The sequence below is a fragment of the Levilactobacillus namurensis DSM 19117 genome, from assembly GCF_001434785.1.
In the GTDB taxonomy this organism is placed as follows: Bacteria; Bacillota; Bacilli; order Lactobacillales; family Lactobacillaceae; genus Levilactobacillus; species Levilactobacillus namurensis.
Window position 1 is genome coordinate 23,397 of record NZ_AZDT01000055.1, and the last position, 57,671, is coordinate 81,067.

Annotated in this window: 52 protein-coding genes, 1 tRNA gene and 2 CRISPR repeat arrays; of the genes, 10 read left to right on the forward strand and 43 right to left on the reverse strand. The window is 52.8% G+C overall.

What is annotated here, in order from left to right; translation table 11 throughout:
• Positions 1-519: 519 nt before the first annotated feature.
• The 5 genes from FD30_RS07955 to FD30_RS07975 all read right to left on the reverse strand — a co-directional run bounded on the left by FD30_RS07955 (position 520) and on the right by FD30_RS07975 (position 5,991).
• Positions 520-2,544 (reverse strand): CDP-glycerol glycerophosphotransferase family protein, encoded by a 2,025-nt coding sequence (locus FD30_RS07955; protein ID WP_024748097.1) that lies wholly within the window; start codon positions 2,542-2,544, stop codon positions 520-522.
• A 14-nt stretch (positions 2,545-2,558) separates the two neighbouring features.
• On the reverse strand, positions 2,559-3,446 hold the full coding sequence (locus FD30_RS07960; RefSeq protein ID WP_056944582.1) for a hypothetical protein: 888 nt from the start codon (positions 3,444-3,446) through the stop codon (positions 2,559-2,561).
• 70 nt (positions 3,447-3,516) lie between these two features.
• On the reverse strand, positions 3,517-3,933 hold the full coding sequence (gene tagD / locus FD30_RS07965; RefSeq protein WP_024748095.1) for a glycerol-3-phosphate cytidylyltransferase: 417 nt from the start codon (positions 3,931-3,933) through the stop codon (positions 3,517-3,519).
• 286 nt (positions 3,934-4,219) lie between these two features.
• Entirely contained in the window at positions 4,220-5,347 is a 1,128-nt protein-coding gene (locus FD30_RS07970) for an AI-2E family transporter (RefSeq protein ID WP_056944583.1), read from the reverse strand.
• A gap of 92 nt (positions 5,348-5,439) precedes the next feature.
• Positions 5,440-5,991 carry a DUF402 domain-containing protein gene (locus FD30_RS07975; protein WP_024748093.1) on the reverse strand — a complete coding sequence of 184 codons (552 nt, stop codon included), beginning with the start codon at positions 5,989-5,991 and terminating at the stop codon, positions 5,440-5,442.
• A gap of 161 nt (positions 5,992-6,152) precedes the next feature.
• Between FD30_RS07975 and FD30_RS07980 the strand changes: the two genes are divergently transcribed.
• Positions 6,153-6,398: a YdeI/OmpD-associated family protein gene (locus tag FD30_RS07980; protein ID WP_056944584.1), complete on the forward strand. Its 246-nt coding sequence runs from the start codon at positions 6,153-6,155 to the stop codon at positions 6,396-6,398.
• A 75-nt stretch (positions 6,399-6,473) separates the two neighbouring features.
• Here FD30_RS07980 and FD30_RS07985 read toward each other — a convergent pair whose 3' ends face one another.
• Together FD30_RS07985 and recX are read right to left on the reverse strand one after the other, a co-directional pair.
• Positions 6,474-7,658 carry a serine hydrolase domain-containing protein gene (locus FD30_RS07985; RefSeq protein ID WP_056944585.1) on the reverse strand — a complete coding sequence of 395 codons (1,185 nt, stop codon included), beginning with the start codon at positions 7,656-7,658 and terminating at the stop codon, positions 6,474-6,476.
• Between the two features lie 109 nt (positions 7,659-7,767).
• Complete coding sequence (recX, locus tag FD30_RS07990) at positions 7,768-8,568, reverse strand: recombination regulator RecX (RefSeq protein WP_056944586.1); 801 nt, start codon at positions 8,566-8,568, stop codon at positions 7,768-7,770.
• Between the two features lie 193 nt (positions 8,569-8,761).
• Here recX and FD30_RS07995 point away from each other — a divergent pair, with 193 nt between their 5' ends.
• On the forward strand, positions 8,762-9,211 hold the full coding sequence (locus FD30_RS07995) for a flavodoxin (RefSeq protein ID WP_056944587.1): 450 nt from the start codon (positions 8,762-8,764) through the stop codon (positions 9,209-9,211).
• A gap of 142 nt (positions 9,212-9,353) precedes the next feature.
• On the opposite strand, the gene FD30_RS08000 is transcribed toward FD30_RS07995, so the two are convergent.
• Genes FD30_RS08000 through wecB form a run of 3 tightly spaced genes read right to left on the reverse strand, consistent with a single transcriptional unit; the run spans position 9,354 to position 12,258 of the window.
• Positions 9,354-10,259 carry a YihY/virulence factor BrkB family protein gene (locus FD30_RS08000; protein WP_056944588.1) on the reverse strand — a complete coding sequence of 302 codons (906 nt, stop codon included), beginning with the start codon at positions 10,257-10,259 and terminating at the stop codon, positions 9,354-9,356.
• 11 nt (positions 10,260-10,270) lie between these two features.
• Positions 10,271-11,122, reverse strand: a complete 852-nt coding sequence (locus FD30_RS08005) for a nuclease-related domain-containing protein (protein ID WP_024748087.1) — start codon at positions 11,120-11,122, stop codon at positions 10,271-10,273.
• Positions 11,123-11,136: 14 nt separating this feature from the next.
• The gene (wecB, locus tag FD30_RS08010; protein WP_056944589.1) at positions 11,137-12,258 is read right to left on the reverse strand and encodes a non-hydrolyzing UDP-N-acetylglucosamine 2-epimerase; all 1,122 of its coding nucleotides are present in this window, start codon (positions 12,256-12,258) and stop codon (positions 11,137-11,139) included.
• A gap of 225 nt (positions 12,259-12,483) precedes the next feature.
• Here wecB and FD30_RS08015 point away from each other — a divergent pair, with 225 nt between their 5' ends.
• Positions 12,484-13,428 (forward strand): glycosyltransferase family 2 protein, encoded by a 945-nt coding sequence (locus FD30_RS08015; RefSeq protein ID WP_056944590.1) that lies wholly within the window; start codon positions 12,484-12,486, stop codon positions 13,426-13,428.
• Positions 13,429-13,957: 529 nt separating this feature from the next.
• Here FD30_RS08015 and FD30_RS08020 read toward each other — a convergent pair.
• The 6 genes from FD30_RS08020 to FD30_RS08045 all read right to left on the reverse strand — a co-directional run bounded on the left by FD30_RS08020 (position 13,958) and on the right by FD30_RS08045 (position 19,943).
• Positions 13,958-15,313 carry a gluconate:H+ symporter gene (locus FD30_RS08020; protein ID WP_024748084.1) on the reverse strand — a complete coding sequence of 452 codons (1,356 nt, stop codon included), beginning with the start codon at positions 15,311-15,313 and terminating at the stop codon, positions 13,958-13,960.
• Positions 15,314-15,476: 163 nt separating this feature from the next.
• Positions 15,477-15,929 (reverse strand): universal stress protein, encoded by a 453-nt coding sequence (locus FD30_RS08025; RefSeq protein WP_056944591.1) that lies wholly within the window; start codon positions 15,927-15,929, stop codon positions 15,477-15,479.
• A 105-nt stretch (positions 15,930-16,034) separates the two neighbouring features.
• Positions 16,035-16,949 carry a serine hydrolase gene (locus FD30_RS08030; RefSeq protein ID WP_147000041.1) on the reverse strand — a complete coding sequence of 305 codons (915 nt, stop codon included), beginning with the start codon at positions 16,947-16,949 and terminating at the stop codon, positions 16,035-16,037.
• Positions 16,950-17,456: 507 nt separating this feature from the next.
• Positions 17,457-17,529, reverse strand: a tRNA-Arg gene (locus FD30_RS08035).
• Between the two features lie 54 nt (positions 17,530-17,583).
• Positions 17,584-18,924, reverse strand: coding sequence for a DEAD/DEAH box helicase (locus tag FD30_RS08040; protein WP_056944592.1), 1,341 nt, complete (start codon positions 18,922-18,924; stop codon positions 17,584-17,586).
• Between the two features lie 14 nt (positions 18,925-18,938).
• Positions 18,939-19,943 (reverse strand): Gfo/Idh/MocA family protein, encoded by a 1,005-nt coding sequence (locus tag FD30_RS08045; protein WP_056944593.1) that lies wholly within the window; start codon positions 19,941-19,943, stop codon positions 18,939-18,941.
• A 162-nt stretch (positions 19,944-20,105) separates the two neighbouring features.
• On the opposite strand from FD30_RS08045, the gene FD30_RS08050 reads away from it, so the two are divergent.
• Positions 20,106-20,480, forward strand: coding sequence for a DUF4828 domain-containing protein (locus tag FD30_RS08050; RefSeq protein WP_056944594.1), 375 nt, complete (start codon positions 20,106-20,108; stop codon positions 20,478-20,480).
• Between the two features lie 143 nt (positions 20,481-20,623).
• Here the strand turns inward: FD30_RS08050 and FD30_RS08055 are convergent, their stop codons facing one another.
• Complete coding sequence (locus FD30_RS08055; protein WP_225426497.1) at positions 20,624-21,322, reverse strand: GH25 family lysozyme; 699 nt, start codon at positions 21,320-21,322, stop codon at positions 20,624-20,626.
• A 123-nt stretch (positions 21,323-21,445) separates the two neighbouring features.
• Positions 21,446-22,315, reverse strand: a complete 870-nt coding sequence (locus tag FD30_RS08060; RefSeq protein ID WP_056944596.1) for a MurR/RpiR family transcriptional regulator — start codon at positions 22,313-22,315, stop codon at positions 21,446-21,448.
• 311 nt (positions 22,316-22,626) lie between these two features.
• Between FD30_RS08060 and gntK the strand changes: the two genes are divergently transcribed.
• The 3 genes from gntK to FD30_RS08075 all read left to right on the forward strand — a co-directional run bounded on the left by gntK (position 22,627) and on the right by FD30_RS08075 (position 27,246).
• Positions 22,627-24,180 carry a gluconokinase gene (gene gntK, locus FD30_RS08065; RefSeq protein ID WP_056944597.1) on the forward strand — a complete coding sequence of 518 codons (1,554 nt, stop codon included), beginning with the start codon at positions 22,627-22,629 and terminating at the stop codon, positions 24,178-24,180.
• 165 nt (positions 24,181-24,345) lie between these two features.
• On the forward strand, positions 24,346-25,704 hold the full coding sequence (locus FD30_RS08070; protein WP_056944598.1) for a gluconate:H+ symporter: 1,359 nt from the start codon (positions 24,346-24,348) through the stop codon (positions 25,702-25,704).
• A 264-nt stretch (positions 25,705-25,968) separates the two neighbouring features.
• On the forward strand, positions 25,969-27,246 hold the full coding sequence (locus FD30_RS08075) for an APC family permease (RefSeq protein ID WP_056944634.1): 1,278 nt from the start codon (positions 25,969-25,971) through the stop codon (positions 27,244-27,246).
• 598 nt (positions 27,247-27,844) lie between these two features.
• Here FD30_RS08075 and FD30_RS08080 read toward each other — a convergent pair.
• The 8 genes from FD30_RS08080 to FD30_RS08115 all read right to left on the reverse strand — a co-directional run bounded on the left by FD30_RS08080 (position 27,845) and on the right by FD30_RS08115 (position 34,400).
• Positions 27,845-28,162, reverse strand: a complete 318-nt coding sequence (locus FD30_RS08080) for a carboxymuconolactone decarboxylase family protein (protein WP_024748073.1) — start codon at positions 28,160-28,162, stop codon at positions 27,845-27,847.
• Between the two features lie 2 nt (positions 28,163-28,164).
• Positions 28,165-28,581: a cupin domain-containing protein gene (locus FD30_RS08085; protein ID WP_056944599.1), complete on the reverse strand. Its 417-nt coding sequence runs from the start codon at positions 28,579-28,581 to the stop codon at positions 28,165-28,167.
• A 20-nt stretch (positions 28,582-28,601) separates the two neighbouring features.
• Complete coding sequence (locus FD30_RS08090; RefSeq protein WP_056944600.1) at positions 28,602-29,345, reverse strand: SDR family oxidoreductase; 744 nt, start codon at positions 29,343-29,345, stop codon at positions 28,602-28,604.
• Positions 29,345-29,878: a flavodoxin gene (locus tag FD30_RS08095; protein ID WP_056944601.1), complete on the reverse strand. Its 534-nt coding sequence runs from the start codon at positions 29,876-29,878 to the stop codon at positions 29,345-29,347. Before FD30_RS08095 ends, FD30_RS08090 begins: the two co-directional genes overlap by 1 nt.
• A 149-nt stretch (positions 29,879-30,027) precedes the next feature.
• Positions 30,028-30,921 (reverse strand): LysR family transcriptional regulator, encoded by an 894-nt coding sequence (locus FD30_RS08100; protein WP_056944602.1) that lies wholly within the window; start codon positions 30,919-30,921, stop codon positions 30,028-30,030.
• Positions 30,922-30,948: 27 nt separating this feature from the next.
• Positions 30,949-32,385 carry a gamma-glutamylcysteine synthetase gene (locus FD30_RS08105; RefSeq protein ID WP_056944603.1) on the reverse strand — a complete coding sequence of 479 codons (1,437 nt, stop codon included), beginning with the start codon at positions 32,383-32,385 and terminating at the stop codon, positions 30,949-30,951.
• Positions 32,386-32,646: 261 nt separating this feature from the next.
• The gene (locus FD30_RS08110; RefSeq protein ID WP_056944604.1) at positions 32,647-33,513 is read right to left on the reverse strand and encodes an aldo/keto reductase; all 867 of its coding nucleotides are present in this window, start codon (positions 33,511-33,513) and stop codon (positions 32,647-32,649) included.
• Positions 33,510-34,400 (reverse strand): aldo/keto reductase, encoded by an 891-nt coding sequence (locus FD30_RS08115; RefSeq protein ID WP_056944605.1) that lies wholly within the window; start codon positions 34,398-34,400, stop codon positions 33,510-33,512. The genes FD30_RS08110 and FD30_RS08115 overlap by 4 nt, the downstream gene beginning before the upstream one ends.
• A gap of 116 nt (positions 34,401-34,516) precedes the next feature.
• On the opposite strand from FD30_RS08115, the gene FD30_RS08120 reads away from it, so the two are divergent.
• The gene (locus FD30_RS08120) at positions 34,517-35,386 is read left to right on the forward strand and encodes a LysR family transcriptional regulator (protein ID WP_056944606.1); all 870 of its coding nucleotides are present in this window, start codon (positions 34,517-34,519) and stop codon (positions 35,384-35,386) included.
• A gap of 69 nt (positions 35,387-35,455) precedes the next feature.
• On the opposite strand, the gene FD30_RS08125 is transcribed toward FD30_RS08120, so the two are convergent.
• Both FD30_RS08125 and FD30_RS08130 read right to left on the reverse strand, forming a co-directional pair.
• Entirely contained in the window at positions 35,456-36,847 is a 1,392-nt protein-coding gene (locus FD30_RS08125) for an MFS transporter (RefSeq protein ID WP_056944607.1), read from the reverse strand.
• Between the two features lie 113 nt (positions 36,848-36,960).
• Positions 36,961-37,239, reverse strand: coding sequence for a hypothetical protein (locus FD30_RS08130; protein ID WP_056944608.1), 279 nt, complete (start codon positions 37,237-37,239; stop codon positions 36,961-36,963).
• Positions 37,240-37,429: 190 nt separating this feature from the next.
• Positions 37,430-37,763: direct repeats of the CRISPR family, unit length 29 nt; unit sequence AGAATCACCCCCACACACGCGGGGAACAC.
• Between the two features lie 187 nt (positions 37,764-37,950).
• Between FD30_RS08130 and FD30_RS08135 the strand changes: the two genes are divergently transcribed.
• Positions 37,951-38,226, forward strand: coding sequence for a type II toxin-antitoxin system RelB/DinJ family antitoxin (locus FD30_RS08135; RefSeq protein WP_056944609.1), 276 nt, complete (start codon positions 37,951-37,953; stop codon positions 38,224-38,226).
• A gap of 899 nt (positions 38,227-39,125) precedes the next feature.
• Here the strand turns inward: FD30_RS08135 and FD30_RS08145 are convergent.
• The 5 genes from FD30_RS08145 to FD30_RS08175 form a co-directional block, all read right to left on the reverse strand.
• Complete coding sequence (locus FD30_RS08145; RefSeq protein ID WP_056944611.1) at positions 39,126-39,656, reverse strand: GNAT family N-acetyltransferase; 531 nt, start codon at positions 39,654-39,656, stop codon at positions 39,126-39,128.
• A gap of 185 nt (positions 39,657-39,841) precedes the next feature.
• Positions 39,842-40,003, reverse strand: coding sequence for a hypothetical protein (locus FD30_RS11790; protein WP_225426499.1), 162 nt, complete (start codon positions 40,001-40,003; stop codon positions 39,842-39,844).
• A gap of 1,454 nt (positions 40,004-41,457) precedes the next feature.
• Positions 41,458-42,072, reverse strand: a complete 615-nt coding sequence (locus tag FD30_RS08165; protein WP_056944614.1) for a DUF3841 domain-containing protein — start codon at positions 42,070-42,072, stop codon at positions 41,458-41,460.
• A gap of 247 nt (positions 42,073-42,319) precedes the next feature.
• Entirely contained in the window at positions 42,320-43,183 is an 864-nt protein-coding gene (locus tag FD30_RS08170) for an NmrA family NAD(P)-binding protein (RefSeq protein WP_056944615.1), read from the reverse strand.
• A gap of 11 nt (positions 43,184-43,194) precedes the next feature.
• A complete protein-coding gene (locus FD30_RS08175; RefSeq protein ID WP_056944616.1) occupies positions 43,195-43,422 on the reverse strand; it encodes a hypothetical protein in 228 nt (75 codons plus the stop codon).
• Positions 43,423-43,589: 167 nt separating this feature from the next.
• Here FD30_RS08175 and FD30_RS08180 point away from each other — a divergent pair, with 167 nt between their 5' ends.
• Positions 43,590-44,132, forward strand: a complete 543-nt coding sequence (locus tag FD30_RS08180; protein WP_056944617.1) for a TetR family transcriptional regulator — start codon at positions 43,590-43,592, stop codon at positions 44,130-44,132.
• Positions 44,133-44,358: 226 nt separating this feature from the next.
• Positions 44,359-44,752: a CRISPR direct-repeat array (repeat unit 28 nt; unit sequence GAATCACCCCCGTACACACGGGGAACAC).
• Between the two features lie 216 nt (positions 44,753-44,968).
• Here the strand turns inward: FD30_RS08180 and rlmD are convergent.
• The 10 genes from rlmD to FD30_RS08230 all read right to left on the reverse strand — a co-directional run bounded on the left by rlmD (position 44,969) and on the right by FD30_RS08230 (position 57,666).
• Entirely contained in the window at positions 44,969-46,339 is a 1,371-nt protein-coding gene (gene rlmD, locus FD30_RS08185) for a 23S rRNA (uracil(1939)-C(5))-methyltransferase RlmD (protein WP_056944618.1), read from the reverse strand.
• An 80-nt stretch (positions 46,340-46,419) separates the two neighbouring features.
• Entirely contained in the window at positions 46,420-47,451 is a 1,032-nt protein-coding gene (locus FD30_RS08190; RefSeq protein ID WP_056944619.1) for a diacylglycerol kinase, read from the reverse strand.
• A gap of 20 nt (positions 47,452-47,471) precedes the next feature.
• Entirely contained in the window at positions 47,472-48,893 is a 1,422-nt protein-coding gene (gene gatB, locus FD30_RS08195; RefSeq protein ID WP_024748226.1) for an Asp-tRNA(Asn)/Glu-tRNA(Gln) amidotransferase subunit GatB, read from the reverse strand.
• Positions 48,893-50,362 (reverse strand): Asp-tRNA(Asn)/Glu-tRNA(Gln) amidotransferase subunit GatA, encoded by a 1,470-nt coding sequence (gene gatA / locus FD30_RS08200; RefSeq protein ID WP_056944620.1) that lies wholly within the window; start codon positions 50,360-50,362, stop codon positions 48,893-48,895. The genes gatB and gatA overlap by 1 nt, the downstream gene beginning before the upstream one ends.
• Positions 50,363-50,365: 3 nt before the next feature.
• Entirely contained in the window at positions 50,366-50,671 is a 306-nt protein-coding gene (gatC, locus tag FD30_RS08205) for an Asp-tRNA(Asn)/Glu-tRNA(Gln) amidotransferase subunit GatC (protein WP_056944621.1), read from the reverse strand.
• A gap of 176 nt (positions 50,672-50,847) precedes the next feature.
• Complete coding sequence (locus FD30_RS08210) at positions 50,848-52,014, reverse strand: CamS family sex pheromone protein (RefSeq protein ID WP_056944622.1); 1,167 nt, start codon at positions 52,012-52,014, stop codon at positions 50,848-50,850.
• Positions 52,007-54,058 carry an NAD-dependent DNA ligase LigA gene (gene ligA, locus FD30_RS08215; RefSeq protein WP_056944623.1) on the reverse strand — a complete coding sequence of 684 codons (2,052 nt, stop codon included), beginning with the start codon at positions 54,056-54,058 and terminating at the stop codon, positions 52,007-52,009. Before ligA ends, FD30_RS08210 begins: the two co-directional genes overlap by 8 nt.
• A gap of 481 nt (positions 54,059-54,539) precedes the next feature.
• Positions 54,540-56,795 (reverse strand): DNA helicase PcrA, encoded by a 2,256-nt coding sequence (pcrA, locus tag FD30_RS08220; protein ID WP_024748221.1) that lies wholly within the window; start codon positions 56,793-56,795, stop codon positions 54,540-54,542.
• Between the two features lie 172 nt (positions 56,796-56,967).
• Positions 56,968-57,387: a protein-export chaperone SecB gene (locus FD30_RS08225; protein WP_056944624.1), complete on the reverse strand. Its 420-nt coding sequence runs from the start codon at positions 57,385-57,387 to the stop codon at positions 56,968-56,970.
• A gap of 12 nt (positions 57,388-57,399) precedes the next feature.
• Positions 57,400-57,666: a hypothetical protein gene (locus FD30_RS08230; protein ID WP_056944625.1), complete on the reverse strand. Its 267-nt coding sequence runs from the start codon at positions 57,664-57,666 to the stop codon at positions 57,400-57,402.
• Positions 57,667-57,671: the final 5 nt, after the last annotated feature.

A 57,671-nucleotide genomic window follows, 5' to 3' on the forward strand; every position in this document is an offset into this window, starting at 1 on the left:
GTGTAACCATATCGAAATACGATTTGCCAACAGACTGTGATTCCCATATTGTTGACGACCATGATCAGTTAAAACAACTCATCCTAAACATGATAAAGTCACAATGGTTGTTTGTGTGAATAAAATTGTCAACCGTTTGTAACATCAAGTGCATGATGACGCATGCCATTAATTTGAGGACTAATAGGGTCCGCTTGATTAGTTGGTTTTAACAATCCCACATGTTGTTACTTCCCATTTTAAACATCAGAAAACGCTATTTTTGATACGCTCAATTTAGCCGTGAGGTTGGGCCTGAAGGGGCTCAGTGGTGTCGTTTGGGTTATTCGGGGTTCTTTCCCGGATTACCCAAAGGCCGAGCTTGAAGACCTGGCACTTTCAGGGCTTACGTCGTGCCCACCACGTTCCAGCCCCTTCAGGACCAACCGGTAAGGCGGACATTTTCCACCATCCTGTCCTTGACTAAACGTAGGAAAGGAGCTTGGGACAAAACGCCCAAACTCCTTTTTCTTTTGGAAATTACCCATTCTTTTCGATTTGTTGAACCACGTAGTTCACGACCTTCAGGGAACTTAGCCCGTCGTCGATCGCACAGAACCGGTGGTAGAAGTCCATGAACTTCTGGTTGTGACTCATGTCCGGCGTCTGGAGTTTCTCACCAATCATGGTCAACAGTTCCGACTCGTCATGGGCAATGTCACCCGGCAAGTCCTTCTCGTAATCCAGGTAGAAGCCTCGAAGTTCATCCTTGTACATGTGGTAATCGTACGGGTAGAACAAGATTGGCCGCTTCAGGTAAGCGTAGTCGAAGAACACGGACGAGTAGTCGGTAATCAGCATGTCACTGACCAGGTACAGGTCGGAGATGCTCGGGTGGTTGGACAGGTCATACACGAAGTCCTCGTACCCACTGATGTCTAGGGCGTTCGAGATCAGGTAGTGCATCCGAAGAACCAAGACCGCGTCATCCCCGAACTTTTGCTTGAAGTCATCCAGAGAGAACGGTAATTCGAAGGTGTACTTCCCCTTCTCCGCGAACTGGTTGTCCCGATAGGTTGGCGCGTAAAGGACGACCTTCTTGTCCAGCGGGATCCCCATCGCTTGCTTTAAGGCCACGATATCTTCGGGTGAACTGTTGATCAGTTCATCGTTCCGCGGGTACCCGACCTTTAAGATCTGGTTGTTAAAGCCAAAGGCCGACCGGAAAATCTGCGTCGAGTAGTCGTTAGGTGAAACCAACGCATCCCAACGGTTGGCCTCCCGGACGAAGTTGGCGTGGTACTTGACCGTGGTGGTCCCGGGCATCGAGACGTTTTCGATGTCCAGCCCCAACTTCTTCAACGGCGTTCCGTGCCAAGTCTGAATGTACGTGACGTAGCTCGGCTTCTTGACCCAAGCTGGGAAGCGCGCGTTACTGATCCAGAAAGTCGCCTTTTCCAGCGTCCGGACCCACTTGGCCGTTCGCCGCACCACAAACGGAATCCCGTTTTGCTTACAGAACTTCTTCTGCGACCGGTCGATCGACCAGACGAACTTGAAGCCCGGATACAGTTGTGTGAAGAGTTGGTAGATGGCGTACGGCGAGTCACTGACCTGCCGTCCCCCGAAACTTTCGAAGATTAACGTTGGTTGGTCGTAAGCCCGGTGTCCGCGCTTAAAGAGCCGACGCATGTAGACTAAGTTGACCTTCTCCATCAAGACACTCAGCAGCTTCGTGGCACTCCCCGCCTTGCTTGGCAGGTGGCCTAAGCGTTGCGGTAAGCTCGGTGCCGCCATCTCACGAATCCGAATCCCGTTGTTGTAACGCTTCTCGAGGACCACCAGCCGGTGCTGGTCGGTAATGGTCTGGGTGACCTGTCCGGCTAAGGACTTCCCCAACACGACCCGTTGATCCAGATCTTGGCCCTCAAACGTTGAGCGGATGTACAACTCCTGGGTGCTGTTCGCCGCCAATTCGTTCAACGGAATCGTCGCACTGAATAGTCCGTGAAGCCCCATCTTGGCGATTGGCCACTCCGCAAAGCTCCCCGCACTTTCGTTCTTCAAGACCAGCCGCTGGTGTTCGATCCGCTGATTATTTAAGCGGTTGGGCCCCGTGATCTGTAGCTGGTTATCCTGTAAGTTGATGGCACTGATGGTGAACTCAGCGGCGGGTTGTTGCGTATGCAACTTAAAGAGCGCCATCCCGTTGGCGTCGCTGTTCAGTTGGTAGAAACTGGTCAGGGTCAGTTGGTGCCGGTCACTCAAGTATTCACTCTCGACCTGAATCAAGCCCCGGGTCACGTCCTGTTGAATATTCAGGTAGAGTTCCCAGCTGAACTCGCTCAGCTCGCTATTGGGGACCTGTAAATCGTTGGCGTCGATGCGCAACCGGACCACGCGGGAGTTGACCACCCGGGTGATTGGGACGGTCACCGTTGCCTGGGTCTGCTTCTCGAGGAAGGTCACCATCAGGTCGTCGAACGGTTCCGGCACGTCGATCAGTTCGAATTCCAGTTCTTGTAGGTTCTTTTTATGATGTAATCCAGATAAAATCGCACGCACGATGAGATAACTCCTTAGTAATTAAAGATCAGCTGGTGAGGCATCCGGGCCGACATGATCGGGTTCACGGCTAAATCAATGTACAACCGTGTCTCGGTGGTCATCACCCGGTCTAAGACCGTCTGATAGTAGGCAAATACGTCGGTGAAGCGGTGGTAAGTCGCGTAGACCAAAACCCCGTAATAGGTCTCTGGTGCGTTAATGACTTCCGTGTGGTCAATACCGTTGGCCGCTTCGGCGCGGGTCCGTTGCCGATGCGTCATATGCGCATCAATCACGGCCTGCTTGGCGTTACTAAAGGCCGTCTCACTCAACGCCGACGTACTGCCTAAGTTGTAGACGTGTTCGATCATTCGCTGGTGCCGGACGAACCGTAAGGCCGCCTGCCCCTGATTGTTCAACAGGTAGCTGGTGGTCGGGACGCCGCCCTCTAGGTGGGTGACGCCGACCACGTTACCTTGGGGGCCAAAGGTCTCGATCTGTGCGACTTGGTCTTCTTGGTAGAGGCGCAGGGCCATCGGCGTCTCGTCATTTTCTTGTCGCAACTCCGCGACCAAGTGCCCATCCTTTAAGTACCGTTTGACCTGTTCTTTCTGGTCCGCGAAGAGCCGTTGGTCGTAACCTGACAGGTCGACAGCGCCCCGCTCCTGGTCGGTCAGGGCCAAGCCCGGCATCTCAGCGACCATATCGGCTAAGGTCACCACCTCAATGTTCGCTAACCGAGCATCTTCTTGACCTAACCGCTGAATGAATTGCCGGACCGTCCAATTCTGCTCGAAATCAACCAAGGCGACCAAGACCTTTAACGGCACTTGGTACTGCGCGGCCTGCTTGAGTTGCTTGGTAAAGTTCGGCTTATGTAAGCCCTCCAGAGATGTCACTAAAAATATAATCTGCTGCACGGTGTTTGCCTCCATATTCGCGCCCTTATGAAAAAATCCCTAGTCGCTGACTAAGGATTGCCTCATCACGTTACTTGTCTTCCTTCCAGTCGTCAGAATCCGTCAGACCTAAATCGTGCTTGATCTTGGTCGTGGAGATGCCTTCCGTCCGTGGTAAGTAAACGACTTCACAGTAGTCCTTCAGGAAATCAAACTTGCCCTTCCAATCGTCCCCCATCACAAAGAGGTCGATGTTGTTTTCTTGAACGTCCCGAATCTTTTGGTCCCAGTTATTTTCTGGAATCACGTGGTCCACGTACCGAATCGCTTCCAAAATGTACTTCCGGTCTTCGTAAGACGTGTAGGCGCGCTTCCCTTTGATTGCGTTAAACTCATCGGTCGAAACGCAGACCGTTAAGTCATCGCCCATTTCCCGGGCCCGCTTTAACAACCGCACGTGTCCTTTATGAAGTAAATCGAATGTCCCATACGTAATTACTTTTTTCATTTTAAGTTGGGCGTCTGTCACTAACCTTAACGCCCATACCTCCTTTAGCTTTCGTCATCTAAATCATCAATTCCAGCCCGTGACGCACTTTCCTGACACCTGCGCTCGACTGGGCGGTTCTAGGCTAGATTGCGTTCACGAACGCTCTAGCCGCTATTCTTCGCCACCGGCCACCAGGTTTCGGCCAATCGGCGGCCGGCTGGTGGTCAACAGGTGAAAAAATCCAATAACAAAATAAATAGTAGCATATTCAGCGGTCACGTCAACTTATAACCGCAAACGTTAGTCATTTCTTGAGAATCTCGCGGTCAGACGCCACGGGATGTTCCAGTTGCCAGATGGAATAGAGGTACTGGACGATGGTCTTGACCACCGCGTACAGCGGAATCGCCAAAATCATCCCCAGCAGTCCCGCGATATTTCCCGCCGCCAACAGGATAATGATAATCGTTAAGGGGTGAATCTGCAACGACCGGCCAATGATGTTGGGATAGACCAGGTTGCCGTCCACTTGCTGGACGATGACCACCACCACGATCACGTAAATAACCATGTTGGTACTGATGGTGAAGGCCACGATGATTGCCGGTAGGATTCCCAGGTAGGGCCCCACGTACGGAATCAGGTTGCACAGGCCCGCAAAGACGCCCAACAGCAACGCGTACTTCTGACCGATCACCATGTAGCCCACGCCCGTAAAGGTTCCCACGAACAGGCACTCGACGATTTGACCGCCAATGTAGCGGGCAATCGTGCTGTTCATGCGCTTCAATAGCTCCATGGTCTGGTCGGCGTGCTTGGCCGGCAGCCATTTACGAATCGCCGGCATCAGCTTCTCCCCGTCCTTGAGCATGTAGAACAGCATGACCGGGACCGTCACGGCCGTAACCGTAACACTGGTCACCGTCCCAATCAGGCTGCCGATTCCCGTGGTCAGTCCGGTCACGAACGTCTCAGCGTACTTGCTGAAGGCCGCTTGAATCTGGTCGAGGTACTTGGTGAAGTCGATCTGCTTAAGCCACGGGTGTCGCGCCGCGTCCTGCAAGACCGCTTCGGTCGACCGGGCGAAATCGGGAATGTTGCCAATCAGGTTGGTCACCTGCGTCACCAACCGGGGCACCACCCAGGCCGCCCCGTACGCCAGAACCGCCAATAACAGCACGAAGACCACGGCAACGGCCCCCGTCCGGTTGAAGTGGACCCGCCCCCAGTGAACGCGCTCTAAGAGGCGGACAATGGGGTTCAGCAAGTAGAACAGAATCCCGGACAATAAGAGTGGCGTGAAGACCGTGGAGAGAAACACCCCAATCGGTGAAAACAGGAAGCTGATCTGCGTGCACACCCAGATCAACGTCGCTACAATCAACAGTTCTAGCGACCAAAAGATCAGTCGTGAATCGTTAGCCCACTTCACTGCGCACACCTCCTTCAAAAAAAGGAGCCAGCCACGATGGACTGGCCCCTAGTGGTACGGAAGACAACTCTTACTGGTCCATGCCGACCTTCCTAATGGGAACGCCGCAAGAGCTCTTGGTAACGTTGGTACCATAGATCAACGTACGCCTGGGAAAACGGGCCCTTATGGTGATTGATCCAGTCGACCAACGTCAACACGTTTGCCTTCAAGATCCGGTCCGTTTCTGGTCCGTAATGCCAGCGGTGGCTGAAATCTTCATACTCATCAACGTCGAGTAAGCGTTTCTCGCCATCCGGGAACACCTTAACGTCCAGGTCGTAGTCAATGTACTTCAACGCTTCTTTGTCCAGGACATAGGGGGATGCCAGATTACAGTAATACGACACGCCGTTGTCCCGAATCATCGCCACGATGTTGAACCAATAATGCTTGTGAAAATAAACGATGGCGGGTTCTCGGGTCACCCACCGACGCCCGTCGTCCTCAGTGACCAAGGTATGGTCATTGACGCCGATCAGGGCGTTTTCGCTTGTTTTGAGTACCATGGTATCGCGCCAAGTTCGATGCAAACTTCCATCATGCTTGTAGCTTTTGATCGTAATGAAGTCGCCTTCCTTAGGTCCTCTAGCTTCGCGCGTCATGTCTAAACCCTACTTTCTAAGTAACGGGTAACTTTAAAAAATTCATTCAATATTATACCAGATTCAAGGGTATTAATGAATACCTTTCCCGTAATCCCAATAAAGACATTGGGGTTCCGTTCGGATTTTTGGTAAACTAAAGAAAAAATGAGGTGACTAACATGGCACAAGCATCCCTAGCAAGCTTCGAACCCCTGATTCCTAAAGTCGCCGACCTCCTGGCCGACGACCCGACCCTTCAGGCGTTCTTCCAGAACCTGACCCCCGGGTACCAACGCGAATGGGCCCGGTTCATCTTCGGGGTCAAAGCCCAAGCGACCCAGCAACGACACATTGTCAAGATGCGCGAAGTCTTCCAAGCAGGCTACAAATCTAAACGCGCCTACGATAGCCGGCCCAAAGCTTAGGCTTCCCCCGGTGGTTCATCAAAAAGGTCCCGCTCCCGTCAAATGACAGTAGCGAGACCTTTTTTCGTAGGATTCCTATTTACTGGTTAGTTGTCCCGCTTCCAACATGTTCCAAATCTGCACGGCAGGCGTCTGGGCTAGTTGATTCTGCCGGTAATAGTTGGTCAAAAGAACCACACCGTCTTGACCATCCTTGCTCAGTAAAGCCGTGGCTTCGTAACCGTAAGCTAGGCCGTGGACCCGAATATAACCGGGTTGGATGTAATCGCCACCCCCATAGGTGGAAGCACTCCCCGGCGTTAACAGCGTGTTCACGTCCGCTTGTGGGTACAGCTTACCTTGTAACATGTTACGTTCACCCAAGTACAAGTCGCGTGCCGACATGTAGACTTGACCGGTCCCGAATTGGTAGTACATCGACGTCCGGGATTCAAAGTACCGGTGGGCGTAGTTCGGCACCACGTCACTGACGTTTTGGTTCTTGTACCCCAAGGCTTCATCAGCTTGGTGGTTCATCTTAAAGACGAAGCCCGTATGGGTCAGCCCCCACGGTTGAATGATATTTTCCGTGAAGTACTGCCGGTAACTTTGCCCGCTGACTTGCTGGATGATCCCCGCAATCAGCATGTAGTTCACCGGTGAATACTCCCAGCGGCCAATCTTGCTGGGCGTACTGATCACGTGTTGTAACACAAACTTGATCATTTGATTTTCATTGGTCAGCTTATTTGGGAAGGCTTCTAGGTACAAGCCACTCTTCATGTCCAACATGTCCCGCAGCGTGATCTCCTGGGCCCCCGTGATTTGCGGGTAGTACTTGGCCAACTTATCCGTCAAGGCCACCTTATTCTCCGCGACCAGCTTCATCAACAGGCCCGCCGTAAAAGACTTCTGTACCGAAGCCAACTGGTAAACGCTGTTGGCGTTATTCTTCCGCTGCAGGGTCGCGTCCGCGTACCCGAAGCCCTTTTGGTAGATGGGCCGGTTCTGGTGCACCACGTAAGCCGTGCCCACGAACCGGTTAGCCCGCAAGATGGCATCGATTTTACGCGTAGCCGCCGTTGTCTTGATCTTCGGCGTGGCCTTGCGCTTGGGCTGGGCGCGCTTCTTGGGCTTGACTTGACTCACGGAACTACTGCTGACCTTAGCGACCTTGACCGGGTCACTCTGCGCCTGACTGTTCATCCAATACATTAACCCACTGCCCAGTCCTAAAGCTAGGACTAAGGCGACGACAAAAATCCCCACTTTTGTCTTCATTTTAGACTCCCCCTGTCTACGTTACATCGTTCAATCACGTGAACCCAATTCTGGCGCTAAATTGGTCGTGCCACCAGCTTTAACGTCTCGTGATGCGCCTACGCCAAGATTACGCGTCTTGGGTATCCAGCTGTTCTAACCAACCGTCGATATCATCTAAGCCAAACCCCTTGCGATACAGGGCCTGCTTGGTCTTATAGCGCCGATCGGACGTCCCCAACGTCCGATACTTATGCCAGAGCTTCTCCCCCTGCTTCGCGAGTAACGCCTGCTGTTGCGCCGGATCGGGTTCCAAGCCCAAATCCGTAACCCACTGCTGGGCCTCATCGCTGGCAAAGCCCCGGGTAATCAGTCCCTGGCGAATCTTCTGTTCCTGCGTGTGGAACGCTTGGCGCTGATAGCGCTTCGCCAACTTCTGGGCGACCGCCATCCCCACGGTACGCCGTTCTTCGGCGGTGTAGAGTTGCAACGCATCGTCCAGTGGTTGTTCTAAGACGCCCTTTTGCCGGAGGTGTTGGCGGATGACCCGCGGGCCCTTGTCTCCGGTCCGCATCATGGTCCGTACGTAACTCGCGGCGTAATGAGCATCATCCACCAGGTGTAATTCCGCCAACCGGTCGATGGTCGCATCGATGGTCTCAGGCGGGATCTCCAGGCTCGCCAACTTGGTCCGGACTTCCTTTTCCGTACGCAACTGCTGGGACAAATAGTCCAACGCGCGGTTATACGCCTTGGCCACGTCGTCTGCGGCGGTCAGCTTGGCTTCCAGGGCTTGGTCGATCTCCATGCCCTTGAACAGTTGGAAGTCAATCAGAACGTTCTCACTGACCGGAAACGCGTAGTGACCGTCGACATAGATGTTATATCGCCCGGCGCGTTTCTGGGCTTGAATCATGGTAATTATGGCCATTTTTTCTTCCTCCTGTATGGTCACCTGCTATTCTAGCAGGTTTCAGATTCTAGGGTCTGCTGATGACCCGTTATTGGTTAGCCGATTAACCCTTCGTTGGAAACAGCATGGTTCGCTCAAAAGGTTCCTAGTCACGATTCCTCTAGCCTGCTATAATTAATGGCAATCATGACCAATCCAAGGAGGAACTGCTATGTTGCGTGCCCACGTGGTTTTTGCCACCATCACCGGTAACAACGAAGACGTTGCCGACATCGTGACCGAAAAACTAGAGGACCTGGGGTGCCAGGTCACGGAAACTGAAATCTCTCAAACGGATGCTGCGGCCTTTCAACAGGCCGATATCTGTGTGGTCTGCCCTTACACTTACGATGAGGGCTCCCTCCCCGAAGAAGGACTCGACTTTTACGAAGACCTGCCCGGCTTAGATCTGTCCGGTAAGGTCTTCGGGGTGGCGGGCTCCGGCGACACCTTCTACGGCGAGAACTACAATACGTCCGTCGATAAGTTTGCAGCCGCTTTCGCCCAAACGGGGGCTAAGGCGGGGGCTACTAACGTCAAAATCAACTTGGAACCCGACCAGGATGCCATTACTCAGCTGGATGCCTTTGCGACCCAGCTGGTCCAAGTAGCGACGCGTTAACCTCCAGCTCCCCCACTTTAACACAAACGCAATGGGACGACTGACGGGTAATGCTAAAGATTTTACAACGATTCAGCCCACTCAAGAGATGACAAACGGTCACGACTTATTGGTCGCGACCGTTTTTTTAGGCTCTGTTCAATCATTTTTCGGCTTTATGCGCGCGGCGGCGTAATAACGTCGGCAAGGCCGCCTGTTCCTCCGCCGGACCATCGACCAGCTCTTGAATCGCGGCGTTCAGGACCGCCCCGAACATCAGGATCATCCCCGTAAAGTCCAACCAAAACATTAACACGATGAAGGTCCCAATGGTCTTGTAACTATCGATATTGTGGGCAAAGTACTTCAAATACAACGAGAACGCTTGCGAGAGGAGTAACCAGCCGACCGTCGCAGTCAACGCCCCGGGCCAAACGAACCGCCACTTTAACCGCGCGTTGGGCACGAAGAAGAAGAGGATCATCAGGATCAGGAAAGTTACCACGAACGTCACCGGCCACTTCAAGGCGTTGACGTAGCTCAAAATCTGCGTGGGCAGGTTAAAGATGGGCGTCAGCTGTTCCAAGATGACCTGGCTAAAACTAAAAACCAGCATCAAAGCGAACATCACTAAGATCAACCCGACCATCCAGAAGAAGGCCGCAATACGGTTGACCATGGCGTTCTGGTTCCGCGCCACCCCGTAGGCCCGGTTCACGGTCCGTTGAAAGGCCGCGACCGCCCGGGAAGCTGACCAGATTGCGACGACTACCCCAATGGATAGGACGCCGCCACTCTGGCCATTCAGAAAGGAATGGATGATGGGCCGTAACATCTGGTAGATACTGGACGGCACGATGGGTTCCAACCCCGTCAGCACCGAATCCGTATCCACCTTGAGGTAGGGTAAGAGACTCCCAATTACCAGCAACGCGGGGAACAACGATAGCAACAGGTAGTACGCCAGGACCACTGCCGAATCGGATACGTTCGCCATCTTATAGTGGGCCAACACCGTGGTCACCACCCGCTTCAGCTGTTGCCACCGATTCCCTTTAGTCACGGTCAGCCCCCCTTTGGTTAAAATGATCCGTAGTCTTCGGCAAACTTAAGTGTGCCGATCATCTTCTCGAGTGTCTTGCGACTGAACCGGACCCGCTTAGCTTGCCGGAACGTTTCGATAAAGGTCGCTAAATCGTGGTAGTTGGCGACCGCCGTACAATTATAGGCATCGCGTGGATTCAGCTTGGTCTTGTTACCGACCACTAGTGAGTTACTGCGGTCGTAGCGGTCATAGTAGTTGTAGTAGACCAGTGGTTTCACAAAGTCGATAATCCGGTCGTTCTTGTTCTCCAACTGCTTGTGCATGGTAATCTCACTGTTGATGTACCGGACCAGTAGCTTAGAAGACAGTTCCGCCTGCGTCGCCGGGTTGCTGATCCCCGTATGTAGCGTGACGGACCGCTTATCACGCCCCTCTTGTTCCAGGCTCAGCGTGTACCCCTGAGTCAGTGACTCATTCTCCTCCGATAAGTTCGGCAAGAAGAACCGGTCCAACTGATTGGTCAACGCCTTGGTGGGGTCCTTCTCTCGACCTCGCAAGTTCACCGCGGAAAAGGCCGACAGGCTCGACGAAAAGATCTCGTCGGATAGGTCGTGGAAGATCATGCCCCGCCAATACTTACTTTCAACGTTGATTACCCCGAACGAGGTGACCAACAGGTTATCGATCTGCATCACCCGCCAGGAGTCCCCGTCGTTCATCTCTTGTGTCACGGGGTTCTTCACCTTGTTCGCAAAGTGGACGTTCCGCAGAATCTTATAGTCAAACCGTTCGTGATGCTTCAGTGCGTTTTGGTGAATCCCCCGCATAATTTCTGATAATTGTTCGGTCGTCTTAATCTCGGCCCGGTCGTATGCCGTCTCAGCCATTCAAATTGCCCCCATTAATTTTTCGTCATCTTTTTCTGAATCGCTTGTAAAATGTATTCCGCTGCGTGACCATCGCCATAAGGGTTCTTGGCTTGGGCCATCCGGTCGTAAGCTGCTGGGTCGTCCAGCAAGGTCTCCATGGCCTGTGTGACCTTCTTGGGATCCGTTCCGACTAGCTTCAGCGTCCCACTCGTGACCCCTTCCGGCCGCTCCGTGGTGTCCCGCAGGACCAGCACTGGTTTGTTCAGAGACGGGGCTTCTTCTTGCACCCCACCAGAATCGGTCATGATCAGGTAGCTACGCGCCGCTAAGTTGTGGAAATCAACCACGTCCAGCGGTTCGATCAGGTGAATCCGGTCCATCCCGTCGAGCTCCTGATGTGCGACCTTTTGGACCGCTGGACTCAAGTGCACGGGATACACCACTTCAACGTCATCGTGGGCTTCCACGACCTGCCGAATCGCGTGCAGAACGGCGTGCATGGGCGCCCCCTGGTTCTCTCGCCGGTGCATGGTCAATAGGATCACCCGGTGACCGTCTTGGACCTCGTCCATCACCGCATGGTGGTAGTCGGCGTTCACGGTCTGCTTCAACGCATCGATCGCCGTATTCCCAGTCACGTAAATGTCATCATCCGGATGAGCCTGCTTCAAGAGGTTCTGCCGGGACAATTCCGTCGGCGCAAAGTACAGGTCACTTAAAATATCCGTTAATTGCCGGTTCATTTCTTCCGGGTACGGCGAATATTTCTGCCAGGTCCGTAAGCCCGCCTCCACGTGCCCCAGCATGGTCTGGTGATAGAAGGCGCTGACACTGGCCGCAAACGTGGTGGTGGTATCGCCGTGGACTAAGACGATATCCGGTTGCACTTGGTCTAACACTTGGTCCAAATGGTCGAGTACCCGCGTTGTGATGCCGCTTAGCGTCTGGTTGGGCCGCATGATGTTCAGATCATAGTCCGGGTGAATGTGGAAGATTTCAAGCACCTGATCCAACATTTCCCGGTGTTGGGCCGTGACCACCGTGACTGGCGTGAATTCCGCCGGTCGCTGCTGCATTGCTAAAATGATGGGGGCCATCTTGATGGCTTCTGGCCGGGTCCCAAAAACGGTCATTACTTTTATGGGTTTTGTCATGTTTTTCCTCCGTTAGATATGATTACCGTTAATTATAGCAGATACGCTCGTATCATGGGCTAAATCCCCCATTTTCTGCGCAAAACTCGCCCTATTTTTTCGCGTCTGTTGCGTCAACATATCGCGTCTAACGGCGACTTAACTAAACCCCTTTGTTCGGGAATTGTCATGGCTATTCCCCCCTGTTTGCTGTAAAATTAGGCGTGTATGAAAGGAATGTCTAAAATGAAAAAAGTTAGCTTAGTCGTTCCTTGTTATAACGAGGAGGAGTCTATTCCACTATTTTTCCAAACCGTTAGCAAGGTGATCGACGCCATGAATTTGCCGACGCCCACCATTGTCCCGGAATACATCTTCGTGGACGACGGCTCATCGGACAACACTCTGGCGGAGATGAAGGCCCTGCATGAAGCTCATCCTGAGACCGTTCACTACCGCTCATTCTCCCGGAACTTCGGGAAGGAATCTGCCTTAGCTGCCGGGCTCCAAGCGACCACCGGGGATTATGTGGCCGTGATGGACGTGGACCTGCAGGACCCCCCAGAATTGTTACCTAAGATGGTTAAATTAATCGAAGAGGACGGGTACGACTGTGTCGGGACCATCCAGAAAGACCGGCGGGGTCAAAGCCGTATCCGGGCCTTTCTCTCATCAAGTTTCTACCGGGTCATCAATCACCTCTCCGATGTTCGGATCGAACCCAACGCGCGCGATTACCGGTTGATGACGCGCCAGTTCGTCAACACGGTGCTTGACCTGCCCGAATTCAACCGATTCTCCAAGGGAATCTTCAGTTGGGTCGGCTATAAGACCACTTACCTGACCTACGAGAGTCAACCTCGGGCGGCCGGCACCACGCATTGGAACATGCGTCAGCTCTTTTCCTACTCAATCGAGGGCATCATTGATTTCTCCAACGCCCCACTACGGCTGGCCACTTGGGTCGGAAGTATTTCGTTCTTCCTGTCCCTGATTGGCCTCATCTTCGTGGTGGTCCGCGCGCTGACCAACGGCGGTTCATCCGTCGCGGGCTGGCCGTCATTAGTGGTCATCATTCTCCTGATTGGCGGGATTCAGCTCTTCTGCCTGGGCATCCTGGGTCAGTACATCAGTAAGATCTACCTGGAAACCAAGCACCGACCGAAGTACATCGTTCGCGAAGAAAAGTAACCCGCACTATTTCACATCCCTAAGGCCTGCATGGGCTTTAGGGATTTTTTAGTTGCCACTTCTAATCAGCGCCTTACCGGGCGGTCAGACAGGGCTGGAACGCCGTGGGCACAACTTGGAGCCCCAGTGCGGGTCTCCAAGATTGGCCTTTTCCTAGGTAAGCTGAGAAACGCTCACCAAGGAAAATTTCACGGCTGAGCCCTGTCTGACCGCCCTCACGGCTAACACTGGTTAACCTGTTCCATAGCGACGTTTTGGTATGACCCTATGACAGCTACCTTCTCCCAAACAGTACGACATGAACCACCATACAATGATTCGAAATCCAGCTTGAAACTAAAAGTAGTTTGCCAGCGAGTCTTAGAATCGTAGGCTGGATAAATTCAGAATTGTCAGTCAAGACAAAAGCTACCTAATTGGTTAACGATACCTAGCGCAGCCCTGTCTGGCCGCCCGGCAAGGCGATGATCCACACGATGCAGCCAAGTAAAAAAGGACCACCCCGCGGGGTAGTCCTTTGCTTAGTTGTTTAGTGGAACAACATATTCATTAACAGAACCATTAGCAGACCGACGATTGAGATCACCGTTTCCAACGTGGTCCAGACCTTGAACGTATCCTTAACACTCAAGTCAAAGTATTCAGAGAACATCCAGAAACCAGCATCGTTAACGTGCGAAGCGGCTAATGAACCAGCTCCGATAGCTAAGGCAATCATGACTGGGTCGGCACCTAAGGTGTGCATCAACGGTGTAATCAATCCGGCGGCAGTCATCCCGGAGACCGTTGCGGACCCCAATGAGACCCGTAAGATCACCGTAATCAACCAAGCCAATACGATTGGTGACATCTTGGAGCTAGACATTAAGTCTTGAACGGCTTTCCCGACACCACCGTCGATCAGCACTTGCTTGAAGGCAGACCCACCGGCGATAACCATCAGTAACATGGCAATCGACTTGATAGCGGATTCCAAAGTCCCACTGATCTGCTTCATCGAACGGCCCCGGTGAATCCCCATGGACCAGATAGCGAACAGTAAGGCGATGACCATCGCGATGACGGGGTTTCCGACCATCGTGATCACGGCATCCAATCCATGCGGATTCTTCGGTGCCGTCCCGCCGTTAGCGACCATTTGGTAAATCGTCGCTAACGCCATGAAGACCACTGGGAACAGGGAAGTCAAGACGGACATCCCAAATCCTGGCGTTTCTTTTAAGTCGAATTCCTTCACTTCACCGAAGGCAGGTAAGGACTTCTTGACTACGAATAATTCGGGACTGAACTTCTTGATGACCCGCGTCCAGATAGGACCCGCAACGATCACACAAGGAATCGCAACGATGATCCCGATTAACAGCATTTCCCCCACGTTGGCGCCCAAGGCCGTCGCAACGGCGGTTGGCGATGGTTGTGGTGGTAAGAATCCTTGCGTCGCCGAGAGGGCCGCGGCCATCGAAATCCCCAGATAGAGGAATGGCACGTCGGCTTCCAGCGCAACGGCGAACACAATGGGCGTAACCAGAACTAACCCGACTTCGAACAACAGGGAAATTCCGATCATAAACGAGGCAATCACGATAGCAACTTGCAACCGTTTCTTCCCGAAGACGTTGATCAGCGTTCGCGCGATCCGGTAAGAACCCCCTGCGTCAGAAACTAGTCGGCCAATCATCGCACCAAATCCAAAGACGATGATCAGCTCACCCATTGAGCTACCGATCCCATTTTTAATGGAATCCGCAATATTAGCGGGGTTCATCCCCAGTCCTAATGCAACTAAAATGGACGTCGCAATTAGGGAAACAAAGGTGTTTAACTTCACCCGAATAATCAGGAAAAGCAGAAGTAAAATACCCAAAAGCAAAATCACAAACTGCATATTCTTTTTCTCTCTTTTCTTATGCTCGATTCTGATAAAATCAATCTGCCGAAATTAATTTCAATCACTTTGCATAAGGCCTATTGTATGAAACTTTTTTTCGGGATTCAAGCGTTTACCTGAATATAATTTTCAATTTTATTATGAAAGCACCGTGAAAACGTTACCGGACAATCATTACAGAGATTGGAGAATATTTTGCCATATAGGCCGCCTGACTCCCAAAATATTTGCGAACGCCACCCTTAGACAACGATCCGACGACCAATAAATCGGGTTTGACGGCAGGAATAATTGACTTAACAATCGTTTCGCCAGGGTCGCCTTCCCCAATCACGACCTTAACGTCGGTCAGTCCGACCCGTTCGGCCAGATTCTTGTACTGTTGTAAGTGGTCGTACAGGTCGTCGCGCTTCCCGTGCACGTAATCCTTGCTGAGGGCCTGGTAAATGTTCATGTTGTCAGACTCTAAGACTGAGCAGATTACCAGTTGCGCTTGGTCCGACTTGGCCCGGTTCATGGCATACCGGAAGGCCAATTGAGCATCCGGTGAATCATCCACCCCTACTAGAATACGTTTGAACTTCTTTGGATTCATTGATTGTGTGTCATCCATGCCTATCCAACCTCCTCGAGATGTTTTAAGTAACCGTCTCCATTATACAGGAAAATCAGGAAAAATCCGCCCGCTAGAACCAAACGCTAGCAGGAATCATTTCCCTTACCGCAGACGGTGCACCAAGTCCTGTCCCAACCGGTTCATGGCCGGGTACTGGCGGGCAGCGTGACTCCCCTGACTCAGCACTACGATCACTATTTTTTGACCACTGGTGGTCTTAAACAGGGCCGCGTCATTTTGGACCCCCAGATCCGGGTACTCACCGGTCTTGTTGTAGACCTGTGCGTGGGTGACCCGCAACGGCAGCTTGGAATGGTTGCGGCAATGGTGCAGTAACGCCAACATCTGCCGGTCGGCGGTCCTTCCCAACAACCGATGCTGGCTAAGTAACGTCAAGAAGCGGCTCAAGTCCCGCACCGAGGTCCAGTTATCGTGACCGCGTTGTAACGCCCGCGTATCCATCAGATGGCGACCCAAGACGGTTTGGGTAAAGTGGTGCTGCCGAATCACCCGGTTAACGGACTTCAAGCCTCCCGCCGTTGCAATCAGCTGGTTGGCCGCCGCATTATCGGAATTGTAGATCATCCGTTGTAGGGCCTGCCGGGTGGCCGCCGTCAGGGGAAGTTTCCCCTGCTGGTGTTGTTGAAAAATAGCCAGCATGATGTACAGCTTGATGGTGCTGGCCGCGCGTTGACGCTTGACGGCGTGATTCCCCGTCTTCAGGGTCACGGTCGGCTTCGTGAGCCGGGTCACCTGAACGGACCAGCGCCCACCGATACCCCGCATATCGCGTTTGATTTGCTGGGTCAACCGGGCTTTTTGCCGGGTCGTCAGGGTTCGCCGCGGGGTGGTTGCGGTCGCACGAGGCTTGGTCGTCTGTTTCGTGTGCTTTGGCGACGCCGCCGCACGGTGGACGGTCGCCCCGGCCACCGGTCGCGTTAGGTGATACCAGAGTCCGCCGCCACTAACCATGACCACCAATACGAATAGGCACCCGACTAATCTTCGAATCTTCATTGCATTTCGGGCATCCCGCTAGTGGTGCCCGCACCTCCCTTTCTAGGCACATCCAGTTCTGCATCACCGGCCATCAATCGGACCTAATGTGCTATCATCAAGTCAGCTGCGGAAAACCAGTTTGCCAGTTGCCAAGTTCTCTTTTAGGCCTAATCATTAGGTTGCAAAACTTTACTGTCTATTGAATAGTATAGCGCGATTTACCCGCAAGCAAAAAAGTTATTCTAAGATTACTTCTATTATATATTGTTTGACCCGTTCCAATCGTTAAGTAATTTCTCCTTTAAATCGTCAAGTTTTTCTAAGAAGGTGACATGATGTTTAAGAAACTCCTGATTATCGTACTTGCCATTATCGCTATCGGGGCCACCCTGGCCCTGGCGCTTCCCGCGACACCGGCCTGATTCCGTCAAAAAAGAGCTTCTTTCAAATGAATTGACCATTTGAAAGAAGCTCTTTTAAGCTGCGTCCCATCCCGTGGATGAAGACGGTCTGGTTATCTCGAATTGACCCCACCCGGACTCGAACCGGGATCAGCCGCTTAGGAGGCGGATGCCCTATCCAGTTGTGCTATGGGGCCATAAAAAACAATCCACCATTAATCATGCCATGGATTGTTTTAATTGTAAAGATGCTAATCGTGTGCCGCATCCCGGTCGCGCCACTTTTTGCGCATCCCCTTGTTCTTGTTATGTCGGTTCTTATGCTTCTTAGATTTCTTCTTAGCTGCGGCTGGTTCCGTGACCTTAGCCGGTTGGCCAGTCGCCCCGTTGGCCCGCGGTGCCTGAGTTTTAACTGCTGGTTGGCCTGATAGGGTCGCCGTGGTCGCCGTCGCCGATTCCGGTTTCTTTTCTTGAGGCTTGACCGCTACGGGCCGTTCGGTAGTCAGTGCCTTGTTCTGGAAGTAGATGGGGACCAACTGGTACTCGGTCTCGCGCAAGAGCTTCTTCAAGTCCCGCAAATCGTGGTCGTCACCTAGGTTGATGACCTGGCCCGGTTCGCCCATTCGGCCGGTCCGCCCCGCCCGGTGGACGTATTCGTTCACCGTCGATGGCAGGTCATAGTTGATCACGGCCGGTAGCTTAGGGATATCCAACCCCCGCGCCGCAACGTCCGTGGTCAATAAGAGTCGTGTGCGCCCTTGGCGGAAGTCCTGTAAGGCTTTCTCCCGTTGCACCTGCCGCAGATCACTGGTCAGACTGGTGGCCGAGACGTGGTCGTGGTAGAACTTAGCGGCCGTATGCTTCAGGGTGTTGGCTTGCTTGAAGAAGACCAGTGCCCGGAAGTTCGGAATCGCTAAGAGACGCTTCAGCATCTGGTCACGCTTGCCCATTCCAATCTGTAACAGGCCGTGCTGAACGGGGCCCTGCGTCTGGTCCTGTTCCCGGACGTCGATCCGTTCGACGGTCTGACCGAACCACTTCTCTAATTCGTGTAAGATTGGCGTATCCGTCGCGGAAAAGAAGCCCAGTTGGACGTCTGCGGGGGCCGCTTGAGCCACCGCCCGCACAGTCTCCAACGTCTCTCCGGTCAAGAGATCATCGGCCTCATCAATGATGATCAGGGAGACCAAGTGCGTCTTAAGTTTACGGTCCTGAATCAGGTTCAAGAGCCGCCCCGGTGTCGCTACCACGACTTCGGGCCGCTTTTTTAACCGTTCAGTCTGCCGTTTGACGTTGGCCCCACCGGTCAAAGCGGCGACCTTCAAATCCAACAACTTGGCCCAGTCGCGCATCACCCGACTGGTCTGAATCGCCAGCTCTTGGGAGGGTTCGAGCACTAGGAGTTGGGTCCCGTCGCCTGGCAATAGGTTCGCCAAAGCTGGCAAGGTGAAGGCGACCGTCTTCCCGGAACCCGTAGGCGCCAGGCCTAAGACGTTCTGGTCGCCCGCTAGTGGGCCGTACACGGCCGTTTGAATCGCCGTGGGTTCTGTGTAGCCCAGAGCTTTAAAATGTGCTTGATACTGTTCTAACATAATTTTCCTCTTTTTTAGTCGTTTTCGTCAGCTGGAAAGCGTAGGTTGGCCGTGACCCGCAATGCGTATAGGACCTGGTTGACCTGTTGACTCCAGCGTAACCACCGGCGATAATCGCCCATGTTTTGTGCCTCTTCGGGGGCCTGTAAGACCCGCGCGAAGTCTTCTACTTCCGGTAACATTGGGTTGGCCAAGGCAGGTTGGGTCAAGTCCACGACCTGACCATCAGCCGCGTGTCGCGCGACCTGCGTCAGTTCCCCGGCACTATCGACACTCAGCGTCTCCTTCAACCCATAGATCTCCGACCAGCTGTACGAGTTGCTGGTCTTACCAAAGCTGACCGTCACGTCAAAGTCTCCGTACCGTAAGACGGCCAAGCCCTTCCCGTCGGCGCCCGTCGCAATCAGTGTCGGGAAGTACGCCACGTTAGCGGGTTGACCGAACAGCGCCACGGCCAGATAGATCGGGTAGACCCCTAAATCTTGCAGCGCCCCACCCGAGAAGGTCTTGGTAAAGACGTTGGGCCGTTGCCCCGCTAAAACTTGGTCGTAACGGGACGAATACTTCATATAAGTCAGCGACGCGCCCTGGACCGTAGGCAACTCAGCGACCGCCTGTTGCAGAGCCTGGAAGTTCGGCGTGTGCACGTTGCGGGCCGCTTCGAAGAACCGCACGTTGGGGTGCTTGGTCAGCGTGGCCATCAACGCCGTCATCTCGTCTTCGTTGCTGACCGCCGGTTTCTCCACGATCACCGAGATATCCCGCTGAATCGCGGCTAAGGCTTGCTCGAAGTGCAGGCTATTGGGCGAGGCAATATAGACCACGTCCAACTTAGCATTGGTCAACATCTCCTGATAGTCGGTGTACCCGGCTTCTGCGTGGTTTTTAGCCGCAAAGGTCTGGGCGGTCTCCGCGTGCCGCGAATACACCCCCGCTAACGTATACTTCCCCGACAACGCAAGTGCTTCGACCAGTTGCTGGGTGATCCAGTTGGTCCCGACCGTTCCGATTCGAATCATGGCGCATCCCTCCATTTTATCTGATTGCCTTTATTTTAACAGTCCCACCGGACCAGGCATAGCGTGGACTTTAATTTTCTTAAAAAAGCCAGTGTCGGGCCGTGGTTTCTGCGGCTAAAAATGTTATATTGGGACTAACAAGTAATTTAAGGGGGGATACCGGTGAAAAGTCGGGAAATTGCTTTATTTGGACTATCGCTGCTCGCCGGACTGACCGGTGGCTTTTCACTTCGCAAAAAACAACAGTCACAACCTAACGAGTCCTCGCCGCTCTTCTACGCGGGAACTTGGCAGTTCGTGGACCCGCACAATCAGCGCCAGCACCGGTTAGAGATCAGTCCCAACCTGGATATTCGTATCGATGGGCGCGCTCTAGAAGTTACCGTTCAGGAACTCAACGAACACCAACTAACGTTCCAGGACAAGTTCGGGTACCACTTAGTGATCCACGCCAACGAGCAGCGACCGGTCTCCTTCTTCGACGAAGCGGACGATTGTACTTACACCGTCCACGCGATTGAACCCCCCACCCCTTAATGCTAAAGCACACCTAAAAAAAGGCCTTCTTTCTCGCCGGATTAGCCGGTAGAAAGAGGGCCTTTTACACTTGTCTTTAATTGGTTTTAATGTTAGGGGCTGTTTCGGACGGCCACTACGATTAGTCTGTCTTAAGTCCAACCCTAGTCATCATGGCTGAAGGTGGCCCACTGGCGCCGGGTCCCGTTGAAGACTGATAACCCCACGGCCTGCGACTGACCACTCTGGGTCAAGCGGCCGGTGGCGTCATACTCAATCAACTGCACCGGTGACGCGTAGTGTTGCAGCTTGCCGTCCACGACCCACTCCGCTTGGTGCGGTAAGGCTGGTCGGACGAACTGGGTCAAGACCGCCTGCTTGGCCTGGATGATCACCCCTTGCTGGTAAGTATTCTCCAGCCGGGTGACCAACGCCTTTAGTTTCTGACCCTGCTTCGCCATTGACTGATTATCACTATTGAACTGGTCGTAATAGGCCACGTTGACCACGATTGGTAGGGTTCCCGTCTCGTTGCCCACAATCTGGGAGAAGTGTGCGTACTGACGCTTCGCCGAGCTGGTGAAGCTAAACGTGTGCACCACACCGACCTTCATACTAGCCCCCTGCGAACGCGAGTAATTGTTACTGAAGTCGTCGTCAGAATAGGTTGCCCCAGAAGTCGCTTGCAGGTAGACGAACTGGTGGTGCTTGGCTAGCTGCTGGAAGTCCAGGTACCCGCTATCCTGATTGATCGACACCCCGCGAATCGGGAACTGGGCCAGTTGGGCCGCGTGATACTGTTGCCACTGGTGCCAGCCCCAGGTCCCGAATCCACCTAATAATAGGGCGATTAAAAGGACCACGACGCGGTGCCACCAACGTCGACGTCGAAACGTGTCTTCATATATAGGCTGATAATCGCGTCGTCTCACCCTGGTCACCGTTCCTCACAAATCTCTTTGCGCTATATTATACCATGACCGGGCTTAAGGTTCCTCGCGAGTTCGTTCGATCACGTCACGGACGTGCATCAGGATCGGTTGCGTCCGCGATGAGCTCCGGAGGACCGTCATCATGAAGAGGCTATCCAGGATGGCCAATTGGGACATCAGTGAGTACATTCCCTCGGAACGGTACTTGATCTCATCGGTCAGCGACAAAAACGTGACCGATGACGCTCGGGACAACGGTGACCCGCTATAACTGGTGATTCCAATGATGGGCACCTGGTTCGCCGTCAATTCACGAACGATATGCATGGTTTCTTGATTCTTCCCCGAATGCGAGATTACCACGGCACAATCCTTATCGGTCATCTTGGAGGCCTGCATCAACTGGATGTCGTAATCCGGGTGGTAGGTCACGTTCAACGAGGTCCGGACGAACTTATGGTACCCGTCTAATGCGGCGATAGCGGACCCGCCCAGGCCAAAGAACGTCACGGTCTTGGCGTTGATCAGTTTGATCACGGCCCGGGCCATGTCATTTTCGTTTAACGCGTCATTGGTCGCCGTTAACGAAGCCATCGAGGAATGAAAGACCTTGTTGGCGATGGTGCCCAACGAGTCCCCTTCGGCCAATTCTTTGAATAACTTGCTGCCCTCTTGGGCGTCGTTGACCACCACGTGGCCCAACTCCATCGAGAATTCTCGGTAGTTCGTGTACCCCAACCGTTTGACGAACCGGGAGATGGAGGCCGTCGACGCGCCCGCCGCACTCGCCAGTTCCCGAATCGTCATCTCACTTACCGTCGATGGACTGTTCAAGGCAAGCTGTGCAATTTTCTTTTCTGTTGCGGATAAACTGTCGTAAGTCGCCCGTAGTTTCCCCAGTGCTGAGCGTGCGATCGTCACCATCACCCTTCGTTTATTAATTTCTCTGTAAATATTTTACAGCAACCCCCTTGAAATGTGAAACTTTTTTACATATAATGGTCTTCGTTGCTATTAAGGGGTCCCTTTCGTTCACTGAACTGGTCCCCAATTGATTATCAAGGGGCAATGCTTGATTTCAGCGGGCCCACTAGTTAATATCATGGTAGCGTTTACGAAGTAAGATAATTAAGTCAAATTAGTTATTGGGCGAAAGTTACTCGTCTCAACGACGAGAGCCATTGAACGTGATGGGGCTGGTCGCCCGGACTGAAGTTACGAAAGGATGAATTTTAATGGATTACATGATTGGTGTCGACATTGGAACGACCAGTGTTAAGACCGTACTGTATGACACGAAGGGCAAGATGCAGGGTTACTCCAACAACCTGTACCCCCTGTACCAAGATGTGCCGGATATGGCGGAAGAAGATCCAGATGAAATCTTCTCAGCCATCATCGATGGTCTGACCACGGTCATGCGTAAAGCGGACTTAAAGGATGGTCAATTACACGGGGTCTCCTTCTCAGCTGCCATGCACAGCTTGATCTTACTGGACGAGAACCACAAGCCATTGACGCGGGCCATCACTTGGGCCGACAACCGGGCCGTTAAGTACGCCGACGAGTTACGGGAAAATGGCGTTGGGAAACAACTTTACGAAAAGACCGGGACACCAATTCACCCTATGACGCCACTGAGCAAGTTGATCTGGTTACGCAACGAAAAGCCAGACCTGTTCAAGCAAGCACGGTGGTTCGTCGGCATCAAGGAATACGTCATCTACAAGTTATTCGGAACGTTGCAAGAAGACTACTCCATCGCTAACGCTACGGGTCTGTTCAACATCTTCAAGATGGACTGGGACGACCAAGCCTTGGAAGTTGCCGGCATTACCCGGGACCAACTGCCGAAGTTAGTGGACACCACCGACCAGATTTCTGGCATGAACCAGGATTACGCTGGTGTGATTGGCATGGATCCTAAGACGCCATTCGTTATGGGCGCTTCTGACGGCCCACTGGCAAACTTAGGGGTCGATGCGATCACCCCTGGTGTCGTTGCCGTCACCATCGGGACTTCCGGTGCCGTTCGGGTGGTTACCGACAAGCCGAAGATCGACCCTAAGGGCCGGGTCTTCTGCTACTACCTGTCTAAAGACCACTGGGTCGTTGGTGGTCCGGTCAACAACGGTGGGATCGTCTTCCGTTGGGTCCGCGACCAACTCTTCGCACCAGAAAAGATTACGGCGGAACAGATGCAAGTCGATTCTTACGACCTGTTGACGGAAATCGCCTCCAAGGTCCCTGCCGGTTCCGACGGGCTGATTTTCCACCCATTCTTAGGTGGCGAACGGGCCCCAATCTGGGATGCCAACGCTCGGGGTTCCTTCTTCGGTCTGACGCGGACCCACTCTCGGGCCCACATGGTTCGGGCTGCCCTGGAAGGTATCGTCTACAACCTTTACACGGTCATGCTGGCCTTGGAAGAAGTTGTCGGCAAGCCATCTAGCATCCAGGCCACTGGTGGGTTCGCCCGCTCTGCGCTCTGGCGTCAAATGTTAGCGGACATCTTCGAACAAGACGTGACGATTCCTGAAAGTCCTGAAGGAACGGCCTTAGGGGCTGCAACGTTAGGGATGTACGCCTTAGGGTTGATCGACGACTTGTCAGAAGTCAAGAACTTCATCGGGGTCGCTAACGTCCACCATCCAAACCCAGAGACCTACGAAGCTTACCGGACGCTGGTTCCAATTTACATCCGGTTAAGTCGGCAATTACAATCTGAATACAAGAACATTGCCGAGTTCCAACGGAAACACCCACAACAAGTTTCCAAGGAAAAATAGTTTAACTGGTTAGCTTTTCTGAAAAACTAAGACTAATTTCTTAAATTTCTCTAGATTTTCACTATACAAAACCGTTTTCATCGAGTATACTGTAGTCACTTATTGAGAAGTCAACGTTTACACGTTGGCTTTTCAAAATTCAAAAAATGAAAGGGCTTACTTAACATGGAACTTATAGCACTTGTTATTGGGGTCATCTTCCTGTTAGTTCTCATTATTAAATTCAAGATGAACACCTTTGTTTCCTTAATTTTGACCTCCGTCTTAACGGCCATCCTTTTGGGGATGAACCTGACGAAGATCATGACCACGATCGAAGATGGGATTGGGAGTCAACTCGGTGAGTTGTCCTTAGTCTTTGGTTTCGGAGCGATGCTGGGTCGGTTAGTTGCCGACGCCGGTGGGGCTTACGTGATTGCCACGACCTTGATCGATAAATTCGGAAAAAAGCGCCTGCAAATTGCCATTATGCTTGCATCATTCATCATTGGGATTGCGCTATTCTTCGAAGTCGGGATGGTTCTGTTGATTCCAATCGTCTTCGCGATTGCGATTGAAGCCGATGTGCCAATTCTCTACTTAGGGATTTCAATGGCCGCCGCACTGTCCGTTACCCACGGGTTCTTACCACCTCACCCGGCACCAGTTGCCATCTCCGCCGTTTTAAACGCTAACGACGGGAAGGTCCTGTTATTCGGGTTAGTTGTTGCGATTCCTTGTGCCATCATTGCCGGCCCACTCTTCACCAAGTTGGCTCGCAAGTTCGCACCAGGTGCCTTTGCTCAAAAAGGGAACTTGTCTTCCTTGGGTGAAGTCAAGACCTTCAAGCCTTCCGAAGCCCCTAGCTTTGGATTATCCGTTCTGACTTCCCTCTTCCCCGTTATCTTGATGGCGATCACCACCATCTACAAGATGACCGTTGACGGTGGGGCTACCCCTACCAAGAACGCCACGATGCTGGACCAGATCATTGCCTTGATCGGTGACCCAGCCATGGCCATGCTGATTTCACTGATCGTTGCTATGTTCACCATGGGTTGGGGCCGGAAGCGTAAGACCTCTGACATCATGGAAACCTTGGAAAATGCGGTTAAGTCCATCGCGATGCTGCTGTTAGTTATCGGTGGTGGTGGGGCCTTCAAGCAAGTCCTCATCGACGGTGGCGTTGGTAAAGAAGTTGCCAAGATCTTCATCAACTCCAGCATGTCTCCATTAGTTCTGGGTTGGTTAGTCGCCGTCGTTCTCCGGGTGGCCTTGGGTTCCGCAACGGTGTCCGCATTAACGGCCGCCGGAATCGTAGCCCCATTGATGGCGCAAGCCGGTGTTGACCCTGCCCTGATGGTTCTGGCCATCGGTGCTGGTTCCTTAGCCGCTTCTCACGTCAACGATGCCGGGTTCTGGATGTTCCGGGAATACTTCGATTTGACCGTTAAGCAAACGTTAGGAATCTGGACGGTGCTGGAAACCATCATCGCCGTTGTCGGGTTAGCCATCGTCATGCTCTTGAACATGGCTTTCCACTAATTAACTTGCGTGTTACTGTTTGGACCGCTGCCCACTTTGGTGGGTGGCGGTTTTTTGCGTTGAGATTCTCCCCCACTATTGGACCACGTCTGGCGCTTTTTTCTCCCCCACCATCACTGTGCTATAATGGTTGAATCAGCGATTTTCACTGGTCTTTTGCGTTTAACGGGACCACTGAAAGCGCATCTTTAGAGAGAAGAGGCTTTTACTTTGGCAAAGGCATTACGCCGTGAAATCGGCACATTCACCGCATTGGCAACGGTCATGGGCACCGTGATCGGAGGCGGTGTCTTCTTCAAGACCGCCAGCGTGGTGGCCGCGAACCACTCCGCCAACATGACCCTTCTGGCCTGGGTCCTGGGGGGCCTGCTGACCATCTGCGCCGGGTTGACCAGCGCAGAACTGGCCGCCGCGATTCCCCGAACCGGCGGTGCCATGCGGTACTTGGAGTACGCCTACGGAAAACCCGTGGGCTTCTTGATGGGCTGGGCACAGATTCTGGTCTACTACCCCGCCAACATCGCCGCGCTCTCCATCATCTTCGGCGTTCAATTCGTGGCCTTGTTCCAACTCCCAGTAGCCTGGAAACTCCCCGTCGCCATTCTTTGTGGCCTAAGCATCACCGGGTTGAACTTCCTGGGCGCCAAGGTCGGGGGCCGGGTCCAATCGGTGGCCCTGGTCTTTAAATTGATTCCCATCGCCGTCATCGTGATTCTAGGGCTGTTCGCCCCCGCCACGACCCATTTTGCCTGGTGGCCAATTGCGACCGGCCAGCACATCGGGTGGGGTCACGCCTTTAGTTCGAGTCTTCTGGCCACCATGTTCGCTTACGACGGGTGGATCAGCATCGGGAACATCGCCGGTGAGATGAAGCACCCCGAACGCGACCTTCCCCGGGCCATCGTCTTAGGCCTGGCCGGCATCACCATCATCTACACGTTGGTCAACCTGGTCTTCTTACGGACCCTCCCAATCAGCGCCATCGCGGGCAACCAAAACGCGGCGGCCGATGCGGCCATGCAGCTGTTCGGCCAACTAGGTGGCAAACTGGTCACCATCGGGATCCTGATCTCGGTCTACGGAGCCATCAACGGCTACACCCTAACCGGGATGCGAGTGCCCTTCGCCATGGCGGAGGAGGACAGCCTACCGTTCTCCCGCTACTTCCGGCGCCTGTCACGACGAACCTACGTCCCCTTCTTTGCGGGGAGCGTCCAGTTCGGGATTGCGCTCATCATGATGATCCTGGGCAGCTTCGACCTCTTGACCGACATGCTGGTCTTCGTGATGTGGGTCTTCAACTGCCTGCTGTTCGTGGCGGTCTTCAAGTTACGGCACCGTGAGCCGGAACTGGTCCGGCCCTACCGCGTTCCCGGGTATCCCGTGGTTCCGCTAGTGGCTTTACTGGGCGGCCTGTTCATCCTGGTCACCACCCTAGTCACCGAACCCGGCCTAGCCACCACGGGTCTGGCCCTGACCCTCTTAGGCCTCCCCGTCTACTTCTGGCACCAAAACCACCGGCAACCAACACAGAAGTCCTAAATGCCAAATGGTGGAAAGTCATCCGGTCCCACCAGCCGATTGGCAGGGCCGTGACGCCAGTGGGCACGACTTTGAGCTTCGCTAAACCCGCGAATCTCAAAGCTCGGCCTTAGCCTAAGGCCAGAAAACCGCTGGCCTAACGCTAATTTCACCGGCTGGGCCCTATCGGCTGGCGGGACCTCACGTGGAGGCGTGACAATGCCTAACGCAGTAGACCATTCTAGCGCTAACGTGAGCCGTGAGGGTGGTCAGCTAGGGCTCAGCAGTGAAATTTGACTTGGACGACGTTTCTCAGTCGGCCTAGTCAAAGGCCCAGCTTCGAGACCGCTCTTTGGCTCGAAGTGGTGCCCACTGCGTTCCAGCCCTAGCTGGCCGCCCGGTAAGGCGGATGACCATCACAACCTAACATAAGCAGCACAAAAAAGTTGTCCTCAAATGCTGAGGACAACTTTTTATGTGCGGCTAGATTTAGACTTAAAGCTCACAAAGATTGGAAACTAGTGGTTACTATCACATCACACCATACCAGGACCTAGTGGTGAAGAATCCACACCCGGTAAGGCGCTGACCAGCCCACCGTTGCGGTTTAAACCAAAGGCTAATCGGTGTAAATTTGCTTAGCTAAGCCGAAAGCGGACCATGCCTTAGGCCAGCCGGTGTAGAAGGCCAGGTGGGTGATCAGTTCAACCATCTCATCTTTGGTGACCCCGTGTTGCTTGGCAATCTTCATGTGTGCTTCCAGTTGGGGCACCCCTTGGGTCATCAGACTGGCGACCGTGATTAAGCTCCGGTCGTGGGCGGACATTTTGTCCTCGCGGGACCAGACTTCCCCGAATAAGACGTCGTCGTTCAATTCCGCGAACTTGGGCGCAAAGTCACCTAAGTTATCGCGACCAGCGGTTTGTTTTTCAGCCATAATTACTTATCCTCCTCTACTGCAGCGTACTGTTCATCCGACACCGGTTCCAACCACTCCGGCGTACCGGCCGTGATGGCGATGTGGGAGAACCAGCTGTCCTTGGTCGCCCCGTGCCAGTGCTTGACGCCATCGTGGGTCACCACGACATCGCCCGCAACTAAGTGCCGGGCGGGCTTACCGGCTTCTTGGTACCAGCCTTCGCCACCGGTGACCAGTAAAATCTGGAAACCGTCGTGGTGGATGTGCCAATTGTTCCGGCAACCGGGTTCAAACGTCACGTTCCCCACGCCAACGTTGACGGCGGGATCACGAACTAGATCTTGTAAATAGCTTTGACCCGTAAAGAACTTCGCGTACGCGTCATTCTTGGGACCCATGGGAAAGGTGTTTTGTTGCATATCTTTTTCAGTAGCCATTTTAAAACGCTCCTTTTAAATTAAGCTTGCTTGGTTGGGTAGATCGTAAATTCATTGACGTTCACGTCTTCGGGCTGATCAACCGCAAAGTTGACCACCCGGGCAACAGCGTCCGGGGTGATTCCCACGGCGTCGTAGAACTTCTGCATCCCAGTAGCCGTCGATTGGTCGGTGATGGTGTGCAAGAGTTCGGTGTTAATCGCGGCCGGGTACAGGGAAGCCGTGCGGATGTTAGTCCCCTCTTGGGCACTTTCCATCCGGATGACTTCCATCAGGTTACGGACGGCAAACTTCGTGGCCCCGTAAACCCCGGAACCCGCAAAACTCTTGATGCCCGCCACGGAAGACGTGGTGATGATCTGGCCGTGCTTTTGACTGGTAAAGGTTGGCATGACGGCCGCAACGCCGTTCAACACCCCTTTTAAGTTGATGTCAATCATCGCGTTCCATTCGTCCACGTGCAACGCACTAATCGGCGAGTTGGGCATGATGCCGGCGTTGTTAAAGATGACGTCTAAGCCACCGAAGTCGTGTTGGGCTTGATCGACCAAAGCTTGGACCTGGTCAGGCTTAGTGACGTCCGTGACCCGGTAACTGGCCTGACCACCTGCGTCTTGAATGTCTTGGACGATGGCCTGCAGCCGGTTTTCCCGCCGGGCGCCCAGCACCACCTTGGCACCATTTTTAGCCAATAACTTGGCACTGGCTTCCCCGATTCCGGAGGAGGCACCGGTAATAACGATTACTTTATCTTGAACTGTCATCAGTCAATCTCCTTTTTTATTAATGAACTAGTTGAATACTGTTGTAACCAATGATCCACCGCACACGCCGCGCGGTCGACCCGGGACCCGCGAATCGGTAATCCCGGATAGATCTGCGCGGTGGGCACTCTCTGGTGGAGCGTGGTCAGGCTCTGCCCGAAGCCACTACCTTCGTGCGTTGCAAACGGCAACACGACCTTGGGGTGTGCCTGGTGTAGCAGACTAACCACGGGTCGGGGCAGATCTCCGAACCAGACGGGATACCCTAAAAACCAGACCGGATCGGCTAAAAGTGCCGGGGCGAGTGGCTCCAGGGCTGGTAGCGCCTGGTCAGCTTGTTCCTGACGCGCCCGGGTCAAAAGTGCCGCATAGGTCCGCGGATACGGGACCTGGGGGACAATGGCCTGGGGCTTAAGGTGGAGACGCTGACCAATCAGGGTGGCGACCCGTTGGGTGTTGCCCACCATTACCGGTACGGGACGTCCCCGTAATAGGGTTTCTCCGGGGGATGAGAACACCAAGATAACGGCCATCCGTCTCACATCCTTTCTTACGTTGCCTAAACAACAAAACCTAGTTTACAACCCCAACTGGTATAGGTCTAATGCTTCTTATTATTTATGATATGCCTGACAAGCATTCCATAGCGTTTATAAAAGGCCACCCGCTTGTGGGTGACCTTTTACGCCTTGGCTGAACCAAAGGCTTGTTGGAAGTAGTGAATAAATTCATGAACGACCGGGGTTAAGAGCCGGTCGCGCCGCCAGACCAGCACACAGTTGGTCTGCATGGTGGGGGCTAACGGAATAAAGCGCGTATCCGCCGGTTGCCGGTTCGACAAGGCTCCGGCGATCATCAAGGCCGCTGCGACCTGATGAGTCACTAAGGGCAACACGTTAAAACTCAGGTTGTAAGTGCCAATGATGTTTAATTGGTCGCGCGTGAGCCCCGACCAATCCAAGATGAGTTGCTGGACCTCGGGCCGGTTCGACAGCATCAAGGGCATCCCCGCCAAATCGGCCGGATGTACGCTGGATTGCTGGGCCACGAAGGCATCCTTGGAGACCAATAAGCCCCACTGCTCGGTCCGCGGTAACGTCAACGTCGCGTATTTGTCAGTATTGACCGGTTCCAATAGAATCGCCAGGTCTAATAACCCCTTGTCCAGCTGGTCGGTGATAATGTCGCTGGCACTGCTGAAGATGTGGAACGTAACCTGGGGATAGTCGCTCACGAAGTCCTCGAGCATCATGGCTAAGGTGTCCGAATTATCGGCCTCGACGCACCCGATGGCCAGGTGCCCGCTGAATAACTGCTGGCGCCGATCCACGAATTCCTGGGTGGTCTGCTGGGTCAACCGGAGGATCTCCCCCGCCCGACTCTTCAGGAACAACCCGGCATCGGTCAGGACTAGCCCCTTACTTTGGCGTTCAAAGAGGGGCGTCCCCAGCTCCTGTTCGAGTTCGCGGAGTTGGCGACTCAGGGTCGGCTGCGTCACGTGCAGGCACTCGGCGGCCCGGGAAATGTTCTCTTCTTCAGCAATCGTCCAAAAGTAGCGTAAAAGCCGCAACTCCACGAAACCGTCTCCTTTACTATCTGAGTTCTAGTGGTTGCCCGCTTCCGGTAGATCCGGGAACAGCTGACGCAACCGCGCTCGGGGATCACGCATCAGGGTGTCCTGTTCCTGCAAGACTTGGGTGACCCCCTGGTACGTGAAGAGCAAGAGGTCGGCGCCAAACTCATCCTTGACCTGGTAGAATTGCACGCCGGCCTGCATGGCCGTTAAGATGAAACGTTGGCACCGTTCGGAGAGCGTCTGGTAGACCGGCAAAAGCGCGGTCGACGATAGCCGTTGGTAGCGCCACGCGTTGGCGACCCGTAAGCCGTAATCCATCAGGCTGCCGTGCACCATATGCGTCAACAGCTTGGCTGCGGGCGTCAACTCGGGGTGCATCAAGACCTCTTCTAAGTCGTCGAGGGCCCGCCGTTGTTCGGTGTGGGCGTGCAGTTGGTCCAGCATGGTTCGCATGGCCTTAAAGATGGCCTGTCCTTGGGCTTGGAACTGCGTAGCCGCGTTGGGATTCTCCAGCGCCACCGCAGTATTCTTGTCCCGGGCGGCGGCTAAGTCGCTGGCCAGGTTGGTGGTCGGCGAGGCCTGGGTCAGCAGGTAGATCAAGAAGGTCTTCAGGAAGTACATGGCGTGGCGACTCACGCCATTGGTGGTAAAGGGCGTGTTGTCAAAGCCCCGGAATTCCAGGTACCCGATACCCCCGGTCAAGAAGTCCTGGGGCTTGACCTGGCCCCGTAACCGCACGGGACCGTTGATGACCGTCTTGCCGGCATCCATGATTCGTTGGAGGTTCCCTAGGTGCGCCGCCAGCGAGGTGTAGGTCACGGGCGTTCCGCTAGGTAAGGCACCGCTCTGCCGCACACTGCGCACCGGATGACTCAGGTCTGCCGGGACCGTCTCGAAGAAGCCGTCTTCCACGATGGGACTGGCCCCGAAGAGGTACGTCAGGAGCCACTGGTACCGGACGAAGTTCTGCGCTAAGCGGAAGTAGAGTTCATTTTTAAACGCCACCACGGAGTCGAAGTCGGCCGTGTAATGGCTGTACAGGCGATGAACCACCGGATCCGGCAAGCTGTAGTGAAACTGAACGCCGGTCAACCAGTCGGCTTGCCAGGTCGAGCCTAGTTGCGTCAACTCCGAAGGGGCCAAGACCGGTGGCAGGCTGAGCGGCCAGATGCGGTCCTCGCCCTCCAAAGAACGGTAGACCACCGTTTGTAACGTGTCCAAGCGGTCTAGCGTTCCACCAATGTTGGGGTTCGGCTCCGTGATCAGTTCCACTTGACTGGGCAATTTTCCCGTTCGCAGATACGGATGGGTCGGGCGATTCCGCCAAGGCAGCGGTTGAGGACGCTGACTCAAGTGACCCTGCTGGTCGACCCGATGTTCCGTCAATTCGATCCCCACTAAACTATGGTAAAGCTGTTCTGATAAATTTTCTTCTCGAATAACCGCTAATAAGTTTTCTAACATCGCGGTAACATCCCCTGACTGCAAGAACCATTCTACCTAAATTCTAGCGACTAACGACCGCCCTGTCACGAATTCAGCCCATGATTCCCCACGTACACAATATTTTTACTGATGACGTTATTATAGCATGCTTCCCCACCGGAACTGTCCCCCATGTTCGAAAACCTGCCATCAATTAAGCCGCCCGTAATCGTCAAAAAAACGCCCCCACTCGTGCGGCTGAACGCGCACTCGAGTTGGGAGCGTAAGATAACTGTTAACTTAATCGTTGGCGTGGACGTCAAAGGCCGACAGCAGCATGTCTTGAACGCCAGGGGCGTCGGGATCGTGTTGGCCGTGGCCCTGGTCTAAGGCCCGCATCTGGGCTAATTCGGCATCCGTTAACTGGAAGTCAAAGATGTCCAGGTTGCTCTTGATCCGTGCGGCGTGAACGGACTTCGGGAAGACGATGATGCCTTCTTGGTTCTCAAACCGCAAGATCACCTGACCGGCATCCTTGCCGTACTTCTGGGCAAGTTGTTGAATCACCGGTTCATTGAACAGGTCGCGGTTACCCTGACCCAGCGGTGCCCAGGCTTCAAGCTTCACGTCGTCAGCCGCTAAAATCTGCCGCAAATCGCGTTGCTGGAAGTACGGGTTGAACTCGACTTGGTTGACCGATGGCTTGACCGTAAATTGTGGGACGAACTGGTTCCAGATCTTAGGTGTCATGTTGGAGACCCCGATGGACTTAAGCTTCCCTGCCTGCTGGGCTTCTTCCATGGCCCGCCAAGCACCCGGCACGTCGCCGTAAGGCTGGTGGATCAAGTAGAGGTCCAAATAATCCAGCCCCAGCTTCTTTAAGGACAGGTCGATGGCCTTCTTGGCGGGTTCGTACCCGAAGTCTTGGAGCCACAGCTTACTGGTGACCCAGATGTCTTCGCGAGGAATGCCGCTCTCGCGAATCGCTTGACCGACTTCGGCTTCGTTGAAGTACGCCACGGCCGTATCGATGTGGCGGTACCCCGCTGCTAAGGCTTCCTTGACGGCCTTGACCGTACTGCCATCAGCGGGAATCTGGAAGGTCCCGAACCCGATAGCGGGAATCTGGGTACCATCATTTAATTGAATCTTAGGGGTGGTCATCATTTATTTCCTCCTTTAGTTTCATCGTGTAACTGCGCCAGGCTGGACCCGAAGATCTGCTCGATGGTGACCGGGTCGCGGTGGTCGAAGAATTGGCTTTCGTGGCGGTCCAGCGTCGCGATGGTGGTCATCTCATCCGGGGTTAACTCAAAGTCGAAGACGTCAAGGTTTTGGGCCATCCGGTCGGCGTGAACCGACTTAGGGATCACGGTAATGCCCCGTTGGAGTAACCAGCGCAAGATGACTTGGCCGGTCGTTTTGCCGTGAGCCGCCGCAATCTGCTGCAGGGTCGGGTTAGTGAAGATGTCGTGCTGCCCTTCGGCGAACGGTGCCCAGGCTTCGACCCGGACATTCTCGCCTTGATTGAAGCGTACTTCGTCGGCTTGCTGGTACCAGGGGTTCACTTCGATCTGGTTGAGCACTGGTGGAACCGTCATGGTCAGTTCTAGGTTTTTCAGCTGGTCGGCGTAGAAGTTCGAGACCCCGATGGCCCGAATCTTCCCGGCGTGGTAGGCCTCTTCAAGCGCCCGCCAAGCCCCCATCACGTCACCATAGGGTTGGTGTAAGAGGTAGAGATCCAGGTAATCTAAGCCTAAACGCTTAAGCGACGCATCGATACCGCGTTTTGCTCGTTCGTAGGTGAAATCAGAGACCCAGAGCTTCGACGTGACGAAGAAATCTTCCCGGGGAACGCCACTCTTTTGAATCGCGCGCCCCACGGCCTCTTCGTTCTGGTAGGCCGTCGCCGTGTCAATCAGCCGGTACCCGGCTTGGATCGCGGCCGTGACCGCCGTTTCACATTCGGCGAGGTCTGGGACTTGGAACACCCCGAAGCCTAACTGGGGCATCGGGACCCCGTTGCTTAAGGTGGTTGTGGGAATTTTTGCCATCGAATCATCCTTTCTGTATCACTTGATTGACTCCATCCTACTGCCAAACCAATGACTTGAAAATTACCCGTTGGCTATACTAGTATACAGATAACGTATACTAAGGAGCTGATGTCATGATCGAACCCTATTTGCTGGAAGAACTGGTAGCCTTTAGCCGGACTGGGACGTTGGCGAAGACTGCCCAACAATTGCACGTCACCCAACCCACGGTGACCCGGGGGATGCAGAAGCTTGAAGACGACCTGGGGGTGCAACTCTTCGACCGGCAGCCCAACCGAATCACGCTGACGGCCACTGGGCGCCACGCTGCGGAACTGGCGACCCGGCTCATGGCGCAACATCAAGCGTTCTCAACTCAGGTCCAGGCGTTCGACCACGCCCAACGGGTCTTGACCATCACCGCGACCCTGCCCGGACCACTCCTGTTGGCCCGCCAGATTGCCCAGCACACCGACCAGGCACTGAGTGTGACCACGACCTTTTCACCCATCGACCAGGCCACCGATCTGTTGACCACGCACCAAGCGACCCTAGTCTTGACCCAACGGGAGTTACAGACACCGACACTGGAATCGCGCTACTTAGGACGCGAAAAGCTCGCGGTCAACCTCGACCAGTTCATGTACCAAGCCAACCAGACCACCGTGACCTTTGCGGAGCTCCGGGGGATGAGCTTCCTGGTGCTCCAAGATATCGGCAGCTGGCGCGAGGTGATCCAACGGGAGATTCCGCAGGCCAAGTTCCTCTACCAGACCCAGCCCAGCGCCTTTCGTGAAATCACCACCTACTCCGACTTTCCCTACTTCAGCACCAACCTCTCGCGCTTCGACCCGCACGTGGCCACCCCGACGGACCACCGCGTACGCCGCCCCATCCGTGACGCGGCCGCCCAGATGCCCATCTACGCCAGCTACCTCAAGGCTGACCGGCAACGAGTTAAGCCAGTGCTGGCGGCGTTACGTGCGCATTGGCCGGACGATTAAGCGTGGGACCCGAGGCAGTGTCTCGTCAAGAAAAAAAGGCGTCCGGGATAGTCCCAGACGCCTTCAGTGTTAGTTCGTTGCGTGACTCTGCCGGTGATAGTTGATGGCACTGATGCCCGCAATGGCCACGGCTAGGAGCAAGGTGATCCAGAAGTCGACCCGGCCACCCTGGTAGGTGCGCGTCGCCAGACTGCCCTGGCCTTGATTTTGGAAAATCGCCATTAAGGCCGTCAAGAAGACCACGCCGGTCGCCCCCGCCAACTGTTGGACCATGTTGAAGAGCGAACTGATGTCGGTCGCCGCTTGGACGGGAACCTGCGTGGTGGCATTGGAAATCGTGTTGGAGAAACAGAAGTTGAACCCGGCTCGTAGGACGATGAAGAAGACTAACAGCCACAGCGCGGTGAGTTTCGGCTGGAAGGCTAAGAAACACAGCGCCCCCACCACCAACAGGCTGGTCCCGATGCGTATCGGCAGTTGGAATCCGCGTTGGTCAGCCAAGTGGCCCGCCAGTGGCGAGATGACCGCGCCAACTAGCGTCCCCGGTAAGAGGATAATCCCGGCTAACAGGGCCCCGGTATGCAGGACGTACTGGGCGTAAACGGGAATCACCACGGAGATCCCGATGTTTAAGAATTGGAGGCCGAAGTAGGTCAGTGCATCGTCGCGGACCGCCGCGTGCCGGAAGACTTGGAGGTTGACTAACTGCGCGGCTCCCCGGTTATTTTGCCAGACGAACCCGCCAAAGAGCACCACGGCCAACACCAGTAAGCCCCAGAAACTTAGGCTAAAGCCCTGCTTGCCAATCACGGAAAAAGCGTAGACCCAGGTCAGCATCGCTAAGGCTAACGCGATGAAGCTGGGCCAGCTAAACGGCTTGGGGTGCGCGCTGACTTCACCCCGGACAAAGATCTGACCACCAATCAAGCTGATTAGACCGAACGGTAACAGGAACCAGAAGATCATCCGCCAACTCATGGTCGACGAGACTAGCCCGCCGTACGTCGGCCCTAACGCGGGGGCCAGGGAAATGATCATCCCGGCGATGCCGGTCATCATCCCCAGCTTGGCGCGTGGCACTTGGGTGAAGATCAGGTGAAAGAGAATCGGCGTGGCTAGCCCGGTCGCGGTGGCCTGGACCAACCGGCCAACCAGCAGGATGGTGAAGCTGGGGGCAACGGCGCAGATGACGTCGCCGACCACGAACGCGATGACCGCGATAACTTGCAGATGCTGGGGATGATACTTTTTCAGGAGGTACGCGGTGGTCCCCATCATAATGGTCACCATCAGGAGGTAGGCCGTGGTGATCCACTGCGTCATGTCTAGTGAAATGCCAAACTCCCGGGAGAGTTCCGGATACGTCACGTTCATCGACGTCTCGGTCATGATCCCCAGTAAGCTAAGTAAGGCCACCGACAAGATGGCGCCCCAAGTGCGGGGATGAATCTGATTTTCCATGGTTTGATGCCCTCTTTGTTTTGTGTTTAAGTTTATTTTAGCACGGGGTGTCCAGTTTAACCGCCATAAAAAAGGGGCACCCAGTCGTCACTGAATGCCCGTTAAATCTTCTTTTATCTGCTGGTCTCAGGAATCCGAAAGTCTGCTAAATTGACCGTTACCAAGTGTTCCACGTCATATTCCGCTAACTCCAACTCACCAGATGGTGTAGCGGCGGGTAAGTCCGTCACCCGCGCCAACGTCTTACCAATAATGTCACGCGCAACAATCAAAGCTTGTGCCGCGCTGGTGCCACGGATCCACGTGCCATGATTGATATCGGGAATCTCAACATTATACTCACCGTTATCCGGATGAAGAATGACGGGATAGGTCACCATTTGTGCTTGCATCATTTTAGCCTCCTCGGACTAAGTTAATCACCTGAGCACACGAAACGGACCACCACTGACGGATAGTCCACCTAAACTGACTGTCGTTGCATTCTATACAACAACTTTTATGGCTGATATCACCTTACCGGATTGTAAGGGATAACATTCTTGGCTTTATCATACCACCCGATAGACTAAATACAAGTGGAGACTCTCCCCTGCATACGCGGGGAACACTTACGACGGATTCCGTACGAGAACCGACGGATAGAATCACCCCCACACACGCGGGGAACACAACCTTTTTTGACCAACTAAACAGCAAATATCAGAATCACCCCCACACACGCGGGGAACACTGTAGTCATCGTAAGTGGTCATGATCGGTTGAAGAATCACCCCCACACACGCGGGGAACACCGATTAGACGAACAAACGATTCAGTAGGATTAGGAATCACCCCCACACACGCGGGGAACACTAAACAGGTATGATTAACCTAACAATTCCAATGGAATCACCCCCACACACGCGGGGAACACACTAAGCAAACGCCGTCAAATCAATGTTTGTAAATCGACTACCTATCAAATTTAATCACTTAACTACTCTCCCCCACTAAAACTAAAAGAAATTTAACCTTATCTTTCAAGCATCGTACTTCTTACTTGGGAATCTACTCATAAGCTAGTACAATATGAGTACAAGATAACTAGGAGGGGATTAACTATGACACAAACAACTAAAAAGCGAATCCACGTTCAAGTTGATCGATCTCTTGCTGACGAAGGCGATGCCGTTCTCAGCGAGCTCGGTTTAACACCTACGACCGCAATTACAATGTTCTACAAGCGTTTGGTCGCTCAGGGAGCATTGCCTTTTCCCGCTGAGTTAACTCAACGGGAAAAAGACGAACTGGCTATCCAGAAACTAACCACCGACTGGCCAGTTAAAGACTTAAAAACACCAGAAGAGATAAAGGATTGGGCAGAAAAAGATGACTAAGACTATCGCGACTGCTTACGTCCGCTTTATCCAAATACCTGGTGGAAAGCGTCGGCCCATCTACATCCTCCGTGAAACACCAGACAAAATCTTCTTCTTTGACATCACTACTAAGTACACAGGCAAGTCTAAGTTCATGAAACAGTGGTACTTCGAAATCGAGGATTATCTGACTACTGGGTTAAAGAAACACTCCTGGATTGACGCTTATCAAATTTATTTGCTTACTAAAGGGACCACAAAAATTAGCTACATTGGCACACTGAGTGATGCCGACACTTCACGTCTTCACGAGTTCCTGAAGCAAATTAGTTCAAAGAGAGTCCGGCATACGCCTTAATAAGGCATCAAACTAAATTCCCTCACACACGGAGAACACAAGTCCTCGCAATCGCGAGGCCTTTTTTGATGAGGATCACCCCCGCATACACGGGGAACACCAAATATAAAAACTTCGATGAGCTATTTTGTTGGAATCACCCCCACATACGCGGGGAACACCAAGACGATTGAAGGTGCAGCACGCTTCTACAAGAATCACCCCCCCACACACGGGGAACACTATCAGGAAAGAGGAAATGCAGGATGAATGATAGAATCACCCCCACATACGCGGGGAACACACTAAACAAACGCCGCCAAATCAACGTTCTTAAATCGACAACCCAACAAACTTAATCACTTAATCTAACTATAATTATACCTACCCCTCAAGCCAACCACCACTAGTATGATCTTAAAAAACACCATTTCCCACAATTATCTAAATACCCCTACAATAAAAAAGCTAACCACAAAGGCTAGCTTATCCTAAATCGTTCTTACTCCCTAATCACACTCAGAAGTAGCGGATGATGGTCCGCTACTCCTCTTTCATCTAAAACCAGCGGCTAATCTACTCAATCCGCCATCAGCTCATATATTCGCGCTGCTGTCTCACCAATGTCATCGTAATTTAAGATTCGTTCCTCCACAAAACGGTATCCATATCGGCGATAAAACTGCTCTGCTGACGCATCACGAGTCAATACGTCTAGGTGAATGACCCGCTGACCCGCATCTCGAGCTGCCTGAACCAGCGCTTGCATGAGTGCCGTAGCCAACCCTCGACGACGAAAATCCGGATGGACGGCCAAAAGGTGTAGGACCGCAATCTGACGATCAACAACAACGTAAGACCAGTTCACACCTTGATAATTTTCATCGTCCCCAACTGATAGGATACCGGCTGCCACAACCTTCTGGTCGATGAACCCAGCTATGACACGCCGAGTCTGTAAAGCCTCCCGCAACAGGTTCCGGCTAGGATACTCACCCCAATGCCAGTCTGGGGTGTCGTCCCCAGATTGCTGGGCACATACAGCTTGGTAAAACTGGATAAGGAGTTCCAAATCAGCTGAAGTTAAAGTCCTAACTGCATCGAAAGTCATCGATTTATTTCCTCCTTCACTAAGAATTGCTCCCTAAAACATCTTACACGCATGACCACCGAACAACTATACCACAAAAAGTGACAGGCCATAACAGCTTTTCACAATTACTATGTATCATCACTACCCAAGAAAAGCATTCCCCGTACTATATCTTGGCAGACCACCATCATCATTTTTTTAGATTATTCTCCGACATACACTTGGTGGCTTCGGGGAAATTCACGCTTGAAAGCAGCTTGGGCAGCATGTTTGGCCGTACCAACAGTCACGGGATAGGTAGTCGTAACGTTGCGATACCCCTGTTCAACCAACGTTACCCGTTGTTGTGTAATCGTCAGTGTCACCGACCGATCCTTCTTGCGCGTTAGTAGCACCAATCGCCCAGGGCGCGACGTTTTAAGCATTTGCTTCATCAGTGTAGTCGCTTGTTTCAAGGGGATACACTTCATTTAGTCACCCCCAGGATTTGGATGAGCTCGTGACTAAACGTGGACTTTTGTAAGTCGTGACTGATAAACACTACGATGGCACGGTGACCTTGATGTATAAAAGCTAGGCGCGCAGATCCCAATTTACCTAAGTTTGTACGAAATTCGTAACAGGAAGCTCCAGATACCTTAGTACGGGTTGCCAGCTTGACTTTCGTCATTCCAGTCGCGATTTCCCGATTAACAGCATCTGAAATTTGTCGTTCAATGATTGCTTGTTGATGCACGTAGCGTTTGAAAAACGCCTTGCATCCGCGCTGATCAAAGATTACCGTTATCATTTCATCATCTCCGCTAAATTTCACCACTCCCTTTATATCACCCTCTTCATTTTAGTCAGTGTTTAAGCGTTTTTCAATTTGAATTATGTATATCATGGCCTAAAAAATAGCACCTTCACGCGTAAACGTAAAGACGCCATTTAATAATTCGCTGTTGCGAAAATTCCCCCCGCACACACGGGGAACACAAGTCCGTCCCGGAATCCGCTGGAGTCCCGATAGAATCACCCCCGCACACACGGGGAACACTCTAAACAAACGCCGCCAAATCAGCATTCGCAAAAACAGCTATCCACCAAATTTAATCACTTACGATTATACTTGCCACCCAGTTAGCCGGCAAATACATGGTCTTCAAAAACCACAATCTCTCACAAGGATTCCAATAATCCATCCCACTCAAAAAGCGTGCCCGCCCACCTGACAACCGTCAGATGCTGCGAGCACGCTTCGTTTTACATAAGCTTCAGCACCATCACCGACTCCACGTGCCGTGACCACCTTCAATGAATTACACATTACCTTTAAACAGCGCTACGGTGGGATTATATATGTCTCTGTAACGGCAGTAACTTTGTCTACACAACCATTAAACTCCAAAATTGGATGATTTTTAACATTAGTTATAGGCAATGATTCTAATCGGTCCGGTTGCCTACTAGTATACGCAATCATCGAGCTGACCAGCAAACCTATAGCCTCTAAAAACGTAATTTCCTACAATTATCTAAATATCCCCACAACCAAAAATACTATTTCACCACATAAACCTGATAACTCCGCGGAAATTCACGTTTAAAAGCCGCTTGTACCACATGCTTAGCTGATCCATCCTGCAACAGGTAGGTGGTTGTCGTGTCCTGATATCCCTGTTCGGTTAAGATGCCCGTTTGATCATGAATGATTAGTGTTACCGACCGGTCTTTTTTATGCGTCAGCAGAACTAACCATTTATTTCTTATCCTAAACATATTACTGATACTTTTGAATTTGTACTTTTTATCTCACAATATATAATCCGATTATTGATTAATCATAAAACGGTTCCGTTCTACTAACTTCAAGCTCAACAGCCCTTTCTCGCCCCCGCAAACGCCACGCCCGGCGAACTTGGGGCCAGCGCAGTTCCCAGAAACACCCCTGGACCGTATCACCATTCTTTTCCCAGTCGCCGTGTCGCTGGGTAATGTCAAAAATTTGCTGCCACGAGTGGTGCTTCACGCGTTGCTGTTGTGCCTTAGGAAGACTCATAAACCACGCTTGATCCTGTTCCCAAGCTGCTTCACTAGTTACCATCGAAATACGCCAGTCGTTTAAGACAAAGTTCCAGTGTTCAAAATCACTCAGTAAGATTTGCGATTCTGCGACTTCCACCTCAAGACACACTTGGTCGGCGTAATCATGTCGATCACGAAAATCAGGGCGTTGGTGGTGCCAATTTCGTCGATACCAAGCCCAAATTGGCGTTGTCACATCGGCTGGTGGCAAACCAACCTTACGCTTCAATTGTATTTGCATCCAGTGATACGCAGCGGCATAATCTGTGAACTCGTGGTCCAGCGCCTGCCGTGGATCACACACGAAGCGCCCCGTTTTCTTAAGTTGCTGGTACACACTGTAAGGTTGATTGGTCCAAACAATCATCGTTTATCCTCATTTCCAACCGGTAATGTCCAAACCAGCCATTTTTTTAAAACCCGTTAGCATTGATCGTAAAGAGGTCCCTGAATTGTCAAAGGGTATCCTGTATAGTCCTTAAAAGTGTATCAAATTGAGTAGTAGCCGTCACTAGCGCCTTCCAAATATCGTAAAATCCTCTTAAAATTAATAGATGAAATATTAGTCTTCCATCTATTAATCCTAAGGGGATTTTGAATAGCCCTTTTCACTTTTATAGCATCTTTGGATCATTTAAAATTTGTTCTACCGCCACAGCTAAATCCGTCACCGGACGACCCAAAATTTGTTCAAGTGTACGTGAATCTGCCACGTCTTCGCCATTATGTCCAACCTGCGCGTAACTTTGATAAGCTGCCGTTAATTGCTGTTCCATTGGCGTTAAGTGTGCCATTGCTAAATTATCTAGCAACTGGGTCCCTGAGACCTCATGTACCTGAATCGTCTTTTGAGCAACTTTAGCTGCCACTTGACCTAACTCCTGGTACGTTACTGGACGACCAGCTAAGTTCACGATTTCCGGGGTGTGATCAGCTAAAACCACCCGAGCACCGGCCTCAGCTAAATCTTGCTTAAGGACCCAGGCTACCCGACCACCAGCCGAAGCATCTGATAAATAACCAGTTTGTATCGCTGCTTTAAGTTGCGGTGCAACCATTTCAAGATAGAAGCCATTACGCAAAAACGTATGCGAAATTCCTGTAGCACGGAGTAATCGCTCAGTTTCACGGTGATTTTGTTCCAACCCAAACTTTGGATATTCTAGGCCGAAAAGACTAGTATACGCTACAAATTTAATAGTACTTCGCTGAAGGGCTTGGACAACATTTCGTTGAAGGTTTTGGTCTGGCACAGAAACGAAAAGTATCCGATCAATATCGCGAAAAGCTTGCTGCAAGGACGCTGGGTCCCGATAATCACCAATTCGCGGTGTCACGCCCTGTTCCTGTAATTCCTGATTGTGGTTCGTGTTTCGAACCAACCCATATAACTCGGTACCTACAGATGCGAATTGTCGGAGACTTTTCAACGCTCGTTGCCCGTATCCACCAGTAGCTCCTGTTACTAAAATTTTCATAAATTAACCTCCTAAAATGCCGTTCCCAAATTTTGAGCAGCCTGAACCTGATCACTTCCTAAAACTTCCCCCCAACTAGGCCAATGCAAGTAATGCTCAAAATTATGATACCAATCGGTTAAACTTTGATAATCATGACCACCCGCAACGCCCAATAAAACATCGATAAAAGTTTGGGTTAATTGATCCAGCCGTCCTACACGTCGGGTAGACCTAATTAAAATAACAACGTTTTTCATAAGAAGTCCTCCAATAACGTAAAGTGCTGTTGCCCATTATGACTAGTATTTTCTTGCTGAACAATTCCTAAAATATTAATTTCATCCAAAATATGGATAAAAATTGAAAATTGTCCACTTTATCGTTAAACTGATCCTAAATTCCCCCAGTCAGGAGGCCCCACACCATGCAAAATCAAACGAATTGGCTCATTGCTCACACCCTAGAAGCGCTATTAACTACGACCCCTTTTGAAAAAGTTCGCGTCACAACTCTTTGTCGTGCCTGCCAGATTTCACCGCAAACTTTTTATAACCACTTTACCGATAAATATGCGCTAGTAGCCTGGATGTTTCGTCAAGACTACATTCAAGCAACCAACCAAGCTCATTCTTATACAATTAGCCTATTGATCCAGGTAACCCAACAACTTCTCAGCCACAAGAGCTTTTATCGGCAGGTGTACCAAGTTAACTCCCAAAATTCAATTAATCATTACATCTACCAGTTCAATCTTAAGTTGGCCACGCAGGCCGTGATGAGTAATTATCATCAGGAACACTTAACCGTTGAGCAGACCCTAGCCATTAAGTACCACACCTACGGTACTATGGCTTTGTTTCAAGAACTACTTTACGACCAACTGGACATTCCGCTTAATGATCTCTGCATATTTGAATATCAACGAACCCCCGATTTTCTGAAACAAGCGTTATCTAAAAACTTCTAGTCCCATACCGGCAAACGATACCAATACTGACTTAGTTACCATCATTAGTTGTATACCCTAAAGCTATCATTTTACGACTAACCGAATAACTTCTTAGTTAAAAAAGCTGTCACTTTATCCTTTCCAAGATTAAAGTAACAGCCTTTTGTTAGTCATTAATTCACCAGCCAAAGATTAAAATCACCTCCGCATACACAGGCAAAAACTGCCAATTGGAAGAGATTAGGAATCACCCCCGTACACACGGGGAACACGCTAATTCATCGTAGGACCCTGGCATGTAGTCAGAATCACCCCCGTACACACGGGGAACACCAGGTGCTGAACCAAAGTACACCGACGCACAGGGAATCACCCCCGTACACACGGGGAACACCTTCCATATTGATTAATCTAAGCAGTTTACCGAGAATCACCCCCGTACACACGGGGAACACACGGCCGGAAAGTCGTTGGCTACGAAATTACAGGAATCACCCCCGTACACACGGGGAACACGCGACCATGAAATTGCAAAATCGAATTGATGAGGAATCACCCCCGCACACACGGGGAACACCCTTAACAGAGTAAACTGTTTTGCTTGTTATTGGAATCACCCCCGCACACACGGGGAACACACTAAACAAACACCGCCAAATCAGCATTCGCAAAACGGCTATTCGCCAAATTTAATCACTTACGATTATACCTGCCACCCAGCTAGCCGGCAAATGCATGGCCTCCAAAAAACACAATCTCTCACAAGGATTCCAATAATTCATCCCACTCAAAAAGCGTGCCCGCTCACCTGACGACTGTCAGATGCTGCGAGCACGCTTTATTTTGACATAACCTTAGTCTTTCCGCTTCAGCACCGTCACCGATTCCACGTGCGGCGTCTGTGGGAACTGGTCGACGGGTTGAATGTCCCCATCGATTACGTATCCCAACTCTTCGAAGTGGGCCACGTCGCGGACCAGCGTCGATGGGTTACAGCTAACGTAAACCACCTTGCGCGGCGCCATCTTAGCGGCACTTTCAATCAAGCTAGGAGCCAAGCCCTTTCGTGGTGGATCGACCACGATCACGTCCGGCTTGACGCCATCTGCCTGCCACTGCGCCATCTGATCTTCCGCCTTGTTCACGGCGAAGTCCACGTTGGTCAGGTGGTTCTTCTGGGCGTTAACCTTCGCATCCTCAATGGCCTCAGGGACGATTTCGACCCCGTAGACCTGCTTGGCGTGCTTGGCCAGGGCCAATGAAATGGTCCCAATCCCACAGTAGGCATCAATCACCGTCTCGTTGCCCGTCAGGCCGGCCTTATCAATGGCCATCTGGTAGAGCTTTTCCGTCTGTTGCGGGTTCACTTGGTAGAAGGACCGTGCCGAAATCGCAAACGTTAAGCCCATCAATTGGTCTTCAATCGTCGGCTTGCCGTAAAGGACCCGCGTCACGTTCCCCATGATTACGTTGGTCCGCTTGGCGTTGACGTTTAACACGATGCTCTTGACCTCAGGTAGCGCCTGGTGAATCTGCTCCACCAGTTGGGCCTGACTCGGAATCTTCTGCTGACGACTGATCAAGACGATCATCATCTCGTGACTGTAGTAGCCCCGCCGTACCATGATGTTGCGGATGACGCCCTTATCGTTGATTTCATCGTAAGCAGGAATCTGGAACTGCCGTAACAGGTCGCGGACCTTCACGATGGCCTTATCGATCTCGGGGTCCTGGATATAGAAGTCTTCCAGCGGAATCAGGTCATGGCTGTGTTGCCGGTAGAAACCGGTCTCCAGTTGGCCCTTGAGCTGCCGAACCGGCACTTGAGCCTTGTTCCGGTACTGAGTCGGGTGGTCCATCCCCAAAGTCGGGGCCACGGCCACGTCAATGTGGGCTTTCTTGAACAACTCGGCGATCTGGTCATGCTTGAACGCCAATTGCGCCGGATAACTCAGATGCTGCAAAGGCGCGATGCCCGTCTGCCGGTAAGTCTTATCGACATCGGTGACCCGGTCAGGTGACGTGGTCTTGAAGGCCACGACCCGTGCGAACCCGTAGTGCTTTTGGACCTTAGTCACTTGAATCGTGACCACTTCGCCGGGTAAGGCGTTTTCGATAAACAGGGAAAAGTCGTCGACCTTAGCTAAGCCTAACCCTTGGTAGGTCAGGTCCGTAATGGTGACGTCTAACTGTTGGTTCTTCTTTACTGGTGCTGTGCTTTTCATAATTACCTCATATTTTCTAAGCGTTAAAAAAGGGACTTTGCACCATTATGACGCAAAATCCCCTTTCCGTAAACGATTATCTATTTTTTGGCGGCCGCATCGGTCGAATCAGTCGCCGGGTCCGCAGGCAGTTCTTCCACCTGCTTGACGAATTTCTGTTCTGCTTCTAGCATTTCTGGCGACTCCATGGTCACCGCGGAATCCGGAATGGCGTCTAGGTTGGCGTACATCTCAATGTGTTGCCGCAAGTTGCGGAACTTCATCGGCGCATCGCCACCATATTCACCGTCTAAGTTGATCATCATCCGGTCTTCCACCGGCCGTGCGACCACTTTACTGGTCTTCACGTAGATGATGTGCGGGTCGTTGATGTGCTTCCCGCCATTCAAGACCAACCCCATCAACCGGAGCAATTCCGGTAGACTGGCCGTCTTAACGATGATCATGGTAAACTTCCCGTCATCTAACGCGGCATCGGGGACGATCTTTTCGAACCCCCCGATGGAATTCGTCAGTGCCAGCAAGAACATCGACGCCTTCCCCCGGAAATGGCCCCCGTCATAGGTCAAGTCCATCTCGATGGGCTTGATCTGCGGCAGGAGTTCGGCGCCCTTGGCCAGGTAAGCCAGGTAACCGAAAATGGATTTCAGGTTGGACGGTACATCGTAGGTCAGCTCGGTCAGTAGACCACCACCCGCAATGTTGATGAAGTACTGGTCACCGGCCTGACCAATGTCCATGTTCACCGTCTGTTCCTTCAAAACCACCTTAGCGGCTGCCAAGGGGTCTTCCCGTGGAATGTGCAGTGCGCGCGCATAGTCGTTGGTGGTCCCGGCCGGGATGATGGCCATCTTGGGACGGTGCGGTAAGCCGGCGATCCCATTGACCACTTGGTTAATGGTCCCGTCGCCACCTGCCGCCACGATGAGCTCGAAACCGGCCCGGGCTACCCGAGTTGCCTCGTCACGAGCCGAATTCGGCGCTGGCGTGGTCGCGTAAGCACTGGTTTCATAGCCGGCCTGCTCGAACACTGCCAAAATATCAATTAAATCTTTCTTTAACGCCTCACGGCCTGAGGTTGGGTTATAAATCACCCGTGCCCGTTTACGCATGCTGGTGCCTCCATTGTTCTCTAGTGTTTCAAAGCAGCCATCAATAACTTGTTGACCACTTGTGGGTTGGCTTGCCCGTGGGTCTGCTTCATAATCTGGCCCACCAGGTAACCGACTGCCCGGTCTTTCCCGTTATTAAAGTCTTCGATGGATTGTGGATTCTGGTCCAACACATCATCGATGATTGGTTGAAGCTTAGCTGGATCGGATAATTGAACCAAGCCGTGCGCTTCCACGTAGGCCTTAGGTTCCTCACCCTTGGTCACGGCCTTGAAGACCTTCTTGGCCATCTTGGTCGAAATCGTGCCATCGGAAATGAGGTTAATCATACCGGCTAAGTTGGCTGGTGTCAACTTAGTGGCGGACAGATCAACTTGGTTATCGTTCAGGTAGGCGTTCACGTCCCCTTGCAGATAGTTGGCCGCCATCTTCGGATCCGCCTTCAACGCGATCATAGCATCGAAGAAGTCAGACATTTCCTTAGTCTGGGTAATGACCATGGCGTCGTAGTCGGTCAAGCCTAAGTCGTTGACGTAACGTTCACGCCGCTTCCCAGGCATTTCCGGCATCGCTGCCTGTAAGTCCTTGATCCAGTCATCGGAGATGTTCAGCGCTGGCAAGTCGGGTTCTGGGAAGTACCGGTAGTCATCGGAACCTTCCTTGACCCGCATCAGAATCGTCTCGCCAGTCTTTTCGTCGAACCGCCGTGTCTCCTGTCGTACGCTACCGCCGGACATCAAGACTTGTTGTTGCCGCTTTTCTTCGTACTCCAGGCCCCGCTTGACGTAAGTGAAGGAGTTCAAGTTCTTCAATTCCGTCTTGGTCCCGAACTTCTCTTGACCCACCGGCCGAACCGAAATGTTAACGTCGACCCGCATGGACCCTTCTTCCATCTTCACGTCAGAAATCCCCGTGAATTGGATTCGTTGCCGCAAGGCTTCCAGGTAAGCGTAGGCTTCCGCTGGAGAAGCAATGTCAGGCTTCGACACGATTTCAATCAGCGGCGTGCCTTGCCGGTTCAAGTCCACGTAGGAATAGTTCCGTTCGTGGGTGTTCTTCCCGGCATCTTCTTCAATGTGCATTTCTTCGATCCCGATTTTCTTCTTCACACCGTCAACCGTGATCTCGACCCACCCGTCATGCGCAATTGGCTTGTCCGCTTGCGTGATCTGGTAAGCCTTGGGGTTATCTGGATAGAAGTAGTTCTTCCGGTCGAAGTGGGTGTGTTGTTCCACGTCCGCGTGTAAGGCCAGTGCCGCGATGATGCCATCAGCGACAACGCCCTTGTTGGTGGTCGGCAGAACCCCTGGATATCCCCAGTCGATCACGTTGGTGTTGGCGTTAGGGTCATCCCCAAATTCAACGGGTGATGGACTAAAGATTTTCGAATTCGTCTTTAATTCAACGTGGACTTCCAGTCCGATAGTCGTTTCAAAATTCATTAGTTGTGACCCCCTAACGTTGGAACTTTGGTATGAAATTCTGTGTTTTGTTCAAAGGCGTAACCAGCCTGATAGAGCGTGCTTTCGTCAAATGGCCGTCCAATCAGTTGCATCCCGATTGGCAACCCCTTACTGAAGCCGGCTGGTAAGGACAACCCCGGCAAGCCCGCTAAGTTGACTGGAATCGTCAAAATATCGTTCATGTACATGGTCATCGGGTCGGTGATCTCTTCACCAATGCCGAACGCCGTGGTTGGCGTAACGGGGCCCATGATGAAGTCGTGGTCCTTTAAGATGGCCTTGAAGTCGTTCAAGATGACCGTCCGGACCCGAGCCGCCTTCAAGAAGTAGGCATCGTAGAACCCGGCAGATAAGGAGAACGTCCCTAACATGATCCGGCGTTTAACTTCTTCACCAAAGCCTTCGGAACGGGACTTCACGTAGACGTCTTCCAGGTTCTTGACATCCTGAGCCCGGTAACCGTAACGAATCCCATCGAACCGTTGTAAGTTCGAGGACGCTTCGGATGAAGCGATGATGTAGTAAGCTGCGACCCCGTACTTGTTATGCGGTAAGGAGACTTCGTCGACCGTCGCCCCTAATTTCCGGTAAGTGTCCGCTGCCGCTAAGATGGCCTGCTTCACGTCATCGGCGATCCCGTCACCCAGGAATTCCTTCGGCAACCCAATCCGTAAGCCCTTGACGCTAGTCGCAGCCGTCAAGTCTGCCGCGTAATTCGGCACTGCTTTATCGGAACTGGTCAGGTCGTGTTGGTCGTGCCCAGCAATCGCGCTGAGCATCAAGGCGTTGTCCTTAACGGTTCGCGTCATAGGGCCAATAGCATCCAAGCTAGACCCGAAGGCAATCAGACCCCACCGGGAAACGCGACCGTAAGTTGGCTTCATCCCAACGACCCCGTTGAAGGAGGCCGGTTGGCGAATCGACCCACCGGTATCGGACCCTAAGGTTGCGGGAACCATTCCGGCCGCCACAGCGGCTGCCGAACCACCCGAAGACCCACCAGGGACCTTGGTGTGGTCCCAGGCGTTCTTGGTAGTCTTAAAGGCGGAGTTTTCCGTCGAACTCCCCATGGCGAATTCATCCAAGTTGGTCTTCCCCACAGAAATCATCTGGGCGTTAGCCAACTTCTGAACCACCGTGGCGTCGTAGACCGGCTTGAAGTTCCCTAAGATCTTCGAGCCCGCCGTAGTCGTGACGTTCTTAGTCACTAAGTTGTCCTTTAACGCCATTGGAATCCCAGCTAAGGGCTGGTCTTCGCTAATGCCGGCCGCGTCGATCTGGTCGGCTTGCGCCAAAGCTTCATCTTCATTTAAATGCAAGAAGGCATCGACTTGGGGATCCGTAGCCTTGATATTGGCAAAAGTCTGTTGCGTTAATTCCTTAGCGCTGTACTTCTTAGCCACCAAATCGGCATGCAGACTGGCGAGGTCTTGCTTTAAGTAATCCATTAATTAGTCCTCACTTTCATCGATGATGGCTGGCACCTTGATGTAGCCGCGTTCAGCATCCGGTGCATTCTTCAGCAGGGCCGCACTTTGACCCCAGTTGTCCGCTACGTCGTCGCGCATCACGTTGATCTGATCCGTGACACTGCTGGTTGGTTCAACGCCGGTGGTATCCACCTCACTGAGTGATTCAAACAAGCCGATGATGTCATCGAGTTGCGGGGTTAACGCGTCCAGCTGAGTATCCGTAAACTCAAGCTTGGCCAGTTCGGCAACGTGTTGAACTTGCTCACGATTAATTCGATTAGCCATCAATTATCCTTCTTTCTTAATTATCCGTATGACCCGTTTACCCGCTTAGTTCTGCGAGCAAACACACATTGCTATTTTACCATATATCGCTCTAACGCCAAAGATTCTCACCAAAAAGGCGGCGGTTTTTCCTTAATCGAAAAACCGCCGCCCATTCATTAGTTCTAAGAACCCGATCAGTAGCTGTTAAAGACGTGACTACTGAAGGTCTTTTCACTGGCCTTCCGGGACAGGAAGCTTTGGATCCCGTCCGTTGAGGAGACCGTAATGTCAATTGGCACTCCCGATGGCAGGTACTTCTGTGCCGCCGTCTGAAGGTACTGCGTGAAGCTGATGATTTCCGTCTGACTATAGAACTGCGTGGTGATGTTGATGTGCATCCCCTGCAAAGTCTTCCCGTCATACTGGGCTTGAGCGGTGACCCCACTCAAGTTCGGGAAGAAGTTCTCGACTTGACTCTTAAAGTTGGAGAAGGAACTGGCATCGTTACTGTTAGGACTCGACTGACCGCTCTCCAACGGGAAGACGTAGTTCTTTTGGGCCAACGCCGTCCACTTGGAAACGCTGGTGGTCCCCGCCTTATTGTTCGAGTAAGCTAAGAAGTTCCCGCCGACCAGGCTGTCGTTGGAGGCCTGCCGGTAAATGGCGATCACGATTGGCACGTTCTTAAGCGCCGACTTCTGCCGCATCCGCTTCAGGACCGTGTTGGCCGTCTTTTTAGCATAGGCTTCACCATCCGCCTTGGAGATCTTAGTCTGGTAGGTCGCCCCGTACTGTTCCTTCTTGTAGTAGTCGACCGAGTTGACCGCGATTCCCACGGTGACCCCGGCTAAGGACAACTTATTGTTCTTCTGGGTCATGTAATCCTGTTCTTCCAACGCCTGGATGTAGATTGGGTTTCGCTTAGTCGCTGACTTCGAGCCGTTATCCACGGGGTTCAACCCGGTGGCGTTGGTTTTCGACTTCCGGTCCAACCAATCCTGGACCGTGGTCGAACTCAGGTACTGCCCTTCCTGGAAGACGTAGTTCTTGGTCGAGAAGACCTTCTTAGAAACGTTCAACATCCCGTTCTCGAAGCTCTTCAAATTATAGGTGTTCCCGGAATCCTGGGTGTTGGTCACCCCACGGGACTTGCTGACCCGGTAGTGGCCACTTTGAATGACCCCTTCGTAGTCGCTATCCGTACTCTGCCCCGTCAGCTGAGTCCCGGACGTACTGCCCTTAGAACCCGAAGACATGCTCGAGCTCCCCAGGTCCCCACACCCCGCTAGGAAAAGCGGAATGGCGGCTAATGCAATAACCATTCGTAACCGTTTCACGATGTTTCCTCCTAAGTCATCCATTATTTTCAGTCATGGCTGCTTGTAATTGGGCCTCGTTCCAGATGGTGATCCCCAGCTTCTGGGCCTTGGTCAGCTTACTGCCGGCCGCCTCCCCCGCAATCAGGAGATCCGTCTTCTTGGAGACGCTGCCCGTCACGGTCGCGCCGTGTTGCTCCAGCCATTCCGTGGCTTCCGGCCGGGTCAGCTCTTGCAGCTTCCCGGTCAAGACCACCCGCTGATTGGCAAACGGACTATCGCTAGCCGTCACCACGGCACCGCTGGTATAGGTCAGGTTGACCCCGACCGCGGCCAACCGGTCGATCAACTGGTGCACCTGGTCGGTACTGAAGTAGGTGACCACACTGTCGGCAATGATCTGGCCGATGGTGTCGATGGCCACGATGGCGTCCGCGTCGGCGGCCATCAGGTGTTGAATGTCCCCGAAGTGCGCCGCAATCGACCGGGCGGCCTTAGCGCCCACGTGCCGAATCCCTAACCCAAATAGCAACCGTTCTAGTGAATTATTGCGACTATTGTCGATAGCTGTCAAGAGGTTTTGGGCCGACTTCTCCCCAAATTTATCTAAAGTTAATAATTGGTCGCTGGTCAGCTGGTACAAACTGGCCACATCGGTGACCAAGTGTCGGTCGAAGAGCTGGGCCACAATCTGCGGTCCCAACCCGGCGATGTTCATCGCGTTCCGGGACGCAAAGTGGTTCATCCCCTCCGCCAACTGCGCGGGGCAGCTGGGGTTGATGCAGCGCAACGCCACTTCCTCATCCAAGTGGACCAATTCGGCTCCACAGGACGGGCAGTGTGTCGGAATCGGATACGGTTGTGCGTCAGCCGGGCGTTTGGCCGCCACGTACTGCGAGATCTCGGGGATAATGTCCCCGGCCTTATGCAACAGGACCGTGTCGCCCAAGCGAATGTCCTTAACTTCCAGATAATCCGGGTTATGCAACGATGCCCGGGCGACGGTACTGCCGGCCAGTTGAACCGGATTCATCACGGCGGTCGGCGTCACAATACCCGTCCGGCCGACCGTCCACTCGATGTCGGTGACCACGGTCTCCACCTCTTCGGGCGGGAACTTATAGGCAATCGCCCACCGGGGAACCTTGACCGTGGCCCCCATGGCCCGCTGCAGCGGTAAGGGATTGGCCTTGATCACGATGCCGTCGATGCCGTACGCCAGGTCAGCTCGTTGTCCCGTGTAAGTGGTGATGTAAGCCTGCACGTCGTCCATATCATGGGCGACTTGGTAGGTCGGGTTGGTACTGAACCCTAGCTCCGCCAACTCGTCGAGGAGCCCGCTCTGGGTCCGGGTGTCCAACGGATCGTAATCGGCGATGTTGTACATGAACGTCGCGAGTTTCCGGTCGGCGGTCACCTGGACGTCGAGTTGGCGCAGACTGCCCGCCGCGGCGTTCCGGGGGTTGGCAAATGGCGCTTGGCCTTGAGCTTCCCGCCGTTGGTTCAGGTCGAGAAACGCCTGTTTCGGCATGTAGCACTCGCCCCGCACGTCAATAGTCAACGGCCGCGTCAGGGTCTTGGGAATCGAGGGTAGCGTGGCCAAATTCGCGGTGATGTCCTCACCAATCTGCCCATTACCCCGCGTCGACCCCTGGACGAACTTCCCGTTTTCGTAATGCAGGTTGATGGCCAGGCCATCGATCTTTAATTCACAGTTATAGTCGAAACCGGCGTAATTGGCGGGAACGTTCTCCCGAAGCCGGGCGTCGAAGTCCTTCAACTCGTCGATGGAGAAGACGTCCCCTAACGACAGCATGGGAATCTCGTGGCGGACCTTAGGCAGGTCGCCCCGGGCACTCCCGCCGACGTGTTGGGTCGGTGAATCGGCCGTGACGATAGCGGGAAAGGCGGTCTCTAAGGCCACTAAGCGGGCGTAGACCCGGTCATACACGTCGTCTTCGACGGCCGGTGCGTCCGCGTCGTAGTACTGCTTCCCCCAGTCGATCAGCTGTGGCCGCAGGTCGGCCGCTTCTTCGGCTGCTTGGTGTTGCGTGAGTTCTTTAACGGGTTTCTGACTCTCTGATTCCATTTTTTATCATCTCCAAAACAAAAGCCCCAGTCCCGTGCAAGCACAGAATCTGGTGCTCTGTTAGTCCGGTAGTCACCCGCCGAACTTGATTCGTGCTTCATTTATCGGTGGTTTTCTAAGTCATGTCCATCATACAGCACATCACCCATTAAACCCGTTCCAGGGCTCTCAAAATGCGCGATTGATTATCGATTTTATCAATTTTTAAATTTAGCGTGGCCGTTAACCGTATCTAAAAACCTAAGCTAGACTGACCCCAAAAACTTAAAGGCCCTCTGGAACGGCTAATAATCATGATGACTAAGCAAATGTAAGCCGTGAGGACGGCCAGACAAGGCTCAGCCGTGAAATTTTCCTTGGTGAGCGTTCCTTAGCTCGCCTAGGAAAAGGCCAGGCTTGAAGACCTGCATTTTGGGCTTCAAGTTGCGCCCACGGCGTTCCAGCCTTGTCTGGCCGTCCGGTAAGGCGACTGCCCCAACACCTAATCGTCCACCCGCTTGATTGGAGCGAAGGCGGCTAACAGCCGCTTAACGCCCTGCTCTGGGAAGGCGATGTCCAGTTCGGCGTCTTCACCGGTCCCGTTGACCTTGACCACGGTCCCGATGCCCCACTTCTTGTGACTAGCCTTGTCACCCACGGACCAGGCCACCTTACCGGCACCGGTCCCGGTGTCGGTTGTGATCCGACCGGTCTTACCATGGTACGGCTTGGCGACCGCGCTGGCCGTCCGCCGGGCAAAGGGCACGTCACGCCGTTGTGGTTGTAAGCCACTCTGACTTTCGCTGTAGTCCTTGTGGATCAGCTCCGGTGCAATCTCGGTCACGAACCGTGACTCCGGATTGTTCTGCCGGCGTCCGTACAGCATCCGAGAGTAGGCGTTGGTCAGGTAGAGCTTGGATTGGGCCCGCGTGATCCCCACGTAAGCCAACCGGCGCTCTTCTTCTAACTGGTCCTCTTCCAGCATGGCCCGAGATAGCGGGAAGATGCCCTCTTCCAAGCCCATCAGGAAGATGACTGGGAATTCCAGCCCCTTGGCCGCGTGTAAGGTCATCAGCGTGACCTCGGCTGGGTCTTCATCCACGTCGTCTTGGGCGGAGACCAAGGCCAAGTCGGCCAAGAATTCGACCAACCGGTTGTCGGTCTCGTCGTGGTCTTCCTGGTCCCAGTCGGTATCGAACTTTTGGGTCACGGACAGGAATTCTTCGATGTTTTCGATTCGCGTCTCGGCTTCCAGCGACTTGGAGTTCTTCAGCGTCTGGAGGTAGCCCGTCCGGTCCAAAATGTCGTTGGTGATGTCGGAGACGTTATTCTTCGGGGCCGCGTCCTGAATGGCCTTGATAGTCATCCCAAACTTCTCCATGGCGTTACGGCTCCGCGAACTGATGCCGTTGGCCAGCGCCACGTTTTGAGTCGCCTCCAGCTCGCTCCAGTCGTTCATGTCGGCGAAGTCCCGCAGCTTTTCGAGACTAGTGTTCCCGATGCCCCGCTTAGGCTCGTTGATGATCCGTTCCAGACTCATCGAGTCCGCCGGGTTGGCGATCAGCGTCAGGTAGGCCAAAACGTCACGGATTTCCTTCCGGTCGTAGAACTTGTGGCCCCCAACCATGGTGTAAGGAATGTTGGCCTTGACCAGGGTTTCTTCAATCACCCGGGATTGGGCGTTGGTCCGGTACAACACGGCAAAGTCACCGTACCCGCGGTGGTTCTTCTCGATTTCTTCTTGAATTTTAGCCACCACATAGTGGGCCTCGTCGTTTTCGTTTTGCCCGCGGTAGTAGGCGATTTTTTCACCTTCGGGGTTCTCCGTCCACAGGTCCTTCTTCTTCCGGTTGACGTTCTGCTGGATCACATCGTTGGCCGCTTGCAAGATGGTCTTAGTCGAGCGGTAGTTCTGCTCCAATAAGGTGGTGTGGGCGTCTGGATAGTCCTTCTCGAAGTTCAGGATGTTCTCCATGTTGGCGCCCCGCCAACCGTAGATACTCTGGTCCCCATCCCCGACCACGCACAGGTTGTTGTGCTTCTTGGCTAGCATGTTGACCAGCATGTATTGCGCATCGTTAGTATCTTGGTATTCGTCCACGTGGATGTACTGGAACTTGTCCTGGTAGTACCCCAGCACGCTAGACTCCTGCTTGAACAGCTTGATAGTCAGCATGATCAGGTCATCGAAGTCCATGGCTTGGTTGGCCTGGAGGGCCCGTTGGTAACTGTCATAGACGCTGGCGACCGTGGTCTCAAACGGTGTGGCCGCGTTCTCGGCCATCATAGCTGGCGTCTGTAGCGCGTTCTTGGCATTCGAAATGGCCCCCAGAACCGAACGGGGGTCGAACTTCTTAACGTCTAAGTTCTGGTCGCGCAAGACCCGCTTGATCAATGTCCGCTGCTCCCCGGTATCCGCAATCGTAAACGCCCGGTTGTAGCCTAACTTGTCCGCATCCCGGCGTAAGATCCGCACGCACAGGGCGTGGAACGTTGAGACCCAGACGTCGTTGCCGTCGGGGCCCAAGAGCTTAGCGACCCGTTCGCGCATTTCCTTAGCGGCCTTGTTGGTAAAGGTGATCGCCAAGATGTGCCACGGCAATACGTGGTTATGCTCGATCAAGTAGGCGACCCGGTGGGTTAAGACCCGCGTCTTACCACTCCCGGCACCCGCTAAGACCAGTAAGGGACCCTCCGTTTGAAGGACGGCCTCCGTCTGCTTGTCATTCATGCCTGTTAATAATTCTTCTCCTGCCACCCTGAACACAATCCTCTCTGTCATTAGTCCTGTCTATTATAGCAAAGAAACATACGTTCTGCTGACAAGTAAAATCAAATAGATTAAATTCACAACAAAAATAGAATCACCACTACCATATTCTGCATTGGGGTGGTAATTCTATTCGTAAAATTGATTTAAGTGTTTACTCTTAAGGTTTATGGCTTTTCCTAAATTCATCAGCAAAATTCAAACTCGGTAAAACCGTAACTTTAGGGTCATCTAAGGCCGTAATCATCGAAACAATTGTTCTCAGATAAGGATACAACATTGCTGCACCATTCGTTGCTAAAAACTTTTTAGCATCGTCCTGTGTTAAATCTTCCCTTAGCGTGAAGGATCCATCTAGTTCAAGCATGCACTGCCGGTAACCTGACACTTTGCTTCCAAATTGAGCATTAAGTTTAACCGTACCTATATGGTTTTCAGTGTCCATAGCACCTTTAATTTCAATGTTCGTATCGTTAGAGCTACCATACTTTTTCTGATAGTCATCAGCACTAATTGTATCGTAATGCAACTTATTAATCCGATAACCTTCAAAATTAATCACAGGTCCACTTATACTCATTTTATGAACTCCTTAAGCCGCGAATAAATAAGATTGTTGCTCATCATTATCGCCGTCTTCAACAGACACCACAAAATTGCTTATTGATTTTTGATGTACAGCCTTTAACCCTCTATTGGAAGAAACCGCCGGAGCACTAAATTGTTTCTCAGATGTCACTTCTACCCCGCCGATTGTTTCAACACCTAACAGAGCTAGTAACTCCTTAACATCAATATTCTGTGAAAAGTCATGAATATCTGCTAGAACTTCTTCACGCGTTTTAAAGTACTTAGCCATGTTTA

What these genes read in the sequence shown, in the direction of transcription:
- FD30_RS08005 (WP_024748087.1), bottom strand. Translation starts at nt 11,122, where the DNA reads ATGGCTGAGACGGCATACGACCGGGCCGAGATTAAGACGACCGAACAA.
- FD30_RS08190 (WP_056944619.1), bottom strand. Translation starts at nt 47,451, where the DNA reads ATGCGTAAACGGGCACGGGTGATTTATAACCCAACCTCAGGCCGTGAG.
- recX (WP_056944586.1), bottom strand. Translation starts at nt 8,568, where the DNA reads ATGGCCATAATTACCATGATTCAAGCCCAGAAACGCGCCGGGCGATAT.
- FD30_RS08175 (WP_056944616.1), bottom strand. Translation starts at nt 43,422, where the DNA reads ATGAAAAACGTTGTTATTTTAATTAGGTCTACCCGACGTGTAGGACGG.
- FD30_RS08090 (WP_056944600.1), bottom strand. Translation starts at nt 29,345, where the DNA reads ATGACAGTTCAAGATAAAGTAATCGTTATTACCGGTGCCTCCTCCGGA.
- wecB (WP_056944589.1), bottom strand. Translation starts at nt 12,258, where the DNA reads ATGACAAAACCCATAAAAGTAATGACCGTTTTTGGGACCCGGCCAGAA.
- gntK (WP_056944597.1), top strand. Translation starts at nt 22,627, where the DNA reads ATGGATTACATGATTGGTGTCGACATTGGAACGACCAGTGTTAAGACC.
- ligA (WP_056944623.1), bottom strand. Translation starts at nt 54,058, where the DNA reads ATGGAATCAGAGAGTCAGAAACCCGTTAAAGAACTCACGCAACACCAA.
- FD30_RS07975 (WP_024748093.1), bottom strand. Translation starts at nt 5,991, where the DNA reads ATGACGCGCGAAGCTAGAGGACCTAAGGAAGGCGACTTCATTACGATC.
- FD30_RS08110 (WP_056944604.1), bottom strand. Translation starts at nt 33,513, where the DNA reads ATGATGACCACCCCTAAGATTCAATTAAATGATGGTACCCAGATTCCC.
- FD30_RS08070 (WP_056944598.1), top strand. Translation starts at nt 24,346, where the DNA reads ATGGAACTTATAGCACTTGTTATTGGGGTCATCTTCCTGTTAGTTCTC.
- FD30_RS08045 (WP_056944593.1), bottom strand. Translation starts at nt 19,943, where the DNA reads ATGATTCGAATCGGAACGGTCGGGACCAACTGGATCACCCAGCAACTG.
- FD30_RS08230 (WP_056944625.1), bottom strand. Translation starts at nt 57,666, where the DNA reads ATGGCTAAGTACTTTAAAACGCGTGAAGAAGTTCTAGCAGATATTCAT.
- FD30_RS08165 (WP_056944614.1), bottom strand. Translation starts at nt 42,072, where the DNA reads ATGATTGTTTGGACCAATCAACCTTACAGTGTGTACCAGCAACTTAAG.
- FD30_RS07995 (WP_056944587.1), top strand. Translation starts at nt 8,762, where the DNA reads ATGTTGCGTGCCCACGTGGTTTTTGCCACCATCACCGGTAACAACGAA.
- FD30_RS08025 (WP_056944591.1), bottom strand. Translation starts at nt 15,929, where the DNA reads ATGGATGACACACAATCAATGAATCCAAAGAAGTTCAAACGTATTCTA.
- FD30_RS08130 (WP_056944608.1), bottom strand. Translation starts at nt 37,239, where the DNA reads ATGCAAGCACAAATGGTGACCTATCCCGTCATTCTTCATCCGGATAAC.
- FD30_RS07980 (WP_056944584.1), top strand. Translation starts at nt 6,153, where the DNA reads ATGGCACAAGCATCCCTAGCAAGCTTCGAACCCCTGATTCCTAAAGTC.
- FD30_RS07985 (WP_056944585.1), bottom strand. Translation starts at nt 7,658, where the DNA reads ATGAAGACAAAAGTGGGGATTTTTGTCGTCGCCTTAGTCCTAGCTTTA.
- FD30_RS08170 (WP_056944615.1), bottom strand. Translation starts at nt 43,183, where the DNA reads ATGAAAATTTTAGTAACAGGAGCTACTGGTGGATACGGGCAACGAGCG.
- FD30_RS08030 (WP_147000041.1), bottom strand. Translation starts at nt 16,949, where the DNA reads ATGAAGATTCGAAGATTAGTCGGGTGCCTATTCGTATTGGTGGTCATG.
- rlmD (WP_056944618.1), bottom strand. Translation starts at nt 46,339, where the DNA reads ATGAAAAGCACAGCACCAGTAAAGAAGAACCAACAGTTAGACGTCACC.
- FD30_RS08120 (WP_056944606.1), top strand. Translation starts at nt 34,517, where the DNA reads ATGATCGAACCCTATTTGCTGGAAGAACTGGTAGCCTTTAGCCGGACT.
- FD30_RS08125 (WP_056944607.1), bottom strand. Translation starts at nt 36,847, where the DNA reads ATGGAAAATCAGATTCATCCCCGCACTTGGGGCGCCATCTTGTCGGTG.
- tagD (WP_024748095.1), bottom strand. Translation starts at nt 3,933, where the DNA reads ATGAAAAAAGTAATTACGTATGGGACATTCGATTTACTTCATAAAGGA.
- FD30_RS08210 (WP_056944622.1), bottom strand. Translation starts at nt 52,014, where the DNA reads ATGGATGACTTAGGAGGAAACATCGTGAAACGGTTACGAATGGTTATT.
- gatC (WP_056944621.1), bottom strand. Translation starts at nt 50,671, where the DNA reads ATGGCTAATCGAATTAATCGTGAGCAAGTTCAACACGTTGCCGAACTG.
- FD30_RS08060 (WP_056944596.1), bottom strand. Translation starts at nt 22,315, where the DNA reads ATGGTGACGATCGCACGCTCAGCACTGGGGAAACTACGGGCGACTTAC.
- FD30_RS08020 (WP_024748084.1), bottom strand. Translation starts at nt 15,313, where the DNA reads ATGCAGTTTGTGATTTTGCTTTTGGGTATTTTACTTCTGCTTTTCCTG.
- FD30_RS08080 (WP_024748073.1), bottom strand. Translation starts at nt 28,162, where the DNA reads ATGGCTGAAAAACAAACCGCTGGTCGCGATAACTTAGGTGACTTTGCG.
- gatB (WP_024748226.1), bottom strand. Translation starts at nt 48,893, where the DNA reads ATGAATTTTGAAACGACTATCGGACTGGAAGTCCACGTTGAATTAAAG.
- FD30_RS08225 (WP_056944624.1), bottom strand. Translation starts at nt 57,387, where the DNA reads ATGAGTATAAGTGGACCTGTGATTAATTTTGAAGGTTATCGGATTAAT.
- FD30_RS08095 (WP_056944601.1), bottom strand. Translation starts at nt 29,878, where the DNA reads ATGGCCGTTATCTTGGTGTTCTCATCCCCCGGAGAAACCCTATTACGG.
- FD30_RS08145 (WP_056944611.1), bottom strand. Translation starts at nt 39,656, where the DNA reads ATGACTTTCGATGCAGTTAGGACTTTAACTTCAGCTGATTTGGAACTC.
- FD30_RS08015 (WP_056944590.1), top strand. Translation starts at nt 12,484, where the DNA reads ATGAAAAAAGTTAGCTTAGTCGTTCCTTGTTATAACGAGGAGGAGTCT.
- FD30_RS08085 (WP_056944599.1), bottom strand. Translation starts at nt 28,581, where the DNA reads ATGGCTACTGAAAAAGATATGCAACAAAACACCTTTCCCATGGGTCCC.
- FD30_RS08075 (WP_056944634.1), top strand. Translation starts at nt 25,969, where the DNA reads ATGGGCACCGTGATCGGAGGCGGTGTCTTCTTCAAGACCGCCAGCGTG.
- FD30_RS08040 (WP_056944592.1), bottom strand. Translation starts at nt 18,924, where the DNA reads ATGTTAGAACAGTATCAAGCACATTTTAAAGCTCTGGGCTACACAGAA.
- FD30_RS08180 (WP_056944617.1), top strand. Translation starts at nt 43,590, where the DNA reads ATGCAAAATCAAACGAATTGGCTCATTGCTCACACCCTAGAAGCGCTA.
- gatA (WP_056944620.1), bottom strand. Translation starts at nt 50,362, where the DNA reads ATGGATTACTTAAAGCAAGACCTCGCCAGTCTGCATGCCGATTTGGTG.
- FD30_RS08115 (WP_056944605.1), bottom strand. Translation starts at nt 34,400, where the DNA reads ATGGCAAAAATTCCCACAACCACCTTAAGCAACGGGGTCCCGATGCCC.
- FD30_RS08105 (WP_056944603.1), bottom strand. Translation starts at nt 32,385, where the DNA reads ATGTTAGAAAACTTATTAGCGGTTATTCGAGAAGAAAATTTATCAGAA.
- FD30_RS08135 (WP_056944609.1), top strand. Translation starts at nt 37,951, where the DNA reads ATGACACAAACAACTAAAAAGCGAATCCACGTTCAAGTTGATCGATCT.